The sequence below is a fragment of the Pseudoalteromonas sp. FUC4 genome (assembly GCF_008370255.1).
Taxonomy (GTDB): domain Bacteria; phylum Pseudomonadota; class Gammaproteobacteria; order Enterobacterales; family Alteromonadaceae; genus Pseudoalteromonas.
This window is the reverse complement of record NZ_SEUI01000007.1, coordinates 1-57,671: the sequence shown is the minus strand read 5'-3', so window position 1 is coordinate 57,671 and position 57,671 is coordinate 1. Positions and strand designations below refer to the sequence as shown.

Sequence of the window (57,671 nt, the reverse complement as noted above, 5' to 3'; positions counted from 1 at the left end):
ATGGTTAAACTTCGCTGTGCTGGGCTTTGTTTAAGTTTGTTAATTTGTTCTTGCAGTGCAATAATTCGCCCGGTGAAGTGCTTGTATACTTTTTCTAGGTTTTTATATTGATTGCCAAACGTAGCGTTATCTTCACTATATTCTTGCGCCTTGGTATCTAAAAACTTAGATAACACATATTTTGGCTCTTCTTCTCCCTCTTCCTCATTCTTTTCACCACTCGCTTTTTCAACAGGTAGTTTATCTGATTGCGCTAAATTTTGAGCATTTGAGCTGTGTACTTGGTATGAAATAGGAGCCGCCGAAATCTTCATTATTTTGTCCCTAAAATAGCTTTTTAACTATTATGGATATCGACCTCGTATTAAAATCCTTGAGTAAATTTTATTGTTAGCTAAAAGCAAAAAGCCCCACTTTATTAAAGTAGGGCCTTAGTAGTTTATTACTTCAAATAAAATTACGACTCAATAGCCAGTAACTCTACTTCAAAAATAAGTACTGAAGCAGGAGGAATACTCCCTACACGTTTTTCACCGTACGCTAATTGGTGCGGCACATAAAAGGTGTATTTATCGCCTGGGCTCATCAGTTGTAAGCCTTCAGTCCAGCCTTTAATAACTTGGTGTAAACCAAAGCTAATAGGTGTTTTACGCTCTACTGAACTGTCAAACACCGTGCCGTCGATTAGTGTGCCGTGGTAATGCACGTTAACCATACTTGTTGGGTTGGGTGTGTTTTCACTCTCACCTTTGTGTACAATTTTGTACTGCAAGCCAGAAGCTGTTTCTACTACACCTTCTACTTTTGCGTTAGCGGCTAAGTAATCTGCCCCTATTTGTGCATTTATGCCTGCTTGTTGTTTTGCTTTTTTACTATTTTGAAATATTAAAAAACAAAAAATGGCGATAACCACCGCCAAAATTATATTGATCATTATTAACCTTTTTCGTTATCTAGTTCTTCGTCTTTTTCGTCATCGTTATCGCCATTTACTATGTCGGCAATTTCTTTAAGGCGAGCAAGCGCAATTCCGTTTACTGAGTTTTCTGGATACTGGTCATCAATAATATCGCCAGCTTCTATATCCATTAACAGGTTAAGCGCTTGGTCTACGGTTTCAACTGCGTAAATATTAAATTTACCCGCCTCAACTGCATTAAGTATTTCGTCATCAAGCACTAAGTTAACTTGGTTTGATTTAGGGATGATAACGCCTTGCGAACCTGTTAAACCACGCATTTTACACAGTTTAAAGAAGCCTTCTATTTTTTCGTTTACGCCACCAATTGCCTGTACATCACCATGTTGGTTAATAGAGCCCGTAAGCGCAATTGATTGGCTAATAGGTAGGCTTGTAATAGACGAAATAAGCGCACACAACTCAGCCAAAGATGCACTATCGCCATCTATATAACCGTAGCTTTGCTCAATAGCGATATTAGCGCTAAGCGTTAAGCTAAAGTGCTGTGCGTATTTATTACCTAAATAACCGGTAAGTAGCATTACACCCTTTGAGTGAATTGCTTTACCCAGCTCGGCTTCACGTTCAACATCTATTACGCCATCGGCGCCAGCATAAACCGTTGCCGTAATACGCGCAGGGGTACCAAATGAGGTATCGCCAATGTGTAATACGGTTAAGCCATTTACTTTACCAATGGCTTGGCCTTCGGTTGCAATAAGTGTATGACCTTCTTTTATATCGCTTAGCATGTTTTCACTAATTTGGCCGGTACGGTATTGCTTACCTTCAATGGCTTCATCAATATGATGCGCATCTATAACAGTTAATTTATCTTGTTTTGCGTAATAACTTGCCTCTGCAACTAATTCAAGTACATCAGCAAAGCGCGCAGAAAGCTTATTGTGATGCTCTGCTTGGCGGTAACTAAACTTAAGTAAACGCACCATAGCTGCTTGTGTGGTAGTGCACTTTAATGTTTGCTCGCAGTACTCGGTAACTTTAGTTATAAATTGGTACTGTAATTTATCGCTACTTGGTAAGTAGTAATCAAAGTCAGCTAATACTCTAAATAACTCTGCAAACTCTTCATCGTATTCACCTATGGTGTAATACAGTTCGCGCGAACCTAATAAAATAATTTTCACATCAAGCGGTATAAGCTGCGGGCGAAGTGTAAAACTACTGCCTACTGAGCTATCTTGATACGGTAAGTCGTTTTTAATTTGATGCGTTTTAAGCGAAAGTTTTAAACCATCCCACACTTGAGGGTTAGCCATTACTTTTTCAGCATCCATAATWAAATAACCGCCATTAGCACGGTGCAATGCGCCCGGCTGAATAGAGCGATAACTGGTAATTAAAGACCCTTGCGATGTGGAATACTCAATTTTACCAAATATATTACCAAATGTTGGATTGGGCTCGTACACAACCGGTGCTGCGTCGTCCTCTTTAAACTCAACTAAAATATTAGGTGCAAAAAAGTCGGTAAGCATGCCTTTACGATCAAAGTCTTCTTTGCTTTCTTCGCTTTCATCTTCGTCATCGAGCCATTCAAGTACCGCGTCTATAATTTCAACGCGAATATCTTTTAAATAACGCAGTACGCCAATGTGTGTCGCGTACTTGTGCTCTAAGTCTTTTAAAAGTGGTTTAGTGGCTTGCTCTGCAGTCGACTTTTTAAGATTACGCTGTTTTTCTTTTGATTCGCGCTTCCAGCGTGGCAGCTCAATTAACGCTTCTATTAATGCATCTTCTAGCTTTTCAATTTTTTCAAAAAACTCTTCGCGTAACGTTTCTTCAAGTTCGCCAAATTCGCTATCGCTTAATTGTTTACCATCTACAAGCGGTGCAAACCCAACTGAATTTTTTTCTTCGACTAATGCAACACTTTGCTCAAATGCCGCAATTTCTACTGCGGTAATAGCGCTGTCGTAGGCATCGTTAAATTCACGGTCGATTGATTTTTTTTTGCGTTGGTATCCTGGGTTATCAAATGCAGCAGGAAATGTGTCGAGTACTTCATCTAAAAATGAATCTATGTCGTCACTAAGTTGCTTGCTTTGCCCTGCATGCATAAACAGAGCGATAGGCTCTCTGTGGTCATCGTAATTATTTACGTATAACCATTCGTTTGGAGTTGGGCGGTCTTTTGCGTGTTGCTTAAGTTTATCTTTAACAAGCGTAAAGCGCCCATGGGCAGCCTCGCCCATTACATAAACGTTATAACCAGGTAGTTCCATCCCTAAAGAGAAATCTAAGGCATTTTGGGCGCGTTGTTGGCCTATAAATGTAAGTTGCTCGGGGTATGGATTGCTCATACACGTATGTACGTGATTAGTAGAAATACTCGGTGCGAGCTTTGAAACAGATAGTGGCAGCAATTTTTTCGTCATTCTAACTTCTTTTTTTACCAACATATTCGCTGGCCTTTGGGCGTATTAAGTGGCCCGCAGCCACTTAATACTTATATTTAAGGGTGCAGCGCCTTACGACTAAAATAGATTCCATCACATTCAATACACGGTGTAATTTGTGTCGCGTGATAAACATCGTAACTATGAGTGCAATTCTTACATACTAATGTGCCCATGGCTATCCATTCGCCTGCGTGATACACACCATTGTGCTTAAAATCTTGACTAAGAGATTGCCACTCAAGCTGGGTTTTATCTTCTATATGCGAAAGCTCAAACCATAATGATTCTTTAAGCTCTTGCCATGCAAGCGAATTATAGTGCGATTCGTTTTCTTGGACATGTTCTATATCGCGCTGTAAATAACTTTTATATAAAGCGTATCTTTCTTGCCCTAAATCTTTAAGTGCCTGCTCAGATTCAACAAATCGAGTAACTGCGCCTTTTACTTCATGATCTTTTACATCTTTTAGCCATTTGGTTAAATCGCCAAGCCATGTTTTATAATCTGCCATTTTTTACTCCTTCAAAATTGCTGTTAAATCACCCTATAACTTAGATAAGTATAGGTTAACCTGAACTGAAGGTTAGAATTTATCAAAACCGCGTTTTTGACGCTGTGAATAGCACTTTATTTGGGGTATCCTAATGGCAATTTTTTATTAGTTTGCAAGAAGTCTGGAACCATAGATGCAAGAGCAATATAACCCGCAAGATATAGAGTCAAAAGTACAAAGCTACTGGGAAGAAAACCAGGTATTTAAAGTCACTGAAGATGAGAGCAAAGAAAAGTATTATTGCCTTTCTATGTTCCCTTATCCGAGTGGTCGACTGCATATGGGTCATGTACGTAACTACACCATTGGTGATGTTGTTTCTCGTTTCCAGCGCCTGCAAGGCAAAAACGTAATGCAACCTATGGGTTGGGATGCGTTTGGTTTACCTGCAGAAAACGCTGCTATTAAAAACAAAACAGCACCAGCTAAGTGGACATACGAAAATATTGATTACATGCGTACACAGCTTAAGCAATTAGGTTTTGGTTATGACTGGGATCGCGAAATTGCGACGTGTCATCCAGAATACTACAAGTGGGAGCAGTGGTTTTTCACTAAGCTTTACGAAAAAGGCTTAGTGTATAAAAAAATGTCGACGGTTAACTGGGATCCAGTGGATCAAACAGTACTCGCTAACGAGCAAGTTATTGATGGTCGCGGTTGGCGTTCAGGCGCTGTGGTTGAGCAAAAAGAAATTCCACAGTGGTTTATTAAAATTACCGACTACGCACAAGAACTACTTGACGATTTAGACAAGTTAGAAGACTGGCCAGAGCAAGTTAAAACAATGCAGCGTAATTGGATTGGCCGCTCTGAAGGGTGTGATATTGAATTTAAACGCACCGATAACGACGAAACTTTTAGCGTATACACAACTCGTCCAGACACCTTTATGGGTGTTACGTATGTTGCTGTTGCTGGTGGTCACCCTATTGCACAAGAAGCCGCTAAAAATAGCGATGCTGTTGCAATGTTTGTTGAAGAATGCAAAAACACCAAAGTTGCCGAAGCAGACATGGCAACAATGGAGAAAAAAGGCATAGCAACAGGCTTTTACGCAACTCACCCATTAACGGGCGAGCAAGTACCAATTTGGGTCGCTAACTTTGTATTAATGCATTACGGCTCAGGCGCTGTTATGGCGGTACCTGCACACGACCAACGCGATTTTGAATTTGCAACGGCTTATGGCCTTGATATAAAACAAGTAATTGCACCGGTTGAAGGCTCTGATCTTGAAGTAAACCTTAAGCAAGAAGCATTTACCGACAAAGGCGTACTTGTAAATTCAGGTGAATTTGACGGTCTTGATTTTGACGCCGCGTTTAAAGCTATTGCCGACAAGCTTGAAGCACTCGGTGTTGGGGAGCGTAAAGTAAACTTTCGTCTACGTGACTGGGGTGTGAGCCGTCAGCGTTATTGGGGTTCTCCAATCCCAATGCTTAGCGACGAAGAAGGCCAAGAACTTGCAGCAACAGAAGATATGCTACCAGTTCGCTTACCAGAAGATGTGGTAATGAACGGTGTAACGTCACCACTTAAAGCTGACCCAGAATGGGCTAAAACAACAGTAAATGGCGCACCTGCGTTTCACGAAACTGACACGTTTGACACCTTTATGGAATCATCTTGGTACTACGCACGCTACTGTAGCCCACGCTACGACGAAGGCATGCTAGATCCAGCGGCTGCTAACTATTGGTTACCAGTAAACCAATACATTGGTGGTATTGAGCACGCTATTTTACACTTATTGTACTCGCGCTTTTTCCATAAATTATTACGTGACTTTGGTTTAGTAAATTCAGACGAGCCGTTTGACCGCTTACTTTGTCAAGGTATGGTGCTTGCTGAAACGTTTTATCGTAAAGATGAAAAAGGCGGTGATGTATGGATTTCGCCAAGCGATGTAAATACCGAAACCGACGACAAAGGCCGCGTAACTAAAGCATGGCATAAAGAAGACGGTGAGCCGGTATTCTCATCAGGCATGAGTAAAATGTCTAAGTCTAAAAACAACGGTATAGACCCACAACAAGTAATTGCCCAATACGGTGCAGATACAGTGCGTTTATTTATGATGTTTACAGCACCACCAGAGCAAACGCTTGAATGGTCAGACTCAGGTGTTGAAGGCGCACATCGCTTCTTAAAACGTGTATGGAAATACGCAGTAGACGTTAAAACAGTAGGTTACCAAGCACTTGATAAATCAGCGCTCACTAACCCGCAAAAAGTATTACGTCGCGACTTACACAAAGCAATTGCTAAAGTGACTGATGACGTTGAACGTCGTCAAACCTTTAATACCGCCATTGCCGCAATTATGGAGCTTTCTAATAAGTTATTAAAAGCACCATTGAGCGACAAACAAGATGTAGCGATTGCTAACGAAGCACTTGAAGCATTAGTTATTATGCTTGCACCTATCACTCCGCATTTATCGCATGAGCTTTGGAAAGAGCTTGGTAAAGAAGGCGAGATTTTAGATGCTGCATGGCCAAAAGTTGACGAGTCGGCTCTTGTTGAAGATGAAAAACTAATCATCGTACAAGTAAACGGCAAACTTCGCGCTAAGTTAACAGTGGCTGCTGATGCCACTCAAGAGCAAGTAGAAGCCCTTGCGTTTGCAGAATCTAACGTAACTAAATTTACGGATGGCGCAACTATTCGTAAAATCATTTACGTACCAGGCAAACTACTTAACGTGGTAGCTAACTAATATGGCTGCATTTAACGCCATTAAAAATGGACTAGCCTTAGTGCTAGTCTGTTTTTTGTTATCAAGCTGTGGCTTTCATTTAAAAAAAGCCTCTAGCTTGCCTGATAACTTAAAACAGCTAACACTTGTAGGCGATGATGAAAAATCGACTTTATTTACTGAGCTTAAAAAAGAGCTTAAAGCGAGTAACGTAGAGCTAGTATCGTCAGCTAAAGATAAAGCCCAATTGTATTTACGCAAAGAAAGTATTGAACGCCAAACACTTTCGCTGTTTCAAAATGGTCAGGTTGCTGAATACGAACTTGCTTATGGCGTGTCGTATGTAGTTAAACGCCCTGGTGAAAAAGCGATAGAAAAACGTTTTGAGCTTTATCGTAACTACCAAGACGATCCTGATCATGCATTAGCAAAAGCAAAAGAGCTTGAGCTACTCATTAGCGAGATTCGTGAGCAAGCCAGTCGTCGTATTGTTAGAGAGCTTTCGCAACTATAATGCGCTGCTACGCTAATCAACTACCGAGTGAATTAAATAAAGGGCTAAAGCCCTTTTATTTAGTATTTGGTGAAGAGCCTTTTCAAGAAGCGCAGTGCGTGCAACAAATTCGCGACTATGCTAAGCAACAAGGTTTTGATGAAGTAATTAAGTTTACTTTAATGCAAGGATTCGATTGGCAAGAAATCATAGCCCAGTATCAGAGCATGTCGCTGTTTAGCGCCCGCACTATTATTGAGCTTGATTTAAACCAACAAAAGCCAGGCGTTATTGGCAGCAATACCTTTAAAAAAGTAGTTGAACTGGTTAATCCCGATACTATTTTAATTGTTAAAGGCGCTAAAGCCAGTCAAGAAGTACAACGTGGCGCATGGTTTAAAGCCCTTGATAAGCAAGGCGTATTTGTACCTTGCTACCCACTTACTGGCTCTCATGTAAAACGATGGCTTGATGAGCAATGCCAACGTTTATCACTTAATATGCAAAGCGACGCCAAAGTAAGCTTAATAAATGCCACTGAAGGCAACTTATTAGCCTGTTTTCAAGAGCTTGAAAAGCTCTCGCTACTACACGGCAATGCATTAATTACTCAGCAACTAGTTATGCAAGGGCTGTTAAATCAAGCCAAGTTTGATATTTTTGATTTAAGCGATGCACTATTAAATGGCCACGCTAAACAAGCTATAAAAGTACTAAACAAACTTGCCAGCGATAACACCGAAGTGGTGAGTATTTTGTGGGCTATAACCAAAGAGCTTAATACACTTATAAGTGTGCAACTTGGTTTATTAAATGGCGAACCTATAGCAAATTTATTTAAACAAAAAGCAATTTGGAAAAACCAACAAGGTCCAGTTCAAAATGCTATTAACCGTTTAAATATGCACACACTAGAACAAATAAATAGTGATGTTGCGTTGTTTGATGCCAGTTACAAGCAAGGTAATTTAATTGCACCTTACCAAGCGCTTGCTCATATTTGTATTAAATTTTGCCAGCCGCTCAACATTCCTATGCCGTGCCACGCGGTTAATTAATAAATAATGGGTGTTAAATGATCGCAATTTTTGGTGGCACTTTCGACCCCGTCCATTTAGGCCATCTAAATATGGCGCAGCAATGCGTTAATGCGTTTAATTTAGATACGCTTTATTTTATGCCCTGTGCACTGCCTGCGCATAAAGCAGCTCCGGGAATTAGTACTCAGCACCGTATTAATATGCTAAACGCAGCCATTGCACCTTATCCTCATTTTGAACTCGATTTAAGAGAGCTTAACCGAGCTGGTCCATCGTATTCGCTACTTAGTTTGCAAGAACTTCGTAAAGAGCACCCCACTACGCCTATTTTATTTTTAATTGGAATGGACTCATTTAACAACCTAGATAAGTGGTTTGAGTGGAAGGCAATAACACAGCTTTGCCATATTGTGATCTACCAGCGCCCTGCTCAACATTGCACTGTAAAAGGTGAGCTCAAAAGCTATATGCAACACGCAAATGCTGGCGAAGTAGCGGCACTTAAACACTCACTTGCAGGTAAACTTTATTTTTTACCTGGTGAAATGCTCGATGCGGCCTCAAGTACTATTCGCAAGCAGCTAAAAAAAAGTAATAAAAAGAATGAACTATTGCCCGATGCAGTGAGTCATTACATAGAAGTGCATCAGCTCTATCAAATTGATGCTTAAAAACTCCTAGCGTGTTAAAATGCGCGCCATTAAATTTTTAAATTGAGACAAAACCTTGGATTCAAAACAACTACTCGCCTTTGCAATGGATAAAATTGACGATATGAAAGCGCGTGACATCGTTCATATTGACGTAACTGAAACATCAGATATTACAGATTACATGGTAATTTGTTCTGGTACTTCTAAACGCCACGTACAGTCAATTGCCGATCACTTAGCAAAAGAAGCGCGTCATGCAGATTCAGAGCCACTAGGTTATGAAGGTGAAGGCGACGGCGAATGGGCACTGGTTGATTTAGGTGATGTGGTTGTACACGTGATGCAAAACGAAGCACGTAGCTATTACGATCTAGAAAAACTGTGGGGCTAAACGCTCACTCATTTTAGACAATGCTTGGAAGTAATACGTGAAAATACAAATGATTGCTGTTGGTACTAAAATGCCAGCATGGGTAGAAACGGGATTTGCAGAATATCAGCGCCGTTTCCCTAAAGATATGGCGCTAGAGTTAATCGAAATTCCAGCCGGTAAACGTGGTAAAAATGCAGATATAAAGCGTATTTTACACATTGAAGGTGAAAAAACATTAGCGGCTATTCCAAAAGGCAATCGTATTGTAACGTTAGAGGTAACAGGGAAAGCACTGGATACTCACCAACTTGCTAAAAATATGGAAAAATGGCAACTCGATGGCCGCGATGTAAGTTTACTTATTGGCGGACCTGAAGGACTTGCTCCAGAGTGTATTGCAGCGTCTGAGCAAAAATGGTCGTTATCTAATTTAACATTGCCGCACCCTTTGGTGCGTATAATTGTTGCAGAGAGCCTTTACCGAGGCTGGAGCTTAAATAACAACCATCCTTATCATCGCGAGTAACCCCTTGCCATGCTAAAACATAGACCCACTATTCGTGACCACTCCGCAGAAGCAAACTTATTTGCTAGGCGAGCATTCGTGGGTTTTGTTTTTGTATTGGGATTAGTCGCAGTATTACTCTCTAATCTTTATACTATTCAGGTCGAAGATCACCAAGACTACCAAACCCGCTCCAACGATAATCGCATTAAAGTTATTCCTATTGCACCCAACCGAGGTTTAATTTACGACCGGAACGGTGTGCTACTTGCTGAAAACAAACCGGTTTACAACCTTGAAGTCATCCCCGAAGAGGTAGACGACCTTGACGAATCGCTTGATCAAATAAGTAAAATAATTGCGATTACAGAGCAAGACAAACAAGATTTTTTAAAAGATATAAAACACACCCGTCGTTTTAAATCACAAGTATTAAAAGCCCGCTTAGACGAAACAGAAGTGGCTAAATTTTCGGTTAATCAGCATAAATTCCCTGGTTTTAGCATTGAGGCACGCCTTGCCCGCTACTACCCATTTGGCGACACTCTAACGCATGCGCTCGGTTATGTTGCCAAGCTTAATAGAAAAGAGCTAAACCAATTAGAGCAAGAAGACCGTGCAACCAATTATCGCGCCACTCATGATATTGGCAAACTCGGCATAGAAAAATACTATGAAGAAACACTGCACGGTAAAGTAGGCTCACAGCGGGTAGAAGTTAATAACCGTGGCCGTGTAATACGCACCCTGAGCATGACCCAACCGCAACCTGGTAGCGACTTAGTGCTTACTTTAGACGTGGGCTTGCAACAAATAGCACAACACGCGCTTAAAGATATGCGCGGCGCTGTTGTCGTTATGGACGCCAAAGATGGCGGCGTGCTGGCGCTTTATTCAAACCCAAGTTACGATCCAAACTTATTTGTACACGGCATTAGCAGCAAAAATTATAAAGCGCTGCTTAACCAAGACCGGCCATTAATAAACCGTACTACGCAAGGCCGTTACGCACCGGCCTCTACAGTAAAACCGTTAATGGCTGTATTAGCGCTAGAAGAAAATATAGTAAATGAATCAACATCAATGTGGGACCCTGGCTTTTTTCAAATTCCAAATGTTGAACACAAATGGCGTGACTGGAAACGTTGGGGCCATGGTCATGTTGATGTATATAAGGCGATTGAAGAGTCATGCGATACCTATTTTTACGATGCGGCTTATCGGTTAGGTATTACTAAAATAAGCGATTTTATGGCCCGTTTTGGCTACGGTGATTTGTCAGGTATTGATATTCACGAAGAAACTACGGCTATTCTCCCTTCAAAAGAATGGAAAGAAGGACGCTTTAAAGAGTCTTGGTGGCGCGGTGATACTATTTCGGTAGGGATTGGCCAAGGTTACTGGACTGCCACACCTATTCAAATTGCAAATGCGACTAACATATTAGTTAATCGTGGTATTAATCATCCACCTCATTTGGTACAAGTGATAAAAAAAGATAACGATATAACGCAAATTAACAACGAAGAAAAACCCCCAGTTATTTTAAAAGATCCGCGCCATTGGCAAGTATCGTTAGATGCAATGCATAATACAGTGCAAAAAATATCAGGCACAGCCCACAAAGCATTTAAAGGGACTAACTACGACTCTGCTGGTAAAACCGGTACCGCGCAAGTAGTTAGTATTGCCCAAGGTGAACGCTACGATGCAAAATCTCTTAAAGAACGCCAACGCGATAATACAATTTATGTAGGCTTTGCACCTTATAGCGATCCTAAAATTGTGGTTTCTGTTGTATTAGAAAACAACCACGGCGGCATTCAAATAGCTCGCCAACTTATGGATTACTACTTTGCAGCCAACCCTGTTAATCTTGCAAGGAACGAGGCACCATGACCGCTTTGCACGATAAACGCTCTATTTGGATGCGTATGCACCTAGACCTACCGCTGCTTATTGCACTACTTATAATGATGGCTGGCAGCATAATGGTTGTTTACAGCGCAAGCGGGCAAGAGTCTTCTATGATGATTAGGCACATGACCCGTATGGGCGGTGCTATTGTTGCTATGATTGTTTTAGCCCAGTTTTCACCTGCAACATTAAAGCGGTTAGTGATCCCACTTTATTGTGTTGGGTTATTAATGCTAGTGGGTGTACTTTTATTTGGAGTAAGCTCAAAAGGCGCGCAGCGTTGGCTTGATTTAGGGGTGACGCGGTTTCAACCTGCAGAATTAATGAAGTTAGCTGTACCGATGATGGTAGCTTGGTATATAGGGCGTAATCACCTACCCCCTCGTCCATTGCATTTAATTATTGGTTTTATTATTGTAATGCTCCCTACATTATTAATTAAAGAGCAACCCGATTTAGGTACGGCCATACTTATTGCAAGCTCAGGTATATTTGTATTATTTTTGTCTGGTTTGAGTTGGCGTTTGATAGGCTTTTTAAGCTCGATTGTAGCACTTGCTGCATGGCCATTTTGGCACTACGGTATGCACGATTATCAAAAGCAACGTGTACTCACCTTTTTAGACCCTGAGAGCGATCCGCTTGGTTCGGGTTATCATATTATTCAATCGAAAATTGCTATTGGATCAGGCGGCATAGAAGGTAAAGGCTGGTTACTTGGTACACAATCGCAATTAGAGTTTTTGCCAGAGCGCCACACCGACTTTATATTTTCGGTTTTAAGCGAAGAATTTGGCCTATTCGGCGTATGTGTTTTACTTAGCCTGTACTTATTTATTATTGGTCGTGGTTTGTACATTGCTGTTAATGCACAAGATGCATTTGGTAAATTGCTCGCAGGCGCACTCACCCTCACCTTTTTTGTATATGTGTTCGTAAACATAGGCATGGTATCGGGTTTATTACCTGTTGTAGGCGTACCTTTACCACTGATTAGTTATGGTGGTACATCGATGGTGACGTTAATGGCTGGCTTTGGCATTATTATGTCAATAGCGACAGATAAAAGGATGCTTTTAAAATAATGCGACACACAAATCAGTTTATATTTACTACATTATTGATTTTACTTTTAAGTGCTTGTAGTAGCGGTTCTAGTAGCCGTTATAGCATGCGTCATGATGCAGCGCCATTAAGAGCCCCAACTACACTTGAGATGCAAGACGCTATAGTTACCGAAGTAACTAAAAGTGCTAGCGCTAGCCGCCCATACACAGTCCTTGGTAAAAGCTATTCGCCCATGCTTGATGAGACGGGTTATAGTGAGGAAGGCATTGCCTCTTGGTATGGTCGTAAGTTTCATGGTTATCACACCTCAAATGGTGAAACCTACGATATGTTTGCAATGACCGCAGCGCATAAAACGCTCCCCCTACCTAGCTTTGTTAGAGTAACCAATACAGCAAATGGTAAGTCGGTAATCGTACGCGTGAACGACCGTGGCCCATTTCATGACGATAGAATAATTGATCTTTCGTACGCAGCCGCTTATAAGCTTGGCTATTACACCCATGGTACAGCAAAGGTTAAGCTAGAGGCCGTTACGCTTGCGGGCGCAACTGCGCGTCAAACCTATATTCAGGTAGCTGCAGGTAGTACACTTGCTAATATTGAAGCACTTGCCAGCACATTGCGAGAGCAATACAAATTACCAACAAATATTGTGCAAAAAGACGATATTTACAGACTGCATTTAGGGCCAATAAACGATACCCCTCATGCAAATGAAGTATTAAAAAAATTAAAAGAAAATCAATTTCAAAACGCGTTCTTGCTTTACACTCAGTAAGACTAATACCCAAACTACCCCAGGATGCAGAATTCAGCGTTGCACTGGGGCTTAATATCTAGGCGTTACTTTGTAGAAATGGTAATCCCTTTTAAAAAGTAACAACACAGAGAGTAAGCTCCAGTGAAACGCCCTAAGGGTTGGTTTAAAAACGATTTATACTGCGTTATTGATTTGAACAATAGAGTAACTATTATTTGCAATCAATGCCTTGCCTAAATCGTTTTTAACTCCAACTGAAACTCGCATCTCGGGGTAGTTTGGGTATAGAATGGCGTAACGCGAATCTTTAACTTTAACCATTAATGAGTATGATGAAATCTATTAAACATAAAATCCTCAAAGGTGTATGCGGTCTAGTTTGTACAGCCGCCGTATTCTCAGCCAGCGCCCAAATTATTCCGGCACCACCTCAAGTTAATGCGAAAGGTTATTTTTTAGTCGACTTTACAACAGGTAAAGTTATTGCTGAAGGTGAAGCCGATACACAGCTAGCACCTGCAAGTTTGACTAAAATGATGACCAGTTATGTAATTGGTACTGAAATTAAAGCAGGTAATATTGCCACTACCGATATGGTAACGGTAAGCGAAAAAGCATGGGCTAAAAACTTTCCAGAATCTTCAAAGATGTTTATTGAAGTAGGTAAACAAATTAGTGTTGATGAGCTTAACCACGGTATTATTATTCAATCAGGTAATGATGCATGTGTAGCAATGGCTGAGCATATTGCTGGAAGCGAAAGCGCATTTGCTGATTTAATGAATGCCCATGCTGCTAAATTAGGTATGAGCAACAGCCACTTTATCAACAGCCACGGCCTTGATACTGACGAGCACTTTACAACGCCACGCGATATGGCAACGCTAGGCGCTGCACTTATTCGTGATGTGCCAGATGAATATGCACTTTATAAGCAAAAATCGTTTACTTATAACGGCATTAAGCAATATAACCGTAACTCATTATTATGGGATGAAAGCTTAGATGTTGATGGCATTAAAACGGGGCATACATCAGAAGCTGGCTACAGCCTAGTTACCTCAGCAACTAAAAACGATATGCGTTTAATTGCTGTTGTTATGGGTACCTCAAGCGAACGAGCTCGTAAGGTGGAAAGTAAAAAGCTACTTAACTATGGTTTTCGTTTTTACGAAACAATTACTCCGTACAAAGCAGGCGATAGCTTTGCAGAACAACGTATTTGGATGGGCAACAAAGAGAACGTATCTTTAGGTATTTTAGAAGATACACCAATTACTATCCCACGTGGTCAGCATAAAAACCTTAAAGCTAACTTTGAGCTAGATAACACGCTTGAAGCACCCCTTGCTAAAGGTACTAAAGTAGGCACGTTATTCTTACAACTAGAGGGCGAAGATATTGCTCAATACCCACTAGTAACACTTGAAGAAGTGGAAGAAGGCAGCTTCTTTAGCAAAATTTATGATTACTTACGCTTACAGATCATGCAGTAACTTATATCTCCCCTATTAACTAGGTAACTAATTTAAACGTCTCCACTGTGAGGCGTTTTTTTTTGCTTGAAAAATGTTAGAATGCGCCCCATATAAGCAAGACTGCTAATTGCCTATCTGTATTAAGCTTCAAGCTTGCATAGAGTCCACACTTTTGTATGAGGAGTCACCGTCGTGGTTCAACCTGTTAAAGATACTAAATTTGATGAGTACCTAGAGTACCCTTGCCCATTTACATTCAGAATAATGGGTTTAGCTAACGTAAACTTAACTGATCAAATTTTAGCTAAGTTACAACCAATAGCACCTGGCGATTACGCCCCTAAAGTAAAACCAAGCAGCAAAGGTAATTACGAGTCAGTAAGCCTTGTAGCAACAGTTACTAGTGGCAAACACATTGAAGAAATTTACAACGTGATCAGCAATATTGATGACGTACGCCACATGCTTTAATCCATAGTTGAGATTTGTTGTGAACGAAAACACTTTGATCGTACGCCAACTGGGTCGTCAGCGTTATATGCCTATTTGGCAAAAAATGCAGGACTTTACCGACACCCGTGATGAAAATACGCCAGATGAAATTTGGCTTGTAGAGCACGAGAGTGTATTCACCCAAGGTCAGGCTGGTAAGGACGAACACTTACTAGCTCCTGGCGACATTGAGGTGATTAAAGTTGACCGTGGCGGGCAAGTAACTTACCACGGTCCTGGCCAGCAAATGATGTATGTATTATTTAATCTACGTCGTTTAAAGATTGGTGTACGTGAACTAGTTACGTGGCTTGAAGAGTGCATTATTGAATCACTCGCCGAGTATGGTATTGAAGCTTATGCTAAAGCTGATGCACCGGGTGTTTACGTTAACGACAGCAAAATTGCATCCCTTGGGTTAAGGATTCGTCGTGGTTGCTCGTTTCATGGCTTAGCATTAAATGTTAACATGGACCTAAGTCCATTTTTACGCATCAACCCATGTGGTTATGCGGGCATGAATATGGTGCAAACTAAAGAATTAGATGGTCCTCAAAACCTAGAAAGTGCGGGTGAGGGATTGGTAAAACACATGATCAATAAGCTTAATGCAACACAGGTTAAGCATACTGAAGGGTTTGAAAACGAATGAATAAACCAGTCAAAATGGAACCAGGTGTAAAACTACGCGACGCAGAAAAAATGGCGTTGATCCCAGTAAAAGTTTTACCTACAGAAAAAACTGAAATGTTGCGTAAGCCAGAATGGTTAAAAATTCGCTTACCTAAATCAACCGATCGTATTGACGGTATAAAAAAAGCGCTACGTAAGCATGGCTTACACTCGGTATGTGAAGAAGCTTCATGCCCTAACCTATCTGAATGTTTTAACCACGGTACAGCTACCTTTATGATTTTAGGTGCTATTTGTACTCGCCGTTGCCCATTTTGTGATGTTGCTCACGGTCGCCCATTAAAACCTGATGCCACTGAACCTGAAAAGCTAGCACTTACTATTAAAGATATGAAGCTAAGCTACGTTGTAATCACTTCGGTTGACCGTGATGATTTACGTGATGGTGGTGCACAGCATTTTGCAGATTGTATTCGCGAGATTCGTAAGCACAATCCAACAATCACTATCGAAATTTTAGTACCAGATTTTCGTGGTCGTATGGACCGTGCACTAGAGATACTAATCGAGACGCCACCAGATGTGTTTAACCACAATCTTGAAACTGCGCCACGTTTGTACAAACTAGCTCGTCCAGGTGCTGACTATAAATGGTCATTAGAGTTACTTCGTCGCTTTAAAGAAGCTCATCCAGAAGTAAAAACTAAATCAGGCTTAATGGTAGGTTTAGGTGAAGAAATTAGCGAAATTGAAGAAGTACTTCGCGATTTACGTGCACACAACGTTGACATGCTAACTGTAGGCCAATATCTACAACCTTCTAAGCATCACTTACCGGTTAAACGCTACGTGCCACCAGTAGAGTTTGACGGCTTAAAAGCGTATGCAGACGAAATTGGCTTTACTCACGCGGCTTCTGGCCCGTTTGTACGTTCAAGCTACCATGCTGATCAACAAGCAGCGGGTAAAGAAGTGAAATAAGTAAACTTAAGTATTAAACTACTTTTATCGTAAAAAATGCCGTTAGTTAATAAATTAAACTAACGGCATTTTTGTATGTGATAAGTTTTTTTTACCATTTATCAAATAAAATTAGGTTAAACCCATCTAAGTTGAGATAATTAGCACTGACATAATTATTTAGGTTCATTATGAAACTATTAGTTCGTAACTTGTCTCGTGCTACCACTGAGCATGAGCTTCGTACTTTATTTGCAGAGCACGGTAAAGTGACTACCTGTAACTTGGTACTTGATAAAGAAACTGGCCAATCTAAAGGTTTTGCCTTTGTAGAAATGCCAAACGACATAGAAAGTAAAAGCGCAATTACTGCACTTAACCAATCTACTGTTGATAAAAGTAAGATCCGCGTAAAATTTGCAGACGCATAAAGCTAACTGCAACCTATGCAAAAAAACCAGCTAATGCTGGTTTTTTGCTTTTAGTGCCAAGTATTAAGCATTGTATTTAGCTAAAAAACTAATGACTCGGACAGATATTTACATTGGCTCATTGTATGCCTATTACATTGTCGCTCATTACTACGCCTTATAAAATCAATCTGCAATTGAATGAAAAGTTCTCTATAAAAATTCGACATCACTGCGGTGCTTCCTTTATATTGAAAGCCTAATTAAATAACGATATGAAAACTATGGCATCTACTCTTTTAAAAAGCGCTAGCCTAAGCCTGCTAGTTGCACTCTTTGGCTGCTCAGAGCCTGCAAGCGAACAAACCCCATTAGAAAATACCGCAGGTGTAAGCCTTAGTAACATTAAACAGCATATTAAAACGCTAGCCTCGGATGACTTTGAAGGTCGCGGCCCGCTTACTCATGGCGAAGTGAAAACAGTAGGCTACTTAAGCGAGCAATATAAAGCGCTGGGTTTAACCGGTGCTTATAAAGGTAAATACTTACAGCCTGTAAAAATGGCAATGGTGACAGCTAATCAGGATATGCAGTTAAAGGTAGGCGATTTGAGCTTTGAATCAGGTAAAGACTTTACCGCACGTACCGAGCAACTTCAGCCATTAATTGATGTACGCAATTCTGACATTGTATTTGCGGGCTACGGTATTAATGCACCAGAATATAACTGGAATGATTATAAAAATATTGATGTAACCGGTAAAACAGTGGTTGTGCTCGTTAACGATCCAGGCTTTGCTACTCAAAACGACGCCCTTTTTACTGGTAACGCAATGACCTACTACGGTCGCTGGACTTATAAATATGAAGAAGCCGCTCGCCAAGGTGCAAAGGCTGTATTTATTGTCCACGAAACAGCACCCGCAGCGTACCCTTGGGGCGTAGTTGAAAGTTCAAACACCGGCACTAAATACACGTTAATGGATAACAATTTAAACGCGTCTAAATTACCAGTTATGGGCTGGCTAACACGTGATGCGACTGAGCAAATGTTTAACGCCGCAAAGCTAAACTATCAAGATTTAAAACAAGCAGCATTAAATGACGATTTTAAAGCGACGCCACTTAACTTAAAAGCAAATCTTGCCTTTAAAAACGAAGTATCACATGCAAAATCGCATAACGTAGTAGCACAAATTACAGGAAGCGAATCACCTGACGAATACGTTGTCATTAGCGCTCACTGGGATCATTTTGGTACGAAGCAAACTGATACCGGCCCTAAGATTTATAACGGCGCGGTAGATAATGCTTCTGGCACGGCAGCAACCCTTGAAATAGCACGTATAATGAGCAAAATGAACAAGCAAAAACCATTTAAACGCTCAATTATTTTTGCTAACTTTACAGCAGAAGAAACGGGGTTAATTGGTTCTGAAGAGTTTGCATCGGGTGCGGTTGTACCTACAAAACAAATGGTCGGTTTATTAAATATTGATGGCATGAACGTGCTTGATGGCACTGACTACATTTTACAATACGGTAAAGATTTATCGACAATGGAAAACTATTTAGCGAAGGCTGCTAAAGCTCAAGGCCGCGTTGTTAAAATGGATCCTCGCCCGCAAAATGGTTTGTTTTTTAGATCAGATCATTTCTCGCTTTCTAAGCAAGGCGTGCCTAGTTTATTATTTATGAGTCTGGGTGATACCGATCCTGAGTACATTGCGCATAAATACCATAAAGAAGCAGACGATTACTCAGCTGATTGGTCGTTAGGTGGTGTTAAGCAAGATATAGATCTTATTGTTGATATAGCCACACAGCTTGCAAATAATGGCGATTGGCCAAAATGGACGAGCGAGTCTGACTTTAAAGCAAAACGCGCACAAGATAAGCAATAAACAGCTATTAAATAGTTATGTAATATAAAAAATCCTCCTACTTGGAGGATTTTTGTTTTAAACGAGCGCGCATTAATAGCGTTTCAGCCTTTGCCCCTAAATAAACATAAATAGCCAGTGCAATTAAAAGCCCCACTACTGCAAGCATCATCGCTATTGCAGGCATTAAATATTCCGATTGTCCCAACGCCGCTTTAAACATAGTTAACAGGGCCTCAATTGAAATAGCAATCAACACAGTAGATATAAACCGTGTAATAGTGCGCCGCGTAGATGAGTGCCTAAAAATATCCTTATGCATAAGGATTTCTTCCTCGAGTATTGTTTTACCTAAATCGAATACTGCTAATGCCAAGGTGATGTAAATAATGATGCTAAAGGGTTCAAGTGGGTCTGATGAGGTATCTACATGGGTTAATAGCGCGTATATATCACTAAAAACGATATTCAATAAAAATAATACTAAGCAAAATAAGCACGCCACAATAATACCGTAACCTGCTTTGAAGTAAGGCGACATATTAGCGCGCGCAGTATCACCCATTACAAACTCAATAAGCTGCGTTAAGCTCACATCAACGACCAAATAATGCTGATTATTAATTGGTTTTTTTAGCTCTTTAATCGCCGATATACATAAATGATTAGTCGCTATTGAAATGTAGGGATCAGTAAAGCACACTCTATTACTTGCTTTAGCGTTCAAAAATAGGGTCGCTCGCTTAAATCTTGTTGATTACCACTTTCACCTAACTTTTTGCTATATGCGCGTTTAAAGCAGACATTATTACCCTGCTGCAAACCTTCTGCATTTAAACAATATTGTAATTCTAAAAATGGGTACTGCTTAATCAGATAGCGAGTATCACGCTCTTTAGTTAACCCATCCTCAATACTCATCAAAATAGATTCAAGTAAGCTGTGTATTACATGCTCATATTCGTGGTAACGCTCAACACTACTGATATAACTCATCCGCGCCATTTTAAATACTCATTGACCTAAGTTATAAATAGATTTGCAAGTTTAAAACCAACAATAAAATAACTTAATAATCAGTAACTTGACACTATTAAAACTCAACTTTTGCACTACTTTGGTGACTAAATAGTAATATATTAAATTAAATGCACAAAAAAGCAGCTAAGTATTAATTACTTAGCTGCTTTGCGAGTATGACTGGTAAGGGTTTAGGCTAACTTAAATATAGAGCCTGCTACTGAACCTTTGAAAACTCTTCTTTAGATAATTCGCCATTTCCATCTGTATCTAATTGATCAAAAAGCTGTACTAGTTGCGAGTTTACTTGGGCTTCTGTTTTACTAATTACGCCGTCACCATCTGTATCAAAAGAATCAAAATCTACCGCAGCAAACGCCGCTGAAGAAGAAGCTAGGGCTACAATGGCTAGAGTTTTGTGTAATGTTTTCATAATCGTTTCCTTAGGCTTTGAGCCTGATTAGAGGTAAGAAGTCCTTTTCAAAGATCCTTTAGGAGTAAAGTGTCTATAAATTAGTATTCAAAAAAATCATTTTCTGTCGGGCCACCGCTACTTTGAACATTCAGCTCGTCAAATTGCTCTATCACTTGCAGTGACTCTTCAGAGCGACTAATTGAAGCGTTGTCGTCTGCATCGACTGTTGCAAAGTCTGTGTTTGCAAATACTACTGACGAAGAAACAATAGCCATAAGTACAAATGTTGATTGTAGCTTTTTCATAATTTAATCCTTCAAAAGTAGACAGTGTCCTAAATAAATTTGCTCTATAGTGCTCTCTAGTCACTTCCTGGTTATTCTTTTTAGTAGGCTCCCTTGCCTACTTAGGTTGTCTTTGGCAACTCAGAATTTAGATAACATTACAGAGCATTAACTGCTTAAGGCTTTAATTTTAGGCCTTAGAAAACTCATCTTCAGATAGCTCACCATCTTGGTTTGTATCGAGTTCTTCAAATTTGCTTAAAAGTTCTGCATCTACTGATGCTTCGGCTTGGCTAATTGCGCCATTGCCATCTACGTCTAGCGTATCAAAATCTGTTGCTGCAAAAGCCGCTGATGAAGAAGCTAGCGCCATTAGTACTAATGTTGATTGAAATGTTTTCATAATAGTATTCCTTCATTGGGTTGTTGCGATTAAGGCCTTTGGCTTTCATCACGTTTTGCTTAATACACTCTAGGTATTACAACTTCGGTGCCACTTTTTATTTGTTATTTAAAAACAATGAGTTAAATGATATAAAGCGAGAAAAGCTTAATTTGGGGAGGTGTTATTGTTGCTATTTAGCAACAGCCATTTAACTAAAAATAATAAAACATTATAAATCAATTGGTTAAGCTTAATTAAAAAGACACACTTTTGCTAAAAAGCCAATGAAGGGAGCGTTTGGGCTAGTCTTCAAAATAAACTGAATATGAACATGGAAATTACATAGGATTTATTCGCGGCTACTAAATAATTAATTTATTTTTAATCAGTAAGTTACATTATTTTTGAGATTTATTATAAAAATTCTGAAGGGATATTTTGAAATTAACTGTTTTGTTGCCAAATGGCGAATTTATCTAGGAAGGTTGCAATGTGAAGGCTAAATTGTAGCATTCAACTCATAATTTAATGCGTTGCAAAATATAGGTTCGCTTGAGTTAAGCAAACCTATATCGTGTGCCAGCTATCTGCAAAAGTGCCGCTAAAAGTGCCACTATTTGAGGAAGGTAAAATTATATAGATTTAAACTACTTCCACCCTTGTAGCCACTTTTGGTTATCTTTTAAATCTCGCCAACTGATTGGATATTGATTTTTTGACATAACAGCCTCAGTAATACATTCAATTACATTGCCGTCTTCATCAAATTCCACCTCAACAATAATGAAGTGTTTTTCTTTATTTATAGCAGGTGTTGCGGTCCATTTACTATTCAATAATTTTTTAGGGTTTAGTTTATTCATTGAGTATAACGACTCCTACTCATCTATTTATACAGCTTATATAAAGCAACTATACGACCCCAATACCTACTTAGCTCAGATTACTGGGCAACTAGCTTGCCTTTGTACATTTGCATTTGGCAATGAAAGTCGTATTCACCGGCTTCAAGTGCAGGTAGTTTAACGGTATTGCCATCACCCATTGCCAGCGTTTTACTTATATCAAGCTGTGGAAATACCACTGTTTCGGCGCACGGCGCGCTGTCTTTTCTATCAAAGGTAAGTACAACCTCTTTGTTGGCTGCCACTTTAATGTGTCCTGGCTTATAAACACCGTTATCAACGACTATCGTTACTTTGTTGTCATCACTTTGTGTTTGCTCTGGTTTGTATAGCCAAAACCAATAAATAATTGCAGCTATTAACAGTGCACCACCTATATTAATCATCAACATAATGTACTCCTTAGCTTAAATTACGATTTATTTGGTTTGAAAAAACGTAAGCGATTAGCGTTACTTACCACTGTAAGCGATGAAAGTGCCATAGCTGCACCTGCAACAACAGGGTTAAGTAGGATGCCAAAAAATGGATACAACACGCCAGCTGCAATCGGAATACCCGCCACGTTATAAATAAAGGCACCAAATAGGTTTTGTTTAATATTTGAAATAGTTGCATTACTCACTGCAATTGCATCAGCAAGGCCATGCAGCGATCCACGCATTAAGGTAATGTCTGCACTTTCTATTGCAACATCGGTACCTGTGCCAATTGCAAACCCTACATCGGCTTGTGCAAGTGCAGGGGCATCGTTAACACCGTCACCTGTCATACCCACTATTTCACCGTTTGCTTGGCGCTTTGTTACTTCGTTTACTTTGTCATCGGGCATTACTTCTGCAATAAAGTCATCAATACCAACTTGTTTAGCAACGGCTCGTGCAGTGGCTTTGTTGTCACCGGTTAGCATAACTAGGTGGATACCTTTATCTTGCAAGCGTTTAATAGCTTCAACTGAATCCTCTTTAATAGGATCTGCTACTGCAATAATAGCTTGGAGCTTATTATTACTTGCAAAATACATGGGCGTTTTAGCATCACTGGCAAGCGTTTGAGCTTGCTCGGTTGCATCATCAACGGCTACATCGTATTTATCCATTAGCGCTTTATTACCAAACAATAATGTTTGCCCGTCAACACTGCCAGTGACACCTTTACCTGTAATTGCGTTAAAGTCAGCTACTTTACTTAAAGTTAAGCCCTGCTTTTTAGCGTGTGCCGTAATTGCTTCTGCCAATGGATGCTCTGAGCTACTTTCAAGGCTTGCAACACGTTGCATTACTGTATTTTCATCACTGTTATTAAACGTAACTACATCGGTAACTTGCGGTGTGCCTTGAGTAATAGTGCCTGTTTTATCTAAAATCATGGTAGTGATTTTAGATGTTGTTTGCAGCGACTCACCATTTCGAATTAATATTCCTGACTCAGCAGCTTTACCAATACCCACCATAACCGACATAGGGGTCGCGAGTCCTAGCGCACAAGGACACGCAATAATAAGTACAGTGGTTATTGCAACAACGGCATAAGCAATTGATGGCTCAGGTCCAAAGTTTAACCATGCAAGCCCTGCAAGTACTGCAATAATCATGACTGTTGGTACAAATATTCCTGATATAACATCAGCTAAGCGCCCTATTGATGGCTTAGAGTTTTGTGCACGCTTTACCATATTGATAATATTGGCAAGTGTGGTTTCGCTACCAATGTGCGTGGCTTTAAATAATAAAGTGCCACTTTTATTAATACTTCCGGCAACGACTTTGTCGCCCGTTTTTTTGCGGACGGCCATTGGCTCACCAGTAAGCATTGACTCATCAACCGTACTGCTGCCTTCAATAACATCGCCATCCACAGGGATTTTTTCACCCGGGCGTACGCGTACTTCATCATTTTTTACAACATCACTAATGTCGATGTCTTGTTCTTGTCCATCGCGAATTACGCGTGCAGTTTTTGGTTGCAGACCAATTAAGCGTTTAATTGCTTGTGAGGTGCGCCCACGTGCTTTTACTTCAAAAGCGAGCCCTAAACTAATCAAACCGATGATCATCGATGATGCTTCAAAATATACGTGTCTTGCGACTTGTGGTAATAAGTTTGGTGCTATTACTACAAACATTGAATACAACCACGCAGTACCTGTACCAAGTGCTATTAATGTATCCATATTGGCAGCATGGTTTTTGAATGCCTGCCATGCACCGTTGTAAAATTGTTTACCTGATATAGCCATAACCACAAGCGTGACTATACCCACTAAAAACCATGCTATTCGTTGTGTGTCGGTGGTCACACTCATGTCAAAAATAAGCCCGTATATCATTAACGGCGCACCGACTCCTAACGCTAATATCATATTACGCATTAGCTTTTTATAATGTGCCTCATCCGACTTTGCTTTTTCATCAAGTGCATCTTGATCAGACTCGTTACTCATTGGCTTAGCTGAATAACCAATGTTTTCGACTGCTTTAATAAGCGTGCTTTCGCAAGCTTTACCTTCTACACGGACAGTACGCTCAGCAAAGTTCATTTCCACGTTTTGCGCGCCTTGCACGCTATTAAGGGCTTTTTCAATTTTAGCCACACAACTGCCGCAATTAGCACCTTCAATAATAAAGTTTTGCGCGGTGTCTTTTGTATTAGTCGTCATTACGCTGCTCCTTATTTGCAGAATCGTTTATTGGGTCAACAAAAGATTCTATTAAACTACACACGTCACTGGCATTTGCGCCATCGGCTGATGTATCCCACTGCTCAAGCGCTGCATGCATTCTGTTTCGTAATTTTAATGTTTCTTGAAATAGTGCTTCGGTTTCTTCTAGGCGTTTAGTAATAAGTTTACGCGTTAACGGACAAGGACAATTCCCCTGCTCTGACTCGCCTATAATGTGTTGAATATCTTTGAGTGAAAAGCCAAGTTGACGAGAGCTAATAATAAATTTTAAACGCTGCTGGTCTTGCTTTGTATATTCTTGATAGCCATTTTCTGCACTGCGTATTGGATTAAGTAACCCAACACGCGTGTAATGACGAACAGTATCGGCAGTCACGCCCATTAACTTGGCGAGTTGTTTAACATACATAATTTAGCCCCGTGGAATTTCAATAGTTCAATAATAAACCTATGTGCAACACACAGGTCAATAGAGAGGAGCATTAAAGCATAATTTAAATTTTCTGAAACTGATTTAGCGAAAAAGTAAAAGCGCTCTGGCTAGAGCGCTTAAATAAGAGAGGTAAAAGCATTAGAGCCTGTTGTTCTTTAAAACTTTGGATTTAATAAAAAATCGACGACCTTTAGTTCGCTTGCTCGCGTGAGGCTTTTAGCTCTTCACTTAGCTTGCCTGCTATCGCTTGAATTTTTGGCATTGCATCTTGTATTAGGCCTTGCGACATTTGCATAGACTCTTGCATTACAACAGGCATTTTTTCAAGTATTTTTTGCCCTGTATCTGTTTTATAAAACGCTAACATATCGGCAATCTCTTGCTCACTAAAATGCTTGTCGTACACGTTAACCATCATTGGCTGCATTTTAGCCCAACTCATTTCGGTTTTTAATACCGTCGTCATGTCGCTGTAGTATTTATCAAAAATAGCCTGTTCAGAAGGCTTAACGCCCATTTGGTCTGACATGCCTTTCATCATACCTTCAACCTGGCCGTACATAGAATCAACCATTGCATCCATGTTCATTACATTAATAAGTTCATCTATTTTTTGCTGCTTAGTATTTTGTTCAGCATACAAACTACTAGAAAAAATCAGTAACGATAAAAGTAGTACCTTACCCATAATAATATCCTTTCATATAAATAATCATTTTATGGTTACATTATTAATTAGTCTTGTAAAGGGTACAAGCAGTTACTAAAAAGGCCGAATAAAATGAATTTATTCGGCCTTTTATAAATATATTTTTATATTAATCGTCTTCTACATTATCTAGGCCTTTAGTGCCTTCTTTAGCTTTTAGCTTATGATGGATGGCCGACTTTATTAGCATGTAACCACTAATCGGTGCCGTAATTAGTAAAAATATAGTAATGAGTATTTCTTTAACACTTAGGCCATGCCCTGAATTAGCAAAATAAACCATAGCAGCAATTAACATACTCGCCATGCCCAACGTTGTTGCTTTAGTTGGTCCATGTAAACGCATAAAAAAGTCAGGTAGTTTAATTAAGCCTATTGAGCCAATTAAAATAAACGTACCACCAAATAACAATAATATTGATACAACCCATTCGCTGATCATGTTTTCACCTTATTCAATTATATCGCCACGTAGTAAATACTTACACACTGCAACCGTACTTATAAAACCGAGCATAGCAATAAGCAGTGCAGCTTCAAAATAAAGCCCTGTATCCATACTAATGCTGTATAAAATAATCAGCGCGATTACGTTAATGTACATAGTATCGAGCGCTAAAACACGATCAGGCACTGACGGACCGATGATCAACCGCCATAAATTAAGTAATAACGATAATCCAATCATTGAAAAAACAATGAGTAATACAATGTCTAACATTGAAATATCTCCTTTAGTGGAGCTTCGTAGCGTTGTTTAATTTGCTTGATAAGTGCTTCTTTATCTTTTAAGTCAAGCACATGTATCAGTAAGTAGCGTTGCGATGGCTCTTCCCCTTCAGCGAGTGATTCTGGAATAGGATAAACCTCAGCGCTAACCGTACCGGGTGTTAATGAAACACAACTAGCGAGTATGGTAATTGGCATATTATGCATTAAATCTATTGGGACTTTTACAAATGCAGGTCGTAACTTTTTCGCAGGGCCCATTATTAATAAAGCGACTTGTAAGTTAGCTACAACGATATCGTAAAGCACTATAATTAATTGTTTAAATGCTAAACCTGGCTTTAAAATAAGTGGCTGAGGATCGCGTAGCGAAAAGCTTAGAAGCGGTATAAATATGGCAAAAAAAGTTGCCAGCACCAAGTGCCCTGCCGATACGCTATTATTTAGTAATAGCCATATTACAAATAAAAACACACTTCTAAACGGGGTAGGTAACCAACGATAACGGGCTTGTAATCTCATTACGCACCTCCTCTAATTACAGCGTTAATACCACCGCTTATATCGTGTAACTGCGTAGCAGCATCAAGCATATATTCACTTATTGGACCGCCGAAAATGACTAACAATGGCGAGCAAGCAAGTAATCCAATAATTACGATTACTTGCAGTGGATGCGCATTTACGCCATCTGAACTTTCATTTTTTCTGTCTTTACGTTCCCAAAACAAGCTAGTACCTGCGCGCGAAAGTGCAATGAGTAATACAAAGCTCATAATTAAATAAACTGGCCAAAACAGCTGAGCTTGCTCACTATTTAAAGTGGTTTTAAGAATCCATATTTTTCCTATAAAACCCGATAAAGGCGGCATACCAACTACGGTTAACGCAGCAATAATAAAGCATCCTCCTAACAGAAGTGGCTGATTTACCATACGTCCACCAACGAGTCTGTCAGCAGCCTTGCCTCGCTGAGTTGCAATTAAATCAGCTAATAAAAAGAGCGCCGCACATACAAGAGTTGAATGTACTAAATAGTATAGAAGTGCAGCCGTTGCATTTATGTTTTGCAATGCTACAAGAGCAACCAAAGTACCTACTGATACCACGACCAAATTTGCGGTGAGCTTACGAAGGTCTTGCGCTGCCATAACGCCGATAGCGCCTACAATAATAGTCGCAATTGCTAAGCCCCATAACCAAGGCTGAGCCATATGCTCAAGCAAACCCGCTTGCTCACCAAATATTACGGTATATACACGTAACATCGCATAAACGCCTACTTTAGTCATAATTGCAAACAGCGCAGCTACAACAGGTTTTGCACTTGCATAAGTATTTGGCAACCATAAGTGTAGTGGTAATAGTGCGCTCTTAAGTGCAAATACAACTAACAGTAATAAACCACCTGCTTTAGCTAAATATACGTCGTCACCTGTTAATAACGAGACTTTTTGAGCCATATCAGCAATATTTAATGTACCAAGTACACCGTATAAAATACCCAAACCAATTAAAAATACGCTTGAACCAACTAAGTTCAATATTACATATTGCAGCGCGGCACGTGTATTTTGTTTATCCCCCGCATGCATTAGCAGTGAATAAGATGCTATAAGCAATACTTCAAAAAATACAAATACGTTAAATAGATCACCGGTCAAAAAAGCGCCGTTAACGCCTAACACTAAAAAGTGAGCGAGTGGGTGAAAAAAGTTACCCTTAGCATCATCACCAGCACAGCTATATAAAATAACACCTAGGCCAAGTAACGATGTAAGCGCAACCAAAAGCGTAGAAAGCATATCGGCTACAAGTACGATACCAAATGGTGCTGACCAGTTACCGATGGCGTAAACGTTAATACCCGTATTATGTACGTGTATTAAGAGAAGCACGCTAATAGCAAATGTGATAATTGCCATAATAGACGACGCAATACGACGAATATATAAACTTTTTCCACATGGTGGTAGCAGTAAAATAACGGCTGCTAGCATAGGCAGTAAAATAGGGAGGGAAGCTAAATGTTGAATCATTTTTGCTCCTTACTTTCAGCTGCACTTTTTACTAAATGGCCGTCAACATGGTCACTGCCTAAATCGGCGCGCCCACGTATTGCTAAAATAACCACAAAGGCAGTCATTGCAAAGCCAATCACTATTGCAGTAAGCACTAATGCTTGTGGCAAAGGATCAGCATAATCTGTACCGGTACCCAATACCACCGCTTTATTTATAGTAAGGCGACCCGCTGAAAACAAAAATAAGTTAACAGCGTATGAAATCATAGTAAGCCCAAGTACAACAGGAAACGTACGAGCTCTTAGCAATAAAAATATACCGCAACTGACCAATACTCCAACGCAAGATGCGTACAATAATTCCATTAAATATTTACCTCTTTTTTCTGGGTATCTGCTGTCATATTACCTAAGCTTGCTAAAATCATTAATGTAGCACCTACCACTGTTAGGTAAACACCTAGGTCAAATACAATGGCGCTGGCAAGCTCTGTTTTACCTATAAATGGAATATCAAAATAATCAAACCATGTGGTTAAAAATGGCTTATCGAAGAACCAACTTCCTACCCCAGTAAATAGTGCGATACCAATACCTGACGCAATTATCTTTCTATAATTAACACCAAAGCGTTCGCTGATCCACGCCGAGCCATGTGCCATATATTGTAAAATAAAGGCAATAGACGTCACTAAACCTGCTATAAAACCACCGCCTGGAAGATTGTGCCCACGTAAGAAAATATAAGCCGATACCAACAAGGCAAGTGGTAATAAGCTATGTGAAATACTGGCTAATAAAATAGGATGGCGCTCTCGTGCCCAAGGTCTGCCCTCTCCATCACTGGCTGGCATAAATAGTGGGATTCTCGAAAGTACTTTAAATATACCCAGTGCAGCAATACCTAAAACGGTAATTTCTCCAAGCGTATCAAAACCTCTAAAATCAACCAAAATAACGTTGACTACATTGGTACCACCACCGCCTGTTTTAGCGTTTGCAATAAAGAAGTCAGAAATTGAATCTAGCGGGCGAGTAAGCAATGCATAGCAAATACTTGCAATAACAACACCCAATGTTGAGGCTATGCCTAAGTCGCGCAATACACGTAATGAACTCGACTCTTTTGGGGTGTGTTGCGGCAAAAAGAATAGTGCCAACATAAGTAAAATAACGGTAGCAACTTCTACTGTTAATTGAGTAAGCGCTAAATCGGGAGCCGAAAAACGTGTAAACGCCACCGATACCATTAACCCCACTATTGAAATCATTAGCAGCGCGACGACTCGCGAACGATGCCAAATAACAGTAGCTATTGCACCTATTATTAATAAACCTGCGCCAATTGCATTATGAACATCTACCGGTGTCCGTGGCATAGTGCCAGCAAGCTCTTGCATTTCAAATAATGGCCAGCCTGCACACAGTAATACAACACCTAACATAATAACTATATAACGTTGTAGAGAGCCATTTTCAATTTGACTGATTCTTGATTGGCACCACGCTATCATCGATAAAACAGCGCGTTCAAAGGTTTTTTTAGCGTTGAGTGGAGGTAATGAAGCCTGGAACTGAAATAAATATCGACGATTAATATAAATAAACAAACCACCTGCCACAGCCATGGCACTCATTAGTAGCGGTAAGTTAAAGCCATGCCATAAAGCCACTACATAATCAGGCATCGCTTTGCCTAATACAGCTGAAGATGCTGCAGATAAAATACCGCCGACGATAAAGTGCGGGAACATACCCACAAGCAAACAAATTACCACGAGGATTTCTATCGGTACACGCATGTAACGCGGAGGTTCATGAGGAGTACGCGGTAAGTCAATTGGGTCGCCATTAAAAAACACATCATGAATAAAGCGCGCAGAATACGCGACCGAAAATGCCCCCGCAATCGTAGCCAAGACCGGTATTAACCATGACATAGAGCCCAACACTTGCTGATGCAGCGTTTCTGCAAAAAACATTTCTTTAGATAAAAAGCCGTTAAGTAAAGGCACACCTGCCATTGATGCAGCCGCGACCATTGCAAGCGTGGCCGTATAAGGTAAAAATCGCCACATACCGTTAAGTTTGCGCATGTCCCGAGTGCCCGTTTCATGGTCAATAATACCCACAGCCATAAATAGCGACGCTTTAAAGGTTGCATGATTGATGATATGAAAAATAGCAGCAACAGTCGCAAGCTCAGTATCAAGCCCTAATAGCAGCGTTATTAAACCTAAGTGGCTTATTGTTGAATAGGCTAACAGCCCTTTTAAATCATGTTTAAATAAGGCTATATAAGCCCCAAACAACAATGTAGCTAAACCTGTTAATCCAACAAGAATAAACCACGTGTCGGTGCCTGCCAGCGCAGGATAAAAACGCGCTAATAAAAATATACCGGCTTTGACCATGGTTGCAGAGTGTAAATACGCACTCACTGGCGTAGGCGCTGCCATTGCATGAGGAAGCCAAAAGTGAAATGGGAATTGTGCCGACTTTGTAAACGCACCAAGTAATACAAGAACCAATGCTACTTCGTATAAATCGTGAGATTGAATTATCGCTTTGCTTGCTAAAATTACATCTAAGTCGAAACTACCAACAATATCACCTAGAAGCATCAAGCCTGCAAGCAATGCTAAACCGCCTGCCCCGGTAACAGCCAGAGCCATACGCGCGCCTTTGCGTGCTTCTGACTTATGCCACCAAAAACTAATTAATAAAAATGAGCTGATGCTCGTTAATTCCCAAAACAGCCAAAGTTGAATAACGTTGTTAGACATGACAATGCCGAGCATTGCGGTCATAAACAACATTAAATAACTATATAACTTAGCCATTGAGTCGTTAGCGCTGAGGTAGTAACGGGCGTATAAGATAACGAGCAAGCCTATGCCTAAAATCATAAACATAAACAGTAAACTGAGGCCGTCTAAGCGCAGGGATAAATCGAGCCCTAATGACGGGATCCATGATAAAGAGTAACGAATGGTTTCGCCCGCTAAAACTGCAGGTGCATGGTATAAAGTTATTCCCAAAGCAGTCAAAGGCGCAAGAGCCGTTAAACTAGTGCTTAAATTGCGGGACAACTTACCTGTGCATGCAGAAATAACACTGCCAATTAAGGATAACAAGGGTATCCAGAGCAAAGTCATAATGTAGGGCCTTTTATAATCATAAGTTTATCAGGGCATCTCTTTTTAATACTAAGGGATGCTTTTACTGCCTGTTTTTAAACGACATTAATGACTATAGTTATACTGAAAAACACTGATTTTGTCTATAAAAAGCGGTTCTGTATGGGGGTTTTTTAAACATGAACTAACAATTTATTGAGACTAAAAAAACAATTAATTAATACTGGTAATTGTTAATTTAATATAGCCTTATTTGGAAATGTAAGCGCGCTGGAGTGGCGATAAGAATTACCATTGGTCATATCTAAATGCTTCAACCAAAGTTCTCTATACTGCGCCGAGAGCCCTAACTGCTGATACTGCATAATAGACCAATTTTCACTAGGTTTATAAGCAATACCACCTGTCTGGCAACTCTTCGCTTTATGCCAACCAGTTGGCGGCGACTCATCATGAGAAATAAATAAATTAGGTGCCACAAAACCTGTCTTTGCACACAACCATGTTTGTTTAGCTTTAGGCAAAGCGTATTCATCTTCAAAACCGTTAAAATGCATCAGCTCATGCAAAAATACACTGTATTTTGATTTTGAGTTTATTAGCATTGTCCCTTTGGTAACATTAGCCGTTCCATCGCTGGGCATCATTACTATAAAATCAAAACCTTCCGGTAGTTGATCATTGAGTTTAGATGATTGCCAATCACATTTTGCTACCTGATTAACATTACTTTTGCACTCAAGTGTACCCGCTACGTAAACTGGCTTTGAAAAGCAAAAAATATTTTCACGGGGCTCTGGTTGTTTATTATAAGCATTAATAAACTCAGTAAGTTTATATAAACCACTACGATGATCGCTCATAGTCAGCACGTTAAACATACATTGCTTATTAGGTTTACTTATATTTATTAAAGATGAAAAACCGAGATCGTGAATAAACTCGGTAGATATTTTGCTCTGTGGTGTTTTTAACTGAAGCTTTAGATGATTTAGCACATCCCCCGCTGGTAATTTATTTTTACTAGCGAGTAATTTTAAATCGATCCAACGTGAGTGGTCAAGTAACTTTGCTGCTAATATTTTACGCTCTAAAATTGTTAACTCATTTAATGCTCTGAGCCAAAATTGTTTTGCAGTATCGCTCTGACCGCTTTTAATAAGCTTAAGAGAATACATATATTGTGCTGAAGAAATTTGATTGCGAGCGAGTACAGATAAAGAGGTATTTGGTAACTGCTCTAGGTGAGCAGAAAAATAATCAGGTGAATTCCAATAACTTTGTAGCACATTGGCTTTTGCATTTAAAACATGCCAAAAGCCAATAGCGCCAAGATGGTTACTCGAGCCTGTAATTAACAAACAACATAGTAATACACCTATTGATTTAAAACGCTTAACTTGCGTCAACACCTTGCATCAACTCAAGCTCTAAACGCGCATATTTGTATTCAATAAACTCGTGTACGTTAGTAGCAAGCGCAAGCCTAAAATAGTCTGAAGCTAAATACAGCTCACCTGCTGCTTGATGCATTTTGGCTAAATAAAAATAAGCTTCGCATAAACGCTGCGCATATTCTTGCTCAGTTCTAACACCATCACTAATGCCAGATAAAAATGCATGTTCACTCATATCCCCCGTATAAAGAGAAATTAACTGATACGCCCATTGTGATTCATCAAGTGCAGTGGCATTTTGTTTAAGTGCATCAAGCGCAACGCCTTTATCTTCTTGTGCTTGTGCTAAATAAACCCATAAAACTCGGTACGGATCTTTTGGAGAGCGAGCTAGAAATTCATTAAAATCATTTTTAGCAAGGCCAGCTCTGTCGCCGTAATACAGTGCAATACCTCGATTTAAATAGGCGTATTCATGTTCTTCATCAAGTTCTAGGGCAGAATCAAAAAACTCATAGGCTTTTTCATACTGCTGCATAAGCGTATGTTGAATACCTAAAAAATTATACACTTCAGCTAAATCAGGTTTGAGCTTTACTGCGCGATTAAAATCAATACGTGAAAGAGTAGTCATACCTAGACTATCAAAAAGTACACCACGGTCGTAATAAAGCTTAGCTTGTTGCTCTTCGCTTAAGTCAGCCCTATTCAATAACTCTGAGTAGCGTGCAATAGCAATTTCACTTCTAAAGTCAGAAGCTAAAGGTGCAGTAAATGGCACATTAACAATCGGGGTTGGTTCTGATTCTGTTGTAGTTTGGCAAGCGCTTAAAGACAAAATAGCAAAAGATGCCAAAGCTAAATGTTTGAGTATCATTAAAATCCTTAATACCAAGATATATCGCGATTAATATAAGACAGACCTTGTCCAATAAGGTTTCATTAAAGCATAAAAAAAGGGGCTAAACAGCCCCTTTTTTACTATCTAGCTAATATAACTAGATTAATAAGTTAGCAATTACGCGTCAGTTGGCGCGTCAGCTGCAGATGCTGCTGATTCCATTGCTTCTTTAATACTTAGACGTACACGGCCTTGGCGATCTACTTCTAGTACTTTAACTTTAACTTCTTGACCTTCGCTAAGGTGATCAGCCACGTTATTAACGCGCTCAGTACTAATTTGAGAAATATGTACTAGACCATCTTTACCAGGAAGAATGTTTACAAACGCACCGAAGTCTACGATACGTACAACTTTACCTTCGTAGATAGTACCTACTTCAAGTTCAGCTGTTAATTGCTCAATACGGCTAATTGCATTAGCTGCACTTTCGCCATCTGTAGCGGCAATTTTAATTGTACCGTCATCACCGATTTCAATCGTTGTACCAGTTTCTTCAGTAAGCTGACGAATCGTTGCGCCACCTTTACCAATAACTTCAGCGATTTTCTTCTGTGGGATTTTCATTGTATATATGCGAGGAGCAAACATTGATAGCTCTTCAGAAGGAGCAGAAATCGCTTCATCCATCACTTCTAAGATATGTAAACGTGCAGCTTTTGCTTGTTTAAGCGCAATTTGCATGATTTCTTGAGTGATACCTTCGATTTTGATATCCATTTGAAGTGCAGTAATACCCGCAGCAGTACCGGCAACTTTAAAGTCCATGTCACCTAAGTGATCTTCATCACCTAAAATGTCAGAAAGAACAACGAATTTTTCGTCTTCTTTAACTAGACCCATCGCAATACCAGCAACAGATGCTTTAATTGGTACACCCGCGTTCATAAGTGCTAGTGAAGTACCACAAACAGACGCCATTGAAGAAGAACCGTTTGATTCAGTAATTTCAGATACTACACGGATTGAGTAAGGGAACTCAGTAAGTGTAGGCATTACAGCTGAAATACCACGCTTAGCAAGGTTACCATGGCCGATTTCACGACGCTTAGGAGAACCAACAAAACCAGTTTCACCTACACAGAATGGAGGGAAGTTGTAGTTAAGCATAAAGTGGTTTTTATGAGTACCAGTTAAATCGTCGATTAACTGTGAATCACGTTCTGTACCAAGTGTCGCTGTTACTAACGCTTGAGTTTCGCCACGTGTAAAGATAGCAGAACCGTGAGTACGCGGTAATACGCCAGTCATTACGTCTAGTGCACGAATCATATCTGGTTCACGACCATCGATACGTTTTTCGCCAGCAGCAATACGGCCACGAACGATTTTCTTCTCAAGTGAACCGAAGATTTTGCCAATTTCTTGCTTGTCTAAAGACTCGCCTTCAGCAAGTTCAGCAGTTAATACTGCAACAACTTCATCTTTAGCTTCGCCAAGAGCTTCTTTACGCGCTACTTTATCAGTGATTAAGTAAGCTGCGCCTACTTTTTCGGCAGCAATAGTTGCTACTTTGTCTTCTAATGCAACATTTTTCTCAGGTGCAGTCCAATCCCAAGTAGGCTTGCCTGCTTCTGCTTTAAATTCTTCGATTGCTGTAATGATTGCTTGAGATTGCTCATGACCATATACAACAGCGCCAAGCATTACGTCTTCTGCAAGTACGTTAGCTTCTGATTCAACCATAAGTACCGCTTTATCAGTACCAGCTACCACTAAATCAAGTTGGCTTTCTTCAAGCTCTTTTAATGTAGGGTTAAGTACGTATTCGCCGTCGATGTAACCAACGCGAGATGCACCAATTGGACCACTGAACGGTATACCAGAGATAGCAAGTGCTGCTGAAGTACCAATCATCGCAACCATATCAGGTTGAATTTCAGGGTTAACAGAAACAACAGTAGCAATAACTTGTACTTCGTTTACAAAGCCGCTTGGGAAAAGTGGACGAATTGGACGGTCAATAAGACGTGCAATAAGAGTTTCGCCATCGTTAGGACGCCCTTCACGCTTTAAGAAACCACCAGGGATACGACCAGCAGCGTACATACGCTCTTGGTAGTTAACTGTTAGTGGGAAAAAGTCTTGGCCAGGTTGTGCTTCACGCTTACCAACAACAGTTACTAAAACTGAAGTGTCGCCAATGCTTGCAAGTACAGCGCCGTCTGCTTGACGAGCGATTGCACCAGTTTCTAGAGTCACTGTATGTTGACCTAGTTTGAATTCTTTAATAATTGCTTGCACTTAAAATATTCCTTAAATGTATTCTAATAAGTTGTCATCAAAGTACCAATTACAGTACATAATTGTATTCAGTTGGAAATCAATTAAGTACTACAATTGGCAATGATGTGAATAATTGCAGATAAACCTTTTTACCTACGCGCATAGTATATACCAAAGCTACTTCAAAATGCGAGTCTAGGGTGTGTTGATCTTTGTGGATTGAAATTTGTTCAATCTAGGGTCGATTTAATCACGGCGCGAGATTTGTAACCTAGTGGGCTAAGTAAAAATCGAGCAACAAAGAGTTAATCGCCCCTAGGATGAACCCGCAGGGCAGCGCATGTTTGGCATTTATGCTGCGTTATCGCCTATTTATGGGGAATAACCACACTACATAGGCGCTGCCTTGCCTAAAGACCAAACATACAGCTGCAAAATTAATCACGAAAGGTCAACACACACTCGCTACTAGATTTAAGCAGGGCTAATGAGTGGGTAAATACAAGGATGCTTGATAAGCTATGAAATAGGAGTTTTACAATATAATTCAATAAGTTTATAAATTTGTTTTATTTTCAAACACAAATTTTAGGCACAAAAAAAGGAGCTAAAAAGCTCCCATTTCTATAATCTAGTTCTTAACGACGTAGGCCAAGTTCTTTGATTAGTGCAGTATAACTAGTGATATCTTTACCTTTAAGGTAATCAAGTAGTTTACGGCGAGTGCTTACTTTACGAAGCAGACCACGACGTGAGTGGAAGTCATGCTTGTGATCAGCAAAGTGACCTTGAAGCTTGTTGATATCATAAGTAAGTAATGCTACTTGTACTTCTGATGAACCTGTATCGCCTTCTGCACGTGCAAATTTAGCAATGATATCGATTTTTTCTTGATTGCTTAGTGACATAGTAACTCCAAAAATTAAATTTAAAAGGTGTCTTAGCCGATCACTAATTCAGCCAAAACGATTAAGCGGGCGTATTCTATCAACTGTGGGGATAACTACAAGTTAATTATTCCCATCTACAACTAATAAGCCACTGCTGGGCACATTAATTGCTTACTCAGGCTTTACGTAATCATCTTGCTGGCTAGCAAGACCACGCTTAACCTTTAAATGGCCGCTTGAGTTGCGCTCGCCAGTACCAATAAACACACCATCCGCAACAACTTTAATTGCACCCTCAGGTAAAGCTTCAGGTAACTCGACTGCTTGCCCATGACTAAATACATTGCCCTGCTCTTTCGAAATTTCAATAACAGGTAAATCAGTTAAAGCAGTGTCTATAGGTAATAACAACGAGTCTAAATAAGTCGAAGGCGCAAGCTCTTCTGCTTTCGCTTTAGCAAGCAACGCTTCAATTTCATCAAGCGAAACCATTTTATCTGCCGGATACTGACCAACAGCAGTTCTATGAAGCATTATAACGTGTGCGCCACAGCCTAGGTTTTCGCCTAAATCATCAACGATTGTACGAATATACGTCCCTTTGGATACATGAGCCGTCATTTGTAATACGTTGTTTTGTTCATCAAATTCGTCAAACGATAAGCTAAACACATTTATTTTTCTGCATTTACGAGGGACTTCAATACCCTCTCGTGCGTACTTATATAATGGTCTACCTTGATACTTAAGTGCTGAGTACATTGATGGATATTGATCTGACTCACCAACAAAAGCTGCAATTTCTTTTGTTAACTGCTCACGTGTCACATTCACATCTTTCGTACTTACAATTTCACCGTCTGAATCTGATGTTGTTGTACGCTCACCCAATTTTGCACGAACGATATAGGTTTTATCTGTATCGAGTAAAAATTGCGTAAACTTAGTCGCCTCACCAAAACAAATTGGCAGCATACCTGTAGCAAGCGGATCTAAAGCCCCAGTGTGTCCTGCTTTTTGTGCAAAATAAACACCTTTCGCTTGCTGTAATGCTTTATTTGACGAAATGCCTTGCGGTTTGTTTAACAACAAGATACCGTCAACTGCACGGCCTTTACTGCGCTTTGCCATCTGTATCAGTGCCTTCTTCGCTATCTGTATCTTCTACGTGCTTAGTACTTTGTTCACTATCTGAAGTATCAGCATCAACACTTTCTACATTTTCATCGACATGCTTTGCGTTATCTTCGCGGATAATAGAATCCACTAAATTAGAAATACGCATACCTTCCATTAGAGAGTTATCAACTACAAACTTTAACTCAGGCATTATACGAGCACGAATACGCTTACCAAGTAACGAGCGAATATAACCCGTTGCTTCATTAAGTACTTTTGCGCTTTGCTTTGCTGCATCTTCATCTTGCGTATTAAACACAGTGATGAAAATTTTGGCATAAGATAAATCACGCGATACTTCTACCGCTGACACTGTCACCATACCTAAGCGTGGATCTTTAATTTCGCGTTGTAAAATTACAGCAATTTCTTTTTGGATTTGCTGTGCAACACGATCAGTGCGAGAAAATTCTCTCATTGCATTTGTCCTAAAATCATAACTTATTGAAATTTAATAATAAGCTAATTAAATAATGGATACACAAATGGGGGCTAAGCCCCCATTTATTAGTTTAGCGAGCTAACAATTAAAGAGTACGTTGTACTTCAACTGTTTCAAATACTTCGATTTGGTCACCAACACGTACGTCATTGTAGTTCTTAACGCCGATACCACATTCCATGCCGTTACGAACATCAGCAACATCGTCTTTAAAGCGACGAAGTGACTCAAGTTCACCTTCATAGATAACCACGTTTTCACGTAGTACACGGATTGGAGCGCTACGTTTAATAACACCTTCAGTAACCATACAACCAGCGATTGCGCCAATTTTTGGAGACTTGAATACGTCACGAACTTGAGCAAGACCAATGATTTCTTGTTTAAACTCAGGTGCTAGCATGCCTGACATGGCTTGCTTAACTTCTTCGATTAAGGCATAAATTACGCTGTAATAACGAAGATCTAAGTTTTCAGTATCAATCACTTTACGAGCAGAAGCATCAGCACGAACGTTAAAGCCAACTACAATTGCGTTAGACGCTGCAGCTAGTGTCGCATCAGTCTCAGTAATACCACCAACACCTGAACCTACAATCTTCACTTTTACTTCATCAGTAGAAAGTTTAGTTAGTGAATCAGAGATTGCTTCGATAGAACCTTGAACGTCTGCTTTAAGTACCACGTTAACTTCAGAAACATCACCTTCAGTCATGTTAGTAAACATGTTTTCAAGCTTAGCTTTTTGCTGACGTGCTAGTTTAACATCGCGGAACTTACCTTGACGGTATAAAGCAACTTCACGCGCTTTACGCTCATCTTTAACTACAGTCGCTTCGTCGCCTGCAGCTGGAATACCAGAAAGACCTAAAATCTCTACTGGAATCGATGGACCCGCCGACTTGATGTCTTTACCGTTTTCATCGCGCATTGCACGAACACGGCCATATTCAAGACCACATAATACAATGTCACCTTGGTTAAGCGTACCAGATTGAACGAGTACTGATGCAACTGGACCACGGCCTTTATCAAGACGAGATTCAATAACAACACCTGCAGCCATACCTTCGGTAGGGGCTGAAAGCTCTAAAAGCTCAGATTGCATAAGTACAGCTTCAAGAAGGTCATCAATACCTAAACCAGTTTTAGCTGAGATATGAACGTACTGCGTATCGCCGCCCCATTCTTCTGGGATAACGTCTAGCTGAGCTAGTTCGTTTTTAACGCGATCTGGATCTGCGCCTTCTTTATCCATTTTGTTTACAGCAATGATTAAAGGAACGCCAGCTGCACGTGCATGCTGTACCGCTTCTTTAGTTTGTGGCATAACGCCATCATCTGCTGCAACTACTAAGATTACGATATCTGTCGCTTTAGCACCACGAGCACGCATTGATGTAAATGCAGCATGTCCTGGAGTATCTAAGAAGGTAATCATATTGCCGTTCACATCAACATGGTATGCACCAATATGCTGTGTAATACCACCGGCTTCGCCAGAAGCAACCTTCGCAGAACGAATGTAATCTAGCGTTGATGTTTTACCATGGTCAACGTGACCCATTACAGTTACTACTGGAGCACGAGGCTCTGACTTACCATCTTCATGGCGGTCATTAAGTACTGTTTGCTCTAATTCGTTTTCTTTAACAATGATAACTTTGTGACCCATTTCTTCTGCAACTAGTTGTGCAGCTTCTTGGTCAATCACTTGGTTAATAGTAACCATGTCGCCCATTTTCATCATTGTTTTAACAACTTCAGCGCCTTTAACGGCCATGCGTGATGCAAGCTCGGCTACTGTAATTGTTTCGCTAATACGCACTTCATTTTTAACATCAACAGTTGGCTTTTGGAAACCATGCTGCAGCGATGCTGGTGCTTTTAACTTAGACTTGTTACGGCCTCTTGACGCTGCAAATTTATCTTTTGCTGGCGCTTTTTTCTTTTTCTTAGCACGGCGTGTACCTTGCTCATCACGAGCATCGGCAACATCTTCTGCTTCACGTGCATAAGTAGAAGTCGTAAGATGGTGATCCGCGGTTTCTTCGCGTTTCTTACGTTCTTCTTCTTCTTTCTTCCAGCGTGCTGAATTCTCTTCAGCTAGCTTTCTTGCTTCTTCTGCTTGACGTTTCGCTTCTTCTTCAGCTTTCTTCAATGCGGCCTCTTCTGCTTCTTTTTGCAGACGCTCAGCTTCTATGCGATCTTTCTCAGACTTAGCACTTTGCTCTGGGGTCATCTGCTTTTGTTTCGCTTTACGCTCTGCATCAGCTTTGCGTTTGGCTTCTTCTTTGGCTTTACGGTCAGCGTCTTCTTTCGCCTTGCGCTCTGCCTCTTGTTTCGCTTTTAATTCTGCGGCTTCTTGCTCAGCTTTTTGCTGCTCTTCAAGACGTACTTTTTCTTCAGCGGCTAAGCGTGCTTGCTCTTGTTCTTGCTCCATTGCGCTTTTCTTCACATAGGTACGTGTTTTGCGAACTTCAACTTGAACATCTTTTGCTTTACCCGTAGAGCCAGTCACACTTAGTGTGCTTTTGCTCTTACGCTGTAAAGTCATGCGCGCTGGACCATCTGAACCTGTACCGCCATGATGCTTGCTTAAATGATCAAGTAACGTTGCTTTTTCAGCTTCTGTTACGTTATCAGTTGCTTGCTTAGTGATACCTGCTTGTGAAAACTGCTGTAGCAATTTATCAACAGTCGTACCTATATCGCCGGCTAGTTTTTCAACATTTACTTCTGCCATAGTGTGTAATACCTCCGTTAATAAATTACTCGTCTGCAAACCAACAAATGTTTCGTGCAGCCATAATAAGCTCACCTGCTTTTTCAGGTGTAAGCTCAGTGATATCAACTAACTCGTCAATACCTTGCTCTGCCAAGTCTTCAAGTGTAACAACACCCTTGCTTGCCATAACAAATGCTAAGTGACGCTCTAATCCCTCAAGCGCAAGTAAGTCTTCAGCTGGTTCTGCGCCATCTAAACTTTCTTCCGTTTTAAGTGCTTTAGTTGTTAGTGCATCTTTTGCGCGTGAACGCAGAAGATCTACAGTCTCTTCATCAAGACCATCAATTTCTAAAAATTCAGACGCTGGTACATACGCCACTTCTTCAAGTGTCGAGAAACCTTCGTTAATAAGTAATGATGCAAACTCATCATCTATATCTAAATTTTCAGTGAATAAGTTAAGTAACTTATCAGATTCAGCTTCATTTTTAGTACGCATATCTTCAACAGTCATAACGTTTAGTTCCCAGCCAGTTAATTGGCTTGCTAAACGAACATTCTGACCATTACGACCAATTGCTTGCGCTAGGTTATCGGCTTCTACAGCGATATCCATTGAGTGAGTGTCTTCATCCATTACGATTGAAGCAACTTCTGCAGGCGCCATTGCATTGATAACAAATTGTGCTGGATTGTCATCGTAAAGTACGATATCAACACGTTCGCCACCAAGCTCAGACGATACAGCTTGAACTCGTGCGCCACGCATACCAACACATGCACCAATTGGATCAATGCGTTTGTCGTTAGATTTAACAGCAATTTTAGCGCGTGAACCTGGATCACGTGCTGCGGCACGTAACTCAATCATCTCTTCGCCAATTTCTGGCACCTCAATGCGGAATAATTCCATTAGCATTTCAGGTTTAGAGCGCGTTACAAATAATTGTGCACCGCGTGCTTCAGGCTTAACTTCATATAAAAGGCCACGAATACGGTCACCCGGGCGGAAGTTTTCACGTGGTAACATATCATCACGGTAAATTACTGCTTCTGCGTTATTGCCTAAATCAAGAACAATAGAGTCACGCGTTGCTTTTTTAACTACACCTGTTACTAACTCGCCTACTTGATCTTTGTATGCATCAACAACTAAAGCACGCTCAGCTTCACGTACTTTTTGTACGATAACTTGCTTAGCCATTTGTGTTGTAATACGGTCAAATTTGATTGAGTCGATTTGTTCTTCAACATAATCACCCATTTGCAAATCAGGTTCTTCAACCTGTGCTGCTTCTAGAGTGATTTCGCTGTATGGATTCTCTAAAGAACCATCTTCTAATACAGCGGCAATCTGCCAACGGCGGAACGTATCGTAATCACCGGTTTTACGGTCAATTGCTACACGTACTTCAATTTCGCCATCGTGTTTTTTCTTTGTCGCTGTCGCTAGAGCGAACTCTAGAGCTTCAAAAATCTTTTCTTTTGGAACCGCTTTCTCATTGGAAACGGCTTCAGCAACCAATAATATCTCTTTTGCCATGGGTAATGCCTCGCTTGCCCTATTCCTTCGCACTCGAATTTAAAACTTCGCGATTAAATTCGCACGTTCGATGTTACTAAGCATGATCAGATGCTCTTCACCATCGCTAGATAGTGTGATCATATCGTTGCTAACTGCTACTAAGTCGCCTTTAAAATTACGACGACCATCCTGTGGAAGTTTAGTACGCACGCGTACTTCCTCTCCTTGCGCCTGCTCGTAGTGATCTTGTTTGAATAATAGACGATCAACACCAGGAGACGACACTTCCAAATCATATTCATTTGTAATTGGGTCTTCGACGTCTAAAATCGCACTAATTTGGCGACTTGCATCCGCACAGTTATCAACTGAGATCCCATCCTCATGAGCAATATATACTCTTAAGGTAGAATGGCGACCCGCTTGCACAAATTCAAGACCATGCAACTCAAAGCCTAACATTTCTACCGCAGGCGTTAACATGGTTACTAAATCTTGTTCAAGTTTTGTCACGAAAATCCTCCATACAAACAAAAAAAGGGCTTATAGCCCTAAAATACTAAGTTTAAATTTTAATTTGATGACAATTGCCACAAATCGTAAGGTGCAGATACAACAACGCCCCGAACCAAGCGGGGCGTCACACCAATAAAGCATAAAACTGTGTGGCCTAGGGCCAAGCTTGGTTGCGAGTCAGTAAACTGACCTAATTAAACTACATAGCCTAAAACGCAAAACGCGCATTACTTAGAATGCGCGATATAAATTAGTAAGATAATACTTACTAGTAGAATTGGTTGCGGGAGCCGGATTTGAACCGACGACCTTCGGGTTATGAGCCCGACGAGCTACCAGACTGCTCCATCCCGCGCCAATAGATATCAAACCTTAAATTTAATATCGCTGTTAGCTGTTTTACAACACACTAAACAATGGCCGCTATTATAAGGATGTGTGGGGTAATTAGCAACTATAATACGCAATTAGTTTATAAAATTTCCAATTCGTCAAGATGCTAATTTAATGTATATGTAAGTAACATAAGTAATCAGTCAACTTTATAAAATACCCATATTTAAGTCATAAAATATAATAACTTATTGCATCGGACGAAAATCAAACAAGTCGAATCTGAATAACTTTAATATGCTTAAAATATGTTTCAAATGCTTACTGTTTACTAGAAAATAAATTGATATAACTAAAACCCATACTTTAACACTAAAAAAAACGTGCAGAATTTCAACTGCCCGCTATAATCAATTTTATCCTACTTGATAATAATAGTTATTACTCACTGCAGCGAGATAGAAATGAATCAACAACAATCAGCATTGTTAAATAACTTAACAATTATTAAGCCAAATTTTCATGCATTTACGGCTCGGTTTCATAGCAAATTAGCTGAATCTAGCATTGAGATGAATTATCCAACGGCCTTGCAGTTTAACGAAAAGAGTTTCACCCTCTTTTGTGTGTTAGAACGAATTGTTAAGCATTTAGATAAACCAGCATCGGTAGCTCCTTTTTTAGCACATCATTTAATGTATCTAAAAAACAGCAGTGTTTCACAAAGTGACATTACACTTTTATCTGACGTTTTTTACGAAACCCTTAAGGAACATCTTGGTAGGCACTTTACCCCTGAGAGCCAGTTAGCTTGGAAAAAAGCACTTAGGTACTTTGAGAGTTTTGCCAGTAGTACTCTATTTGATGTGTCTAATGTCATTTCGTTACAACAAAGAATGCAACAAAAGCAAAGTAATAAAATTTAGATATACACTTTTTTGAGAGGACTGCTTTACTGACTCAACCTCTACCTAAATCAAACTAATTTAAACACTTTAGTTCAACATATCTTTTTATTAACTTTGTTTTTCAATACGAGGATGTTAGTCAAACTCAAACCGCCATCACCGGGCTTATACTTATAAATAGTTATTGTATTAAAACTTAAAGAATAACCAATTCCCTGCATTAAAAATTAGCACACTTTTGAAATAATTCATTTTATGGCTATTATTCACCCACATTCCAATAGTAAAACGATCGTTTAATTAAATATATCCGTATAAAAAAATTTGGCTTTACTATGACCTATCACAAAACACTCAGACTAATACTAGGCGATCAGCTAAACCCATCTCATTCATGGTACAAACAAAAAGACGACGACACGCTTTATCTCATCGCAGAACTAAAACAAGAAACCGACTACGTTAAGCATCACATCCAGAAATTGTGTTCTTTTTTTAATGCTATGGAAAACTTTGCGACTGCATTAAAAACGGCAGGTTTTAATGTTTTGCATTTAACACTTGATGATACTGCTGACGACAAAGACTTAATTGAATTACTAAAGCGCATTGCCGATAAGTACCAATGCGAAACGATTGAATATCAATACCCTGATGAGTTTAGGCTTAAGTCTCAATTAGCTAAGTTTAAAAGTGATAACTCATTTGATGTAATTGCCACGGATACCGAACATTTTTTATTACCGTTCACCGATATAAAAACACGCTTTACAAAAAACAAACATGTGACAATGGAGCACTTCTATCGTGCTATGCGTAAGCAGTTTAATATATTAGTTGATGGTGCTAAGCCAACCGGTGGCAAATGGAATTTTGACAGTAATAATCGTAATAAATTTTCCAAAGCTGACTTAGCGTGTATACCAAAACCTAAGCTATTTAATAATGATGTCAAAAGCATCATTTCTCGCTTAAATAAGCACAAGGTAGTTTACTTTGGCGAAATAGCTGATCAGACACTAGAGTGGCCAACAACGCGTAAACAAGCCATTGAATCTCTCGAATACTTTTGCGAGCATTTACTTAGTTGTTTTGGTCACTTTCAGGACGCTATGACAGATCAAAGTAAAAATAATACCAGCTTGTATCATAGCCGATTGTCGTTTGCCCTAAACGCAAAAATACTCCACCCGTTATATGTAATCCAACGTGTAATAAGAGAATACGAACAAAGGCCCAGTGAAATATCCCTCTCGCAAGTAGAGGGCTTTACTAGGCAAATATTAGGTTGGAGAGAATATGTACGTGCCATTTATTGGATTAACATGCCCGACTACGCTGTTAAAAACCAACTACAAGCCAAAAACACACTACCATCCTATTTTTGGAATAGCTCCACAAAAATGAATTGCCTAAGCCACTCATTAAAACAAAGTATTGACACCGCTTATGCCCACCATATTCAGCGCCTAATGGTTATTGGAAACTTTTGCATGCTTACAGGAATAAACCCTGACGACGTAGATAACTGGTACCTGGGTGTATATATCGATGCCATAGAATGGGTAGAAATGCCTAACACCCGAGGAATGAGCCAGTTTGCCGATGATGGAATAATTGCAACTAAACCTTATGCTGCAAGCGGTAACTACATTAATAAGATGAGCGACTACTGCAAAAGCTGTCAGTATGATGTTAAACAAAAAGTAGGCGATAAAGCATGTCCGCTAAATAGCCTATACTGGCACTTCATGAATAGACACAGAGACAGGCTAGAAAAGAATCCGCGTATCGGTATGGTATATAAAAACTGGGATAAACAAGAAAAAATACTTCAAGAACAAACTCTGCAACAAGCAACCTACTACCTTAATAATTTAGAAGCGCTGTAAACAAAAAAGCCGCCTCGAATGAGGCGGCTAAGTAATCAGGGGAATATGTACTTTAGAAGATTATTTACCTTCTATTAGATTGCTATTACCAATTTCAATTTTACGTGGTTTTAGCGCTTCAGGAATTTCGCGTTCTAAGTCAATACTTAGTAAGCCATTGGCTAAATCTGCGCCAAGTACTTTTACATGATCTCCTAACTGGAATTTACGTTCAAAGTTACGCTCAGCAATACCTTGATGAATAAATTTACGCTCTGCGTTTTCATCTTTATTTGCTTTAGTACCTGTAACTTTTAATGTGTTATTTTCTGACTCTATGGTTAATTCGTTATCGCTAAAGCCGGCAACGGCCATAGTGATTCTGTATTTGTCTTTATCGAGTGCTTCTATGTTGTAAGGAGGAAAACTTGGCTGCTTATCTGTATTAGCTGCCGCATCCATGAGTGATGCTAAATGTTCGAAGCCGATAAATGAACGATAAAGTGGTGATAAGTCTACTGTACGCATAATAATATCCTCATATTTAAGCGATATTTTGCATGTGCTTTCCTATTGAACAAGCTCAAGCAAAGTTTAATTAATAATATAATTTTCAATTATTTAAGTTTAATTTAGGACCCATCAGGCATCCTACTTAACTATATATGGACGGCAAAATTGTTTTCAATAGAGTAATTTAAAAAAATTAAAAATAAATAAAAAAAGGCACTAAAAAGTGCCTTTTTAAACTATCTAAAATGAATGTTATTTAATAAATGTGCCTCGGATTGGATAGTCTTTTTCTCTAGAAAACTTAATCCCACCTAGCAGTTGCTCTAAATCAGGACGAACAAATGGGCTGTTTGATATATCGACCATTTGAAGCTGATTTTTTTCATTCAGTACAAAAATGCCTGGCTCAGCAAATGGATGATCAGTTTCTGCATCACTGCGAGGCTCGCTGATATGTAGTCCTAAATCGGTCATTTGCTCGATTGTTAGACCATAGTAAATTGGGAAGTTAATATCTATTTTTTCAAGGTGTTTATCGAGCTGCTCATGGCTATCACCACTTACTGCAACCACTTCAACACCAGCATCTTTAAAGTCTTTATGAACTTTAGCAAGCTCGTTAAGTTGCGCAGTACATTTAGGGCAGTGCTGGCCTCGATACACAACAATCATCTTCCAAGGAGAGTCACTTACTCTATCAACTAAATCTACTTTGTTTTCATCAACATCACTCACTACTAGTGATGGCATAATATCCGCAGGTTTTAAACTAGTGTTACTCATTGCGATCTCCTTTTACTGTTTCAGGCTAAAAATTAATTTGCTCTTACCTATAGAGCTTAGGGTAACTTTTATTAATTCAACCTGAAAAGTGTAATTAAAAATCGATTATAACTTTAAGACCATCCCTTTATTTTTCTATAAATGGTAGATGCACTAACTCCTAAATAAGCAGCAGCAAGAGGAATATTGTCTTCACAGCTTTTAATTGCATTTTCAATCGCCCTTTTTTCAACTTGCCACAAAGGTTCTATATCGTGAACAGACATAGGCGATAATTGAACACTCTGCTCGTTTGTATTGTGAACTGACTTAGCGGATATCGAGTGCTTCACAGCGCCTAGTCCAAATGAGCTTGGTAACATGTTCTTTTCAATTACATCGCCATCATTAATAACGACTGTGTTTTCAATTACATTTTGTAGTTCGCGAATATTTCCTGGCCAATCGTAGTTACAAAAAAGCGCCTTAACATCATCAGAAAAGCCAATAAACTGCTTTGCATTACTATCGCTTTTTTGTTTCAGAATATACTCAGCAAGCAGTAATATATCGCCTCCGCGATCTCTTAAAGGGGGTAGCTTTACTGGGATAACATTTAAACGATAATACAAATCTTCTCTAAAACGCCCTTCTGCTACTTCTATTATAGGATTTCTGTTTGTTGCACAGACTAAACGAACGTCACTGTGTAATACTTCGCTACTACCAACCTTACTAAAAATGCCTGTTTGTAAAAAGCGTAATAACTTTGCTTGTAAGTTAAGTTCCATTTCACATAATTCATCTAAAAATAAGGTACCGCCGTTGGCCACTTCAACAGCACCCTTTCTATCGCTTAACGCTCCACTAAATGCACCTTTTACATGACCAAAAAATTCTGATTCAAATAACTCAGCAGGGATAGCGGCACAGTTTATAGCAATAAACGGCCCTTTATTTCGGGGGCTTGCGTCATGAAGAGTTTGTGCACAAACTTCTTTACCGGTTCCACTTTCACCTGTAATAAATACGCATGCTTTGCTTCTAGCTGCGCTATCTAGCAGTCTAAAAACAGTTTTCATTGCCAGTGATTCACCAACAAAATCTTGATTTTTATCACTGTTTTCAACCAAAGGTTGTACTTTAGTTTTTTCTTTGGGTGTTAACGCACTCTCTACTGAACTAATTAGTCGTTGACTTGTGAAAGGTTTTTCTAAAAAATCAAAACCGCCTAAACGCATTGCTTCCACTGCAATATCAATAGAGCTGTTTGAGGTGATCATGACCACATTAGCAGGATTTTTCTGCTTATTTACAAATTGTAATACCTCAAGCCCGCTTATATCTGGCAAGCATACGTCTTGTACTATAACCGCAGGCATTTTTTCTTTAATACCTACTAAAGCAGAGTACCCATCTGTAAAGTGTTTACATTGGAAACCAGCCTGTTCGAGCTGACTTGCATATAAAGCACCACTGGCAATGCTATCTTCAACAATATAAACAAGACCTTTATCAATTATATCTGACACGGCTTTCTCCTAGATAGCTATACTATTACTCATTATTTGATACGCATCTCGGGTTTTATCCAAGTTGTGTTTAATAACAAGCGCTGCGTGCAAGTTTTCTTGTGTAGTTGACGGTGGCGAATCGTGTAATTGTGTTGCTAATGCAGCTAAAGAAGATGCTCCATATAAAGCTGCTGAATTTTTTAAGACATGCATTACTTCTTTAATTTTTATAGTATCTTCACTACTAATTGCCGTATCTAATTGGTCAGCCATAGTGACTAATTCATCAATAAATAAGTTAATTAAGCGAGCTAACACGGTTGTCCCAACATCTTTTTCGAGTTGAGTTAATACATTTAGCTCGGTAATACTTTTATCAACAAACTGCTCTGATATAGGCATAAGTAACCTTTGGGTGAGTTAAATCTTTGTACATTAATAAAATGTAATGGTTGTAATTTAAGAGTAATTTATTTTTTGCATTTTGCAAATCAAAATGAATATAAACATTTACAGAGCCCAAGTATTAATACTTTTTGTTAGTGTTTGCGGCTTATCTAGTAGGTACCCCTGAGCAATATCGCAACCAAGTTGTTCTAATATTTGTAATTGCTCATTCTCCTCAATACCTTCAGCTACAGTTTGTAAACCTAATCGTTGAGCCATCGCAATAATTGCGCTACATAACGTAAAGTCTTCGTTGTCAGTTGCAATACCACTTACAAAACTGCGATCAATTTTTAAACCATCAATATCAAATTGACGAAGTAGACCTAAAGATGCGTACCCAGTGCCAAAATCATCAATCCACACCTTTACGCCTTCATTATGGAAGTTTTCAAACGCCTTAGCTATTTTATCAGGACTATGAATGAGCGCTGTTTCCGTTAATTCTACTTTAATAGCCTGTGGTGGTATTTGGTACTTTTCTAGTAAAGCCATTACTTTTGAAAACACATCACCATCTAAAATTTGCACCGGCGAGATATTTAAAGAAACGGCTATATCTGTCATACCAAAATGTCGCATCTGCTTTAAATCAGACAAACATTGCTCAAAAATCCAGTCACCTAATTCTAAAATCATTCCCGATTGCTCTACATGAGGGATAAACTCATCTGGGCCAACAATACCAAAACGCGGAGATTGGCACCTTACTAACGACTCGAAGCCGACCAGCTTTCCAGAACCCAATGACACAAGCGGTTGATACACCATTTTAAAATAATTATTTTGCATTGCATCAGACATAATTCTTTCTAGTTCATGCCATCTTGCTAGGTTGACAGGGCTTTCCGATTCTAGGTATTTAAACGCACTCATGATTTTGCTCCGGTTTTCACTCTTAGTGACTTATTATATTAACGAGCAATTTACAGGCCAATTTAAATACTAAGGAATAGGAATAAAAGTCAATATATTCAATTGGTTAAATTATAAAATAAAATAACTCTATTTCACCCATTTCATTCGCATTTTGCAATTCAGTTTGCAATGCAACTAAATTGGCAAATGAGTGCTTAACCGAGCTTATAAAGCACAGATAAGCCAGTTAATAGATGCTGACTAAAGCTAATATGAGCAATTGCAGATGAGATAAGGGAAAGCTTTGATTAAACCCTGTTTAGGTCAAATACTATCTAAATTTAAGAGCATATAACTGATTTTATGGGGAGGGATAAAAATTAAATTAATGGTAGGAACATAAAAAAACGCAGGCAACTATAAATAATTACCTGCGCAAAAGTCTCTAGTTTGAAAGAGTATCGCTGTCGTCGTTTTTAGAAGCGGTTACATTTTGTGCATAGTTGGTATCTTGTGAGTCGAATGTATTACTCATTAACTGCGCGCTTTCAACATCAGCTTGTGTAAAAGTAATTGGCTGAATATCTGCCAGCGGTTCAATTGAGTCGCTACCTCGTAAAACTGTAATACCGACTACTAAAGTGGCAACAAGCAAAATAGACAAAACCATAATTTCAGGTGTAAGTACCCAATTGTTACCTTTAGGTTGTTGTTTGGCTTTTGTGTTTGTTTGCATATTGCACCCCTTAAAAATTTAACTAAATTCGTCTTGATTTGATATTTAATATATTGCGAAAGTCGTGCCAACCAGATAACAACGTTATAGAAAAGTAAAAAGACAATAAAATCAGGTCGTTAAAATAAATTAAAGGTATGATTGAGGATTTAAATAAAGTTCATAATGTTTTATTTTTATTTTGAATTGCAATTTGCGAATCAAATTGAAAAATCATAATAAAACACTCATTAAATACTAAAAAATAAATTTAACTTACTCCTAAAATACTAGGTCAATTTTTTCATTTATCAAATTTATACAACACAAATCCACTTTTAATATTAGGGACTGTTGATCATTGCGGATTAAAATTCGTTCGAACTAAAGGCGGTTTAATCGCGGCGCGAGGTTTGTAACCTAGTGGGCTCGGTAACTGCTCCTGCGTTACCCTACTGGCTTACATCCATGTAAGAATAAGTAAAAACCGAGCAACAAAGAGTAAATAGCCCCTAGCCTTCATTACTCAACTCAGCTTTTCCCACACTTGCACTAAACGAGAAAGCTTTAAATGTTTAGATTCAATAACCTGCTCTGGGGCATATTTATCAAGCAGTAAATAAAGCATCTCACTTACAATTGGCTTAGCTAAATAGTCATTCATCCCCGCGTCTATAAATCGCTCTTTATCACCATGAATCGCATTTGCAGTGAGTGCTATTATGGGGGTGGCTATACCTAATTTTCTGATTGCTTTAGTTGCAGAAATCCCATCGAGTATTGGCATTTGAATATCCATAAAAATAATATCGATTTCATCACTTTGCGCCTTTATTATTGCCTCTTGACCATCACTAACAATATGTACACTGCAACCTTTTTGTTCTAAAAACTGCCGAATTACAATTTGATTATTTGTATTATCTTCAGCAACCAATACATTGGTTCCGCTTAACTGAGTTAACCCTGAGGGGCTTTCTAAAGTTTCTTTTTGCTCACGATTGGTAAATATAATATCCAAATGAAACAGCTGCTCTTCTAATAAACTAATTGCCCGTAGTACATGCGATACTTTATAAGGGCCATTTAACCTAAGCTCTCTGTCGTTAATATTTTGCGGTAATAAGCTTTTACCTAGCAAATCTAGGATGAGTAAACACGGTGAATTAAGGGAGTTGTATGTATTTATACGCTCGCGTGTTTGGGCTAACATTTGAGGATCAGTTAATACAATTGCATCAGGAAAACTATCGTACTTGGGTATATCTGGGCATACTTCGTAGTGTTCAAAAGTGATAGAAAACCGAGTGAGCGTATGCTCCAAGGCTGTTTTTAGAATTTCGTGACTTCCTACTATCCATACTTTTGGCTTTTTACTTCGTGCTGCAAACCCTTCTCTTAAAATTGAGTCAGTTGTGTCTATTTGCAGCGGGTAATTAACTATAAACTCGCTTCCTTTATTAAACTCAGAACTAACCGAAATATCTCCACCTACTACATCACAAATTTGCCTACATATCGCAAGCCCTAAGCCACTGCCACCATGCTTTCGAGTAATTGAATTATCAGATTGAATAAAAGGCATAAACATACTGTCCATTTTATTTTTTGCAATTCCCATACCCGTGTCTTTTACAGATAAATAAAGGTTTAAATTATTACCTTCAATATGAGTGCACTTAACAGTAACGGTTATTACACCATGTTGAGTAAATTTAATCGCATTGGCTAATAAATTTATGACTATTTGCCTTATACGGGCATGATCACCAATTAATTGAGCTGGTACATCAGGATAAAAATCAAAAATAACCTCAAGCCCTTTTTGCAAAGCGCTTTGAGAAATTATATCTATTGCTTCTTCAATACACGTATCAATACTAAATGGCTGATTATTGAGTGTTATGGCCTGTGCTTCAAAGCGTGAGTACGTTAATACATCGTCCAATACACTTAATAGCGCGTCAGAACTTGTTTTAATCATTTGTGTATAACGCATTTGTTCAGAAGTTAAACCGGTATGATGCAAAATATCTGCAGATCCAATCACAGCATTTAATGGCGTGCGAATTTCATGACTAATATTTGCCATGAATCGGCTTTTTGACTCCGCTAAGGTTTCTGCCTGGTGTTTAGCTTCAAGTAATATTTGCTCGCTTTCAATACGCTCTTGTATATCCACAAGTGTCGCAGCAATTGATGATAAATCACTTTCGTAACCACCAACAATTGGAGTAAGTGTAATTTCGACCCAGTTATTTATACCTTGTGCATTAATTAAACGTATATCAAAGCGACGAATGTCGCGCTTACCTTGTTTATAATCAAGCAGAGTATCACTAATTTTTTCTACATCCTCTTTAGCTATAAACTTAATTAGAGGTAAGCCAAGACTCTCATCTACCTTGCTGTGTAGAACTCGCTGCCATGCTTGATTTATAAATAATAGATTACCAAATGTATCAAGGCGTAAAACAATATCAGGGATATTATCAACGACAGAGTGATAATTATATTCTATCTCTGCCATTGCTTGTTCGGCTTTAACTCGCTGCGTAATATTGGTTTCTATAGCAATAAAATGCTTTACTTGGCCTTCATCATCTCGCACAGGGTTTGCATCAATAGCAACCCAATAAATGTTACCGTTTTTATCGTAATTTGTGGTTTCAACTTGAAAAGGGAGTCCATTTTTTACGGCATGAGACATGACCTTACGGCTTTTTTCACATGTTTTTGGCCCTTGCAGTAATTGACCAGGACTGGTGCCTATAACCTCATCACAGGTGTAACCTGTAAGTACTTCAAAACTATTGTTAACCCACTCAATTATGCCAAATTTATCTGTAATTATTACTAAGTTATTTGTATGGCTCGCAACAAGCGATAAACGTTTTACATATTTTTGCTGCTGTGTGAGCAAAAGTTGTGAGTCTTTATGACGTTGAATGTCATAGAGTGAACCTATAAAACCGCTTTTTTCATCATAAACTAGTCTCAACTCAAACCAGTTTAAGAGTCCGAGACTATTTTTTATTTGTATTTCTACACTAGGAGTTTGCCTTCCTTCAAGCAAGCAACAACTGTATGCTACAAAATGCATAATATCATCGCAATTCATTAACTTAGTAATATTAGAACCAATTAATGAATCGCTTGAGTAACCTAGTTTCTTCTTCCATGCTTCGTTAATGTAAGTAAGATTTAAATGTTTATCGCACTCAAAAATACACTCATCTAAAATAGCTAATAGCTTTGCTTGACGTCGATTACTATTGGAGAGTTTTTCAACCAACGCATATTGGATTTGCACTTGTAGTTCATCGTTGTTATCCATGCTCTCTCCAATGCTTAATAAAAGTTTTACTATCACAAACTCGCGCATAAAGAGGAAAAACCTCTTCACAGTAAAAAGTTTGTTCAAAAGGAGTGCGACTCGATGTACAGTCACTTAAAATAGTGACGTTAAAACCAAGTTCAACAGCCGTTCGCGCGGTTGAGTCAATACAAATAGAAGTCACCGTACCGGCTAAAATAACATTAGTAACACCCTGTTCTTTAAGCTTTTGCGCTAGAGCGGTATGTGTAAAAGCATTTAAACCTCTTTTCCCAGGCACCACTTCTATAACATTGCTAAAAAAATCTAGCTGCTCAATGGTTTGAGCACCGTACGAACCCGCTTTAAATGCGCCCACATCTGCAATTGCTTTTAATATACCAATCGGGTTTTTAAGCTCACTGTAGTTTTGCGTAAAATGAATGGGTGTATTAACAACTAACGCAAATTCTTCTGCACAGGCGGCCAATAAAGAGAGTGTATTTTCTACCACGCCAGTAATTCTTGATGACTCTTCAACCACGTCATACAAAATACCTTTTGGTGAAAAGTAATCATTTTGAAAACCAATCAAAATAAGCGCTGTTTTAGAAAAGTCATGCATCATTGCCACCTTATTAACCAATTTAAGACGCTAATTGCCAAGGTTTAATAAACTTTTCGAGCACTGCTTTGGTCACTGGCTTTTGTAAATAGTGCGTAATGCCTTTTTCAAATAACTCAGCTATCTGCTCATCCCCTGTTAGCCCCGTTAAAATAACTTTGGGTGTATCATTATTAGGCGTATTTTGACTCACCAATTGCTGTGCAACGTCACTGCCAAACATTCCTGGCATGCGCTCATCTAAGAGCAGTAAATCAAATGGTTCATTTTGAGCAAGCGTTAAAGCACTAGCGCCATTTCCTGCACATGTTACTAAGCAGCCCAGCATTTCGAGCATTACTTTTGTTGCAATTTGGCTTGGTAAGCTATCATCCGCCACTAATACAGATAAACGTGTTTGCATATGAAATGTTGTTAAAATAGTAATTAGATCTGTATCAAAAAATGGCCAACCTAATATTTTTTGAGATAGTTTATTTTCTTGGCTCAGCCCACTAATGTCGCTAATAGTGCATAACTTTATGTGTCTATTTATGCTGTCACCATTTAGTTTGTCAGTTAGCGCGTCACCACTAAGATGACGTAAATCCTCAATCTGTACCGCTTCCTTAAAAGTGCTATTGAATAATTTAAAATTTAAGCCATATCGATCATGGGTTTTGTCCGATGTTTTTAAACAACTTTTAAATAACGCCTCACAATCAGTTAGAACGTCTATATTTTGGCTAATATCAAGCGCCAAACTAACAGACTCTTTTGTAGCTAAAAGCCCATGAAAATCCAGCGTGTTTACTTGGTCAGAATCATCAACCTGGTAATGAAGACTAACCCCTTGTATATTTGCTTCTAGGTTAAGTAAAAAGCTCTGCTTTACGGATGCTAGCGCTGGAATGAGAAACTCCTCGCATTGCGCAATCATTTGCTCAAGAGGAATTTGCAAACAAACGTAGTTACATTGCAACTTGTTAATTAAAGTAATTGAAAAATTTCTATTTTGGGTTTCACAATGTTTACCGATTACCCCTTGGATAATTTCTAAAACGTGACTATTAATATTCATAAAGTATTCTCGTTAACCCAATGTATAGCTCTTAATCATCAAGTTATGTGCCACAAATTAATTCCTGTAAACACAATTGCATTCATATACTTAAGTATTAGACAGACAGTGTTTTAGTCTTTCATTCGCATTTTGCAAATCATATTGCTATGCAATATTTGATTTATGGTTTTTATTAGAATGGTGCAATCGATTTTTTTTGCTTTAAATAATTTTTCAATCATTTAAACTGATTTTAATCAAATTGAGGAGAAAGCTATGTTAACTGTAATTTTTGGCCGTGAAGGTTGTCCATATTGTGTCCGTGCAAAAGATGTTGCGGAGCAACTATCGAATGAACGTGATGACTTTAAATTTCGCTACATCGATATAATTAAAGAAGGCATTAGTAAAGCCGACCTTGAAAAGTCAGCAGGTAAACCTTGCCCTACCGTTCCACAAATTTTTGTTGATCAAAATCACATCGGTGGATTTACAGAATTTGAAGCTTACGCAAAAGAAAACCTAGGCTTGTACAAATAAGCTTTGTATTAAATATGTTAACCAGTTTAATAAACCCCAAATTAAACTGGTTAAATTTAGACCAACATCAAGCACATAGAAATTAGTTTCAATTTATACAAGCATTTGACTCGCGAATCCTATATAATGCGCGCCTCTTTAAATTCGTTGAGGCGTATTAATGTCAGAACCAGTCACGTTTGAATCTCTAAATCTTTCTCCTGCAATTTTGAAGGCAGTTGAAGAGTTGGGTTACAAGACACCATCTGAAATCCAAGCTCAATGTATACCGTTATTGCTAGAAAGAAAGGACGTACTGGGACTAGCTCAAACGGGTACAGGTAAAACCGCAGCATTTGCACTGCCATTACTAAATAATATTGACCCGTCTGTGAAACAGCCACAGATCCT

Annotated in this window: 55 protein-coding genes, 1 tRNA gene and 1 pseudogene (1 of these 57 running past the window's edge); 19 read left to right on the top strand and 38 right to left on the bottom strand. The window is 39.2% G+C overall.

The features are described 5' to 3' along the window. The 4 genes from EU510_RS17630 to EU510_RS17615 all read right to left on the bottom strand — a co-directional run. Nucleotides 1–314 carry the 5' portion of a hypothetical protein gene (locus EU510_RS17630; RefSeq protein WP_149594552.1) on the bottom strand. 223 nt of this gene lie to the left of the window's left edge, so the window shows 314 of its 537 coding nt (coding positions 1–314); its start codon is at nucleotides 312–314; its stop codon lies off the left edge, out of view. Between the two features lie 143 nt (nucleotides 315–457). Continuing rightward, nucleotides 458–934 (bottom strand): FKBP-type peptidyl-prolyl cis-trans isomerase, encoded by a 477-nt coding sequence (locus EU510_RS17625; protein ID WP_149594551.1) that lies wholly within the window; start codon nucleotides 932–934, stop codon nucleotides 458–460. 2 nt (nucleotides 935–936) lie between these two features. After that, a complete protein-coding gene (locus tag EU510_RS17620; protein ID WP_262501248.1) occupies nucleotides 937–3,360 on the bottom strand; it encodes a Lon protease family protein in 2,424 nt (807 codons plus the stop codon). A 77-nt stretch (nucleotides 3,361–3,437) separates the two neighbouring features. After that, nucleotides 3,438–3,896 (bottom strand): zinc ribbon-containing protein, encoded by a 459-nt coding sequence (locus EU510_RS17615; protein WP_149594549.1) that lies wholly within the window; start codon nucleotides 3,894–3,896, stop codon nucleotides 3,438–3,440. A 175-nt stretch (nucleotides 3,897–4,071) separates the two neighbouring features. Here EU510_RS17615 and leuS point away from each other — a divergent pair, with 175 nt between their 5' ends. The 15 genes from leuS to EU510_RS17540 all read left to right on the top strand — a co-directional run bounded on the left by leuS (nucleotide 4,072) and on the right by EU510_RS17540 (nucleotide 19,328). Next, the gene (gene leuS, locus EU510_RS17610; RefSeq protein WP_149594548.1) at nucleotides 4,072–6,660 is read left to right on the top strand and encodes a leucine--tRNA ligase; all 2,589 of its coding nucleotides are present in this window, start codon (nucleotides 4,072–4,074) and stop codon (nucleotides 6,658–6,660) included. A 1-nt stretch (nucleotide 6,661) separates the two neighbouring features. Then, nucleotides 6,662–7,153: an LPS assembly lipoprotein LptE gene (gene lptE / locus EU510_RS17605; RefSeq protein WP_010554703.1), complete on the top strand. Its 492-nt coding sequence runs from the start codon at nucleotides 6,662–6,664 to the stop codon at nucleotides 7,151–7,153. Further along, the gene (holA, locus tag EU510_RS17600; protein WP_149594547.1) at nucleotides 7,153–8,190 is read left to right on the top strand and encodes a DNA polymerase III subunit delta; all 1,038 of its coding nucleotides are present in this window, start codon (nucleotides 7,153–7,155) and stop codon (nucleotides 8,188–8,190) included. The genes lptE and holA overlap by 1 nt, the downstream gene beginning before the upstream one ends. 17 nt (nucleotides 8,191–8,207) lie before the next feature. Further along, the gene (nadD, locus tag EU510_RS17595) at nucleotides 8,208–8,843 is read left to right on the top strand and encodes a nicotinate-nucleotide adenylyltransferase (protein WP_149594546.1); all 636 of its coding nucleotides are present in this window, start codon (nucleotides 8,208–8,210) and stop codon (nucleotides 8,841–8,843) included. Nucleotides 8,844–8,898: 55 nt separating this feature from the next. Beyond that, nucleotides 8,899–9,216, top strand: coding sequence for a ribosome silencing factor (gene rsfS / locus EU510_RS17590; RefSeq protein WP_002958523.1), 318 nt, complete (start codon nucleotides 8,899–8,901; stop codon nucleotides 9,214–9,216). 37 nt (nucleotides 9,217–9,253) lie between these two features. Further along, nucleotides 9,254–9,724, top strand: a complete 471-nt coding sequence (gene rlmH, locus EU510_RS17585; RefSeq protein WP_002958522.1) for a 23S rRNA (pseudouridine(1915)-N(3))-methyltransferase RlmH — start codon at nucleotides 9,254–9,256, stop codon at nucleotides 9,722–9,724. 9 nt (nucleotides 9,725–9,733) lie between these two features. Next, nucleotides 9,734–11,602, top strand: a complete 1,869-nt coding sequence (gene mrdA / locus EU510_RS17580) for a penicillin-binding protein 2 (RefSeq protein ID WP_149594545.1) — start codon at nucleotides 9,734–9,736, stop codon at nucleotides 11,600–11,602. Further along, entirely contained in the window at nucleotides 11,599–12,705 is a 1,107-nt protein-coding gene (rodA, locus tag EU510_RS17575) for a rod shape-determining protein RodA (RefSeq protein WP_149594544.1), read from the top strand. Before mrdA ends, rodA begins: the two co-directional genes overlap by 4 nt. Beyond that, nucleotides 12,705–13,469 (top strand): septal ring lytic transglycosylase RlpA family protein, encoded by a 765-nt coding sequence (locus EU510_RS17570; RefSeq protein ID WP_149594543.1) that lies wholly within the window; start codon nucleotides 12,705–12,707, stop codon nucleotides 13,467–13,469. The genes rodA and EU510_RS17570 overlap by 1 nt, the downstream gene beginning before the upstream one ends. Before the next feature lie 314 nt (nucleotides 13,470–13,783). Continuing rightward, nucleotides 13,784–14,947, top strand: a complete 1,164-nt coding sequence (locus EU510_RS17565; RefSeq protein WP_002958518.1) for a serine hydrolase — start codon at nucleotides 13,784–13,786, stop codon at nucleotides 14,945–14,947. Between the two features lie 174 nt (nucleotides 14,948–15,121). After that, nucleotides 15,122–15,400, top strand: coding sequence for a DUF493 family protein YbeD (gene ybeD / locus EU510_RS17560; protein ID WP_002958517.1), 279 nt, complete (start codon nucleotides 15,122–15,124; stop codon nucleotides 15,398–15,400). Nucleotides 15,401–15,419: 19 nt separating this feature from the next. Next, nucleotides 15,420–16,073, top strand: a complete 654-nt coding sequence (gene lipB / locus EU510_RS17555) for a lipoyl(octanoyl) transferase LipB (RefSeq protein WP_149594542.1) — start codon at nucleotides 15,420–15,422, stop codon at nucleotides 16,071–16,073. After that, nucleotides 16,070–17,035 carry a lipoyl synthase gene (gene lipA, locus EU510_RS17550; protein WP_002958515.1) on the top strand — a complete coding sequence of 322 codons (966 nt, stop codon included), beginning with the start codon at nucleotides 16,070–16,072 and terminating at the stop codon, nucleotides 17,033–17,035. The genes lipB and lipA overlap by 4 nt, the downstream gene beginning before the upstream one ends. 170 nt (nucleotides 17,036–17,205) lie before the next feature. Then, the gene (locus EU510_RS17545) at nucleotides 17,206–17,445 is read left to right on the top strand and encodes an RNA recognition motif domain-containing protein (RefSeq protein WP_149594541.1); all 240 of its coding nucleotides are present in this window, start codon (nucleotides 17,206–17,208) and stop codon (nucleotides 17,443–17,445) included. A 263-nt stretch (nucleotides 17,446–17,708) separates the two neighbouring features. Beyond that, nucleotides 17,709–19,328 (top strand): M28 family metallopeptidase, encoded by a 1,620-nt coding sequence (locus EU510_RS17540; protein ID WP_149594540.1) that lies wholly within the window; start codon nucleotides 17,709–17,711, stop codon nucleotides 19,326–19,328. A gap of 37 nt (nucleotides 19,329–19,365) precedes the next feature. On the opposite strand, the pseudogene EU510_RS17535 reads toward EU510_RS17540, so the two are convergent. The 25 genes and pseudogenes from EU510_RS17535 to EU510_RS17415 all read right to left on the bottom strand — a co-directional run bounded on the left by EU510_RS17535 (nucleotide 19,366) and on the right by EU510_RS17415 (nucleotide 44,192). Continuing rightward, nucleotides 19,366–20,312, bottom strand: a pseudogene (locus EU510_RS17535) (PDC sensor domain-containing protein). Nucleotides 20,313–20,544: 232 nt separating this feature from the next. After that, nucleotides 20,545–20,760 carry an EF-hand domain-containing protein gene (locus EU510_RS17530; RefSeq protein WP_149594539.1) on the bottom strand — a complete coding sequence of 72 codons (216 nt, stop codon included), beginning with the start codon at nucleotides 20,758–20,760 and terminating at the stop codon, nucleotides 20,545–20,547. An 80-nt stretch (nucleotides 20,761–20,840) separates the two neighbouring features. Continuing rightward, nucleotides 20,841–21,047, bottom strand: coding sequence for a calmodulin (locus EU510_RS17525; protein ID WP_149594538.1), 207 nt, complete (start codon nucleotides 21,045–21,047; stop codon nucleotides 20,841–20,843). A gap of 169 nt (nucleotides 21,048–21,216) precedes the next feature. Beyond that, entirely contained in the window at nucleotides 21,217–21,429 is a 213-nt protein-coding gene (locus EU510_RS17520) for a calmodulin (protein WP_007585535.1), read from the bottom strand. 629 nt (nucleotides 21,430–22,058) lie between these two features. Continuing rightward, entirely contained in the window at nucleotides 22,059–22,274 is a 216-nt protein-coding gene (locus tag EU510_RS17515) for a TIGR02450 family Trp-rich protein (RefSeq protein WP_002958506.1), read from the bottom strand. An 80-nt stretch (nucleotides 22,275–22,354) separates the two neighbouring features. Next, entirely contained in the window at nucleotides 22,355–22,708 is a 354-nt protein-coding gene (locus EU510_RS17510; protein WP_007378488.1) for a cupredoxin domain-containing protein, read from the bottom strand. 20 nt (nucleotides 22,709–22,728) lie between these two features. Further along, on the bottom strand, nucleotides 22,729–24,975 hold the full coding sequence (locus EU510_RS17505) for a heavy metal translocating P-type ATPase (RefSeq protein ID WP_149594537.1): 2,247 nt from the start codon (nucleotides 24,973–24,975) through the stop codon (nucleotides 22,729–22,731). Further along, nucleotides 24,965–25,408, bottom strand: a complete 444-nt coding sequence (locus tag EU510_RS17500) for a MerR family transcriptional regulator (RefSeq protein WP_149594536.1) — start codon at nucleotides 25,406–25,408, stop codon at nucleotides 24,965–24,967. The genes EU510_RS17505 and EU510_RS17500 overlap by 11 nt, the downstream gene beginning before the upstream one ends. A gap of 214 nt (nucleotides 25,409–25,622) precedes the next feature. Then, complete coding sequence (locus EU510_RS17495; RefSeq protein ID WP_149594535.1) at nucleotides 25,623–26,120, bottom strand: DUF2059 domain-containing protein; 498 nt, start codon at nucleotides 26,118–26,120, stop codon at nucleotides 25,623–25,625. 130 nt (nucleotides 26,121–26,250) lie between these two features. After that, the gene (locus tag EU510_RS17490; RefSeq protein ID WP_007378492.1) at nucleotides 26,251–26,583 is read right to left on the bottom strand and encodes a Na+/H+ antiporter subunit G; all 333 of its coding nucleotides are present in this window, start codon (nucleotides 26,581–26,583) and stop codon (nucleotides 26,251–26,253) included. A gap of 9 nt (nucleotides 26,584–26,592) precedes the next feature. After that, entirely contained in the window at nucleotides 26,593–26,862 is a 270-nt protein-coding gene (locus EU510_RS17485) for a K+/H+ antiporter subunit F (RefSeq protein ID WP_008165886.1), read from the bottom strand. After that, a complete protein-coding gene (locus EU510_RS17480) occupies nucleotides 26,856–27,392 on the bottom strand; it encodes a Na+/H+ antiporter subunit E (protein ID WP_149594534.1) in 537 nt (178 codons plus the stop codon). The genes EU510_RS17485 and EU510_RS17480 overlap by 7 nt, the downstream gene beginning before the upstream one ends. After that, nucleotides 27,392–28,909: a monovalent cation/H+ antiporter subunit D gene (locus EU510_RS17475; protein ID WP_149594533.1), complete on the bottom strand. Its 1,518-nt coding sequence runs from the start codon at nucleotides 28,907–28,909 to the stop codon at nucleotides 27,392–27,394. The genes EU510_RS17480 and EU510_RS17475 overlap by 1 nt, the downstream gene beginning before the upstream one ends. Then, entirely contained in the window at nucleotides 28,906–29,259 is a 354-nt protein-coding gene (locus tag EU510_RS17470) for a Na+/H+ antiporter subunit C (protein ID WP_149594532.1), read from the bottom strand. Before EU510_RS17470 ends, EU510_RS17475 begins: the two co-directional genes overlap by 4 nt. Continuing rightward, nucleotides 29,259–32,051, bottom strand: coding sequence for a monovalent cation/H+ antiporter subunit A (locus tag EU510_RS17465; RefSeq protein WP_149594531.1), 2,793 nt, complete (start codon nucleotides 32,049–32,051; stop codon nucleotides 29,259–29,261). Before EU510_RS17465 ends, EU510_RS17470 begins: the two co-directional genes overlap by 1 nt. A gap of 215 nt (nucleotides 32,052–32,266) precedes the next feature. Further along, nucleotides 32,267–33,442 (bottom strand): hypothetical protein, encoded by a 1,176-nt coding sequence (locus tag EU510_RS17460; RefSeq protein WP_149594597.1) that lies wholly within the window; start codon nucleotides 33,440–33,442, stop codon nucleotides 32,267–32,269. After that, nucleotides 33,429–34,307, bottom strand: a complete 879-nt coding sequence (gene nlpI / locus EU510_RS17455; protein ID WP_149594530.1) for a lipoprotein NlpI — start codon at nucleotides 34,305–34,307, stop codon at nucleotides 33,429–33,431. Before nlpI ends, EU510_RS17460 begins: the two co-directional genes overlap by 14 nt. Before the next feature lie 141 nt (nucleotides 34,308–34,448). Continuing rightward, nucleotides 34,449–36,575, bottom strand: a complete 2,127-nt coding sequence (pnp, locus tag EU510_RS17450; protein ID WP_149594529.1) for a polyribonucleotide nucleotidyltransferase — start codon at nucleotides 36,573–36,575, stop codon at nucleotides 34,449–34,451. Nucleotides 36,576–37,195: 620 nt separating this feature from the next. Continuing rightward, complete coding sequence (gene rpsO, locus EU510_RS17445; protein WP_002958490.1) at nucleotides 37,196–37,465, bottom strand: 30S ribosomal protein S15; 270 nt, start codon at nucleotides 37,463–37,465, stop codon at nucleotides 37,196–37,198. A 153-nt stretch (nucleotides 37,466–37,618) separates the two neighbouring features. Further along, nucleotides 37,619–38,578 (bottom strand): tRNA pseudouridine(55) synthase TruB, encoded by a 960-nt coding sequence (gene truB, locus EU510_RS17440; protein WP_149594528.1) that lies wholly within the window; start codon nucleotides 38,576–38,578, stop codon nucleotides 37,619–37,621. Beyond that, nucleotides 38,562–39,044, bottom strand: a complete 483-nt coding sequence (gene rbfA / locus EU510_RS17435) for a 30S ribosome-binding factor RbfA (protein WP_149594527.1) — start codon at nucleotides 39,042–39,044, stop codon at nucleotides 38,562–38,564. Before rbfA ends, truB begins: the two co-directional genes overlap by 17 nt. 109 nt (nucleotides 39,045–39,153) lie before the next feature. After that, nucleotides 39,154–41,814 (bottom strand): translation initiation factor IF-2, encoded by a 2,661-nt coding sequence (gene infB, locus EU510_RS17430; protein ID WP_149594526.1) that lies wholly within the window; start codon nucleotides 41,812–41,814, stop codon nucleotides 39,154–39,156. A 25-nt stretch (nucleotides 41,815–41,839) separates the two neighbouring features. Beyond that, on the bottom strand, nucleotides 41,840–43,339 hold the full coding sequence (gene nusA, locus EU510_RS17425; RefSeq protein ID WP_149594525.1) for a transcription termination factor NusA: 1,500 nt from the start codon (nucleotides 43,337–43,339) through the stop codon (nucleotides 41,840–41,842). 39 nt (nucleotides 43,340–43,378) lie between these two features. Next, nucleotides 43,379–43,834, bottom strand: a complete 456-nt coding sequence (gene rimP / locus EU510_RS17420; protein WP_149594524.1) for a ribosome maturation factor RimP — start codon at nucleotides 43,832–43,834, stop codon at nucleotides 43,379–43,381. A gap of 281 nt (nucleotides 43,835–44,115) precedes the next feature. Then, nucleotides 44,116–44,192 (bottom strand) — tRNA-Met (locus tag EU510_RS17415). A gap of 442 nt (nucleotides 44,193–44,634) precedes the next feature. Here EU510_RS17415 and EU510_RS17410 point away from each other — a divergent pair. Next, the gene (locus EU510_RS17410) at nucleotides 44,635–45,096 is read left to right on the top strand and encodes a globin domain-containing protein (protein ID WP_149594523.1); all 462 of its coding nucleotides are present in this window, start codon (nucleotides 44,635–44,637) and stop codon (nucleotides 45,094–45,096) included. A 317-nt stretch (nucleotides 45,097–45,413) separates the two neighbouring features. Next, on the top strand, nucleotides 45,414–46,970 hold the full coding sequence (locus tag EU510_RS17405; protein WP_149594522.1) for a cryptochrome/photolyase family protein: 1,557 nt from the start codon (nucleotides 45,414–45,416) through the stop codon (nucleotides 46,968–46,970). Between the two features lie 60 nt (nucleotides 46,971–47,030). Here the strand turns inward: EU510_RS17405 and EU510_RS17400 are convergent, their stop codons facing one another. From EU510_RS17400 to EU510_RS17360, 9 genes are all read right to left on the bottom strand, one after another. Next, the gene (locus tag EU510_RS17400) at nucleotides 47,031–47,477 is read right to left on the bottom strand and encodes an Hsp20 family protein (protein ID WP_024595972.1); all 447 of its coding nucleotides are present in this window, start codon (nucleotides 47,475–47,477) and stop codon (nucleotides 47,031–47,033) included. Between the two features lie 237 nt (nucleotides 47,478–47,714). Then, complete coding sequence (locus tag EU510_RS17395; protein WP_149594521.1) at nucleotides 47,715–48,245, bottom strand: peroxiredoxin-like family protein; 531 nt, start codon at nucleotides 48,243–48,245, stop codon at nucleotides 47,715–47,717. A gap of 113 nt (nucleotides 48,246–48,358) precedes the next feature. After that, entirely contained in the window at nucleotides 48,359–49,756 is a 1,398-nt protein-coding gene (locus tag EU510_RS17390; protein ID WP_149594520.1) for a sigma-54-dependent transcriptional regulator, read from the bottom strand. A gap of 9 nt (nucleotides 49,757–49,765) precedes the next feature. After that, a complete protein-coding gene (locus EU510_RS17385; protein WP_149594519.1) occupies nucleotides 49,766–50,140 on the bottom strand; it encodes an Hpt domain-containing protein in 375 nt (124 codons plus the stop codon). Nucleotides 50,141–50,248: 108 nt separating this feature from the next. Continuing rightward, nucleotides 50,249–51,061 carry a putative bifunctional diguanylate cyclase/phosphodiesterase gene (locus tag EU510_RS17380; protein WP_262501247.1) on the bottom strand — a complete coding sequence of 271 codons (813 nt, stop codon included), beginning with the start codon at nucleotides 51,059–51,061 and terminating at the stop codon, nucleotides 50,249–50,251. 427 nt (nucleotides 51,062–51,488) lie between these two features. Further along, complete coding sequence (locus EU510_RS17375) at nucleotides 51,489–51,779, bottom strand: hypothetical protein (RefSeq protein WP_149594518.1); 291 nt, start codon at nucleotides 51,777–51,779, stop codon at nucleotides 51,489–51,491. Nucleotides 51,780–52,284: 505 nt separating this feature from the next. Further along, a complete protein-coding gene (locus EU510_RS17370) occupies nucleotides 52,285–55,095 on the bottom strand; it encodes a PAS domain-containing hybrid sensor histidine kinase/response regulator (protein WP_149594517.1) in 2,811 nt (936 codons plus the stop codon). After that, the gene (locus EU510_RS17365; protein ID WP_149594516.1) at nucleotides 55,088–55,699 is read right to left on the bottom strand and encodes an isochorismatase family cysteine hydrolase; all 612 of its coding nucleotides are present in this window, start codon (nucleotides 55,697–55,699) and stop codon (nucleotides 55,088–55,090) included. Before EU510_RS17365 ends, EU510_RS17370 begins: the two co-directional genes overlap by 8 nt. A 22-nt stretch (nucleotides 55,700–55,721) precedes the next feature. After that, nucleotides 55,722–56,759, bottom strand: coding sequence for a response regulator (locus EU510_RS17360; protein ID WP_262501246.1), 1,038 nt, complete (start codon nucleotides 56,757–56,759; stop codon nucleotides 55,722–55,724). A gap of 258 nt (nucleotides 56,760–57,017) precedes the next feature. Between EU510_RS17360 and EU510_RS17355 the strand changes: the two genes are divergently transcribed. Both EU510_RS17355 and EU510_RS17350 read left to right on the top strand, forming a co-directional pair. Further along, on the top strand, nucleotides 57,018–57,281 hold the full coding sequence (locus tag EU510_RS17355; protein WP_024595981.1) for a GrxA family glutaredoxin: 264 nt from the start codon (nucleotides 57,018–57,020) through the stop codon (nucleotides 57,279–57,281). A gap of 160 nt (nucleotides 57,282–57,441) precedes the next feature. After that, on the top strand, nucleotides 57,442–57,671 hold a 230-nt coding region (locus EU510_RS17350; RefSeq protein ID WP_149594515.1), incomplete at its 3' end, for a DEAD/DEAH box helicase.

Excerpts from the sequence above, each read along its gene's own strand:
- EU510_RS17625 (WP_149594551.1), bottom strand. The coding sequence starts at position 934 with ATGATCAATATAATTTTGGCGGTGGTTATCGCCATTTTTTGTTTTTTA.
- EU510_RS17615 (WP_149594549.1), bottom strand. The coding sequence starts at position 3,896 with ATGGCAGATTATAAAACATGGCTTGGCGATTTAACCAAATGGCTAAAA.
- leuS (WP_149594548.1), top strand. The coding sequence starts at position 4,072 with ATGCAAGAGCAATATAACCCGCAAGATATAGAGTCAAAAGTACAAAGC.
- lptE (WP_010554703.1), top strand. The coding sequence starts at position 6,662 with ATGGCTGCATTTAACGCCATTAAAAATGGACTAGCCTTAGTGCTAGTC.
- holA (WP_149594547.1), top strand. The coding sequence starts at position 7,153 with ATGCGCTGCTACGCTAATCAACTACCGAGTGAATTAAATAAAGGGCTA.
- nadD (WP_149594546.1), top strand. The coding sequence starts at position 8,208 with ATGATCGCAATTTTTGGTGGCACTTTCGACCCCGTCCATTTAGGCCAT.
- mrdA (WP_149594545.1), top strand. The coding sequence starts at position 9,734 with ATGCTAAAACATAGACCCACTATTCGTGACCACTCCGCAGAAGCAAAC.
- rodA (WP_149594544.1), top strand. The coding sequence starts at position 11,599 with ATGACCGCTTTGCACGATAAACGCTCTATTTGGATGCGTATGCACCTA.
- EU510_RS17570 (WP_149594543.1), top strand. The coding sequence starts at position 12,705 with ATGCGACACACAAATCAGTTTATATTTACTACATTATTGATTTTACTT.
- EU510_RS17565 (WP_002958518.1), top strand. The coding sequence starts at position 13,784 with ATGAAATCTATTAAACATAAAATCCTCAAAGGTGTATGCGGTCTAGTT.
- lipA (WP_002958515.1), top strand. The coding sequence starts at position 16,070 with ATGAATAAACCAGTCAAAATGGAACCAGGTGTAAAACTACGCGACGCA.
- EU510_RS17545 (WP_149594541.1), top strand. The coding sequence starts at position 17,206 with ATGAAACTATTAGTTCGTAACTTGTCTCGTGCTACCACTGAGCATGAG.
- EU510_RS17540 (WP_149594540.1), top strand. The coding sequence starts at position 17,709 with ATGGCATCTACTCTTTTAAAAAGCGCTAGCCTAAGCCTGCTAGTTGCA.
- EU510_RS17530 (WP_149594539.1), bottom strand. The coding sequence starts at position 20,760 with ATGAAAACATTACACAAAACTCTAGCCATTGTAGCCCTAGCTTCTTCT.
- EU510_RS17525 (WP_149594538.1), bottom strand. The coding sequence starts at position 21,047 with ATGAAAAAGCTACAATCAACATTTGTACTTATGGCTATTGTTTCTTCG.
- EU510_RS17520 (WP_007585535.1), bottom strand. The coding sequence starts at position 21,429 with ATGAAAACATTTCAATCAACATTAGTACTAATGGCGCTAGCTTCTTCA.
- EU510_RS17515 (WP_002958506.1), bottom strand. The coding sequence starts at position 22,274 with ATGAATAAACTAAACCCTAAAAAATTATTGAATAGTAAATGGACCGCA.
- EU510_RS17510 (WP_007378488.1), bottom strand. The coding sequence starts at position 22,708 with ATGTTGATGATTAATATAGGTGGTGCACTGTTAATAGCTGCAATTATT.
- EU510_RS17505 (WP_149594537.1), bottom strand. The coding sequence starts at position 24,975 with ATGACGACTAATACAAAAGACACCGCGCAAAACTTTATTATTGAAGGT.
- EU510_RS17500 (WP_149594536.1), bottom strand. The coding sequence starts at position 25,408 with ATGTATGTTAAACAACTCGCCAAGTTAATGGGCGTGACTGCCGATACT.
- EU510_RS17495 (WP_149594535.1), bottom strand. The coding sequence starts at position 26,120 with ATGGGTAAGGTACTACTTTTATCGTTACTGATTTTTTCTAGTAGTTTG.
- EU510_RS17490 (WP_007378492.1), bottom strand. The coding sequence starts at position 26,583 with ATGATCAGCGAATGGGTTGTATCAATATTATTGTTATTTGGTGGTACG.
- EU510_RS17485 (WP_008165886.1), bottom strand. The coding sequence starts at position 26,862 with ATGTTAGACATTGTATTACTCATTGTTTTTTCAATGATTGGATTATCG.
- EU510_RS17480 (WP_149594534.1), bottom strand. The coding sequence starts at position 27,392 with ATGAGATTACAAGCCCGTTATCGTTGGTTACCTACCCCGTTTAGAAGT.
- EU510_RS17475 (WP_149594533.1), bottom strand. The coding sequence starts at position 28,909 with ATGATTCAACATTTAGCTTCCCTCCCTATTTTACTGCCTATGCTAGCA.
- EU510_RS17470 (WP_149594532.1), bottom strand. The coding sequence starts at position 29,259 with ATGGAATTATTGTACGCATCTTGCGTTGGAGTATTGGTCAGTTGCGGT.
- EU510_RS17465 (WP_149594531.1), bottom strand. The coding sequence starts at position 32,051 with ATGACTTTGCTCTGGATACCCTTGTTATCCTTAATTGGCAGTGTTATT.
- nlpI (WP_149594530.1), bottom strand. The coding sequence starts at position 34,307 with ATGATACTCAAACATTTAGCTTTGGCATCTTTTGCTATTTTGTCTTTA.
- rpsO (WP_002958490.1), bottom strand. The coding sequence starts at position 37,465 with ATGTCACTAAGCAATCAAGAAAAAATCGATATCATTGCTAAATTTGCA.
- truB (WP_149594528.1), bottom strand. The coding sequence starts at position 38,578 with ATGGCAAAGCGCAGTAAAGGCCGTGCAGTTGACGGTATCTTGTTGTTA.
- rbfA (WP_149594527.1), bottom strand. The coding sequence starts at position 39,044 with ATGAGAGAATTTTCTCGCACTGATCGTGTTGCACAGCAAATCCAAAAA.
- infB (WP_149594526.1), bottom strand. The coding sequence starts at position 41,814 with ATGGCAGAAGTAAATGTTGAAAAACTAGCCGGCGATATAGGTACGACT.
- nusA (WP_149594525.1), bottom strand. The coding sequence starts at position 43,339 with ATGGCAAAAGAGATATTATTGGTTGCTGAAGCCGTTTCCAATGAGAAA.
- EU510_RS17410 (WP_149594523.1), top strand. The coding sequence starts at position 44,635 with ATGAATCAACAACAATCAGCATTGTTAAATAACTTAACAATTATTAAG.
- EU510_RS17405 (WP_149594522.1), top strand. The coding sequence starts at position 45,414 with ATGACCTATCACAAAACACTCAGACTAATACTAGGCGATCAGCTAAAC.
- EU510_RS17400 (WP_024595972.1), bottom strand. The coding sequence starts at position 47,477 with ATGCGTACAGTAGACTTATCACCACTTTATCGTTCATTTATCGGCTTC.
- EU510_RS17395 (WP_149594521.1), bottom strand. The coding sequence starts at position 48,245 with ATGAGTAACACTAGTTTAAAACCTGCGGATATTATGCCATCACTAGTA.
- EU510_RS17385 (WP_149594519.1), bottom strand. The coding sequence starts at position 50,140 with ATGCCTATATCAGAGCAGTTTGTTGATAAAAGTATTACCGAGCTAAAT.
- EU510_RS17380 (WP_262501247.1), bottom strand. The coding sequence starts at position 51,061 with ATGAGTGCGTTTAAATACCTAGAATCGGAAAGCCCTGTCAACCTAGCA.
- EU510_RS17375 (WP_149594518.1), bottom strand. The coding sequence starts at position 51,779 with ATGCAAACAAACACAAAAGCCAAACAACAACCTAAAGGTAACAATTGG.
- EU510_RS17370 (WP_149594517.1), bottom strand. The coding sequence starts at position 55,095 with ATGGATAACAACGATGAACTACAAGTGCAAATCCAATATGCGTTGGTT.
- EU510_RS17365 (WP_149594516.1), bottom strand. The coding sequence starts at position 55,699 with ATGCATGACTTTTCTAAAACAGCGCTTATTTTGATTGGTTTTCAAAAT.
- EU510_RS17360 (WP_262501246.1), bottom strand. The coding sequence starts at position 56,759 with ATGAATATTAATAGTCACGTTTTAGAAATTATCCAAGGGGTAATCGGT.
- EU510_RS17355 (WP_024595981.1), top strand. The coding sequence starts at position 57,018 with ATGTTAACTGTAATTTTTGGCCGTGAAGGTTGTCCATATTGTGTCCGT.